Below are 57,671 nucleotides of genomic sequence, written 5' to 3' on the forward strand. Positions count from 1 at the left end.
ATACTGTATAGATTGTCAGAAATCTCAGGAACACGTTGAGAAACATAAGCAAATAGAGAAGCAAAGTGCTTTCTAATTAAATCTCCATGTTTTGTTTTATCCGCTAAAAGAACTCCTAATTGTTTCTTTGTTCCCCCCGCTTGTTTAGCTCTACCAATTACATCTAACTGGTTACGCTCTAGTGGGCGATATTCTAATTTTTCTAAATCTAATGCAAACCTATTAGTAGATCCGTCTTTAGCTTTTTCTTTATAGTAGAAACCTTTACCTGTTTTATCTCCTAAGAATTTATTTTCTAAAAGGAAATTTAAAACTTTAGAATCTTTAAGGTTTTTAACCATTTCGTCACCTTCAGTGTTCTGTTGTAAACCTTTGGTAACATTGGCAGCTGTATCTAAACCAACTAAATCTGCTAGTTTAAATGTACCGGTCTTCGGACGACCTAAAATACTACCTGTTAAAGTATCTGTTTCCTCAATTGTTAAACCTAATTCCTGTCCAAGTTCCATTACTTTAGCCATAGAATAAACACCCACACGGTTTCCAATGAAACCTGGTGTATCTTTCGCTAAAACAGGTTGTTTACCTAAGAATAAACTAGAATAATGTTCAAAGAACGAAATTACCTCTGGAGAAGTTTTAGGTCCAGGAATAATTTCAAATAATCTTAAATATCTCGGAGGGTTGAAGAAGTGAGTACCACAGAAGTGTTTTTGGAAATCTTCGCCTCTTCCTTCAGACATCATATGAATAGGAATACCCGAAGTATTAGAAGTAACTAAAGTTCCTGGTTTTCTAAGTTTCTCTACCTTGTCGAACATTTGGTTTTTGATGTCCAATCTTTCAACAATAACTTCAATAACCCAATCAGAGTCTTTAATTTTCTCTAAATCATCTTCAAAGTTACCTACGGTAATACGAGAAGCGAATGCTTTATCGTAAATAGGAGAGGGATTAGATTTAAGAGCTTTATTTAAATGTTCTTGTGCGTTTCTATTTCTAACAACTTTATCGTCAAGCGACAAGCCTTTTGCTTTTTCTGCATCTGTAAGTTCTCTTGGAAGCATGTCGAGCATTAAAACCTCAACTCCGATTCCAGCTAGCAAACATGCAATACCAGAACCCATCACTCCAGATCCCAATACGGTTACATGATTGATGTGTCTATTTTTCATATAGTTAAATTAAATTTATTTCTTAAATATTTTTCTTTCGGAAATCATATTCTGTATGCCTTGATTAACTTCAAAGAATACTTTGAGTTTTTCCATTCCGAATTCTTGTTCGATATTTTTATTGAATTGTAATACAACTTGTTTAGCAATATCTCTACTTTCCATACCTTCCGCAGTAAGTTTGATAATCACACCTCTACCATCATCTGGGTTGGGATGTCTTTCTATCAAATCTCTTTCTTCAAGGTTTTTCAATGTTCGAGAAAGGGAAGTAGGTTCCATTCCCATTTTTGGACCTAGAGATGTACTGGGTGTTCCTTTTTTAGGGTCGATGGAAAGTAATGCAAATCCCATCACCATCGTAAAATTATATTTTTTAGCTTCTGTATTATAAGCCTTTACAACTGCATTCCACGTAGTTCGTAACATGTAATCTATCGTGGGTAAATCTTTGAATATAAAATCTTTCACGTCGTAAATATAACAAATTTTATTATGCGTGCATAATTTATTCAACTAAATTACTAGCCATTTATGCAACTTTCACAATTATTTAACACGCGTTATGCTTGAAGAGTTTAAAAATACGGATTTATATATTAATATCATAAGATAAACATATAAATATAATATATCTCGAATTTTGTCCTTTAAAAATATTTAAGTTTAAATGTTGAGTATGAAATTTTATATTCTCTTAGCTTCTAAAAGTATTTCAATTGTTGAAATACCTATAAATAATACTAAATTTGTAGAATGAAGAAAATTATTGGTTCTTTAGTACTCAAGTTAATGGGTTGGAAGCTCATTGTTGAAGAAGACCTATCTCAAATACGTAGTTGTGTCATGGTATGTGGACCGCATACCTCTAACTGGGATTTCGTAATCGCTGTTGGTGCTTTTTGGAAATTAGGAATTCCTATGAAGTTGTTCATTAAGGATGATTGGACAAAGCCATGGTATGGATTTATCATTAAATGGTTAGGTGGAATTGGAGTGAATCGTGCACAAGGTCAAAACTTGGTGAAACATGCCGGGAATATGTTACGCGATGAAAACCAAAGACTTTATCTTTTAAACACACCTGAAGGCACTAGGGGATGGGTAGAAAAATGGAAAAAAGGTTTTTACTATATCGCAAAACAAGGGGAAGTTCCTCTTTTGTTTGCTACTTCAGACTACAAGAAGAAAGAAGCTATTATTAAAGGTTATATTGATCCACAAAAACATAGCCTAGAAGAGGTATTAGAATTTGCTAAAGTTGTATATAAAGATATTCATCCAAAATATCCAGAGAATTTTAACAGAGATATTAAATAGATGAGGTTTTTAAATATTTTTATACTTCTACTCGGTATTAGTTCGAGTGCACAAATTCCAAGCTATTATAATTCTATTGATTTTACGGCCTCTCCAGAAGAAGTTAAATCACAGCTAGAGTATTTAGTAAGGAACACACAATTATATCATTTAAGTTATACGCCACAGGTTTGGTATGCTTTAAAAGAAACAGATGCAGATCCTGAAAATCCAGATAATGTTTTCTTGATTTATGGATACGATGATGAAGATGATTTAAATTTTAATGACAGAACTCGTGGTAAGGATATGACCTGCCATGTAATTTCTTGTACCGATAGATGGAATAGGGAACATGTTTACCCAAAATCTATTGGTGGATATACCAACGATAGCTGGCCAGGCTCAGATGTGCATTCTATTCGTGCTGCGGATTCTAATTTCAATGAAATGAGAAGTAATTTTCCTTTTGCTGAAGGTTCAGGAAATGCAAGCGTATTAGCCAATTCAAGGTTTTATCCAGGCGACGAATGGAAAGGCGATGTTGCAAGAATGATGATGTTTAGTTTTATCAGATATCCGAATGACTTAAAGCCTAATTATGTTGGCGTAGGATTAAATTCTTATCATGAAGATATGCCCGATATTTTCTTGCAGTGGAATGCAGAAGATCCGCCATCTGCTTATGAAATGCAGAGAAATGATATTATTGAAGAGTTTTATCAAGGTAATAGAAATCCTTTTATTGATAATCCATATTTAGCAACTTATATATGGGGTGGGCCGGAAGCCTTGAATACTTGGGATGTTTTGTCAACCGTTGATTTAGAAGAAAAGTCATTTTCTGTTTATCCAAATCCAACGCATGACTATATAACTTATCAAGAAGAGTTTGATCAAATTTTAATTTATAATCTTCAAGGTCAATTAATTTCTGAAGATGAAAATTTAACAGACAATAAAACCTATTTACCTGAAACGCCAGGTTTATATTTTGTAAAATTCTGTCAAAATAATACCTGTAAGACGCTTAAAGTCTTGAAGAAATAATTCAATTTTTAAACCTTAATTTTTAGCTTAATTTTGCCTTATGAGACAATATTTAGATTTAGTTCAGCATGTTTTAGACAACGGAACTCTAAAAGAAGATAGAACTGGAACCGGAACCAAAAGTGTTTTTGGATATCAGATGAGGTTTGATTTAGCTGATGGATTTCCGATGGTTACGACCAAGAAATTACATCTTAAATCTATTATTCATGAATTATTATGGTTTTTACAAGGTGATACCAATGTAAAATACCTTCAAGATAATGGGGTTAAAATTTGGAATGCTTGGGCGAGAGAAGATGGTGATTTAGGTCCTGTTTACGGAAAACAATGGCGTAGTTGGGGTGCTCCAAATGGAGAAACCATAGACCAAATCAAGAAGGTAGTAGAGCAAATTAAAACAAATCCAGATTCCCGCAGAATGATAGTTTCGGCTTGGAATGTAGGCGAGTTAGAAGATATGGCATTAATGCCTTGTCATGCTTTTTTTCAGTTTTATGTAGCCAATGGGAAATTGTCTTTACAGCTGTACCAAAGAAGCGCCGACATCTTTTTAGGCGTACCATTTAATATTGCTTCTTATGCTTTATTACTAAAAATGATGGCACAAGTAACTGGATTAGAAGAAGGAGAAATTGTTCATACTTTTGGGGATGCGCACATTTATTCAAACCATTTTGAACAAATGAAATTACAATTGACGAGAGATCCAAAGCCTTTACCAAGCATGAAATTAAATCCTGATGTGAAAGATATTTTAGACTTTAAATATGAGGATTTTGAATTGGTAGATTATACATCTCATCCACATATTAAAGGGAAAGTAGCTGTTTAAGAGCTAGTATAAAGATTTTTAAAAGACGCTGATATTTTCAGCGTCTTTTTTATTTGATGTTATTTTTATAATCATTTAAAATGATGGCTTGATGCTTTCTACCTTCTAGAATTTGCTTTTTCTTATTGAAAGTCATTTTGTTCTTAAGCTGAATGATATTTGGTATCAAATGAGGCATAACAACACTAGGAATTTGTAAATCCTTACGAATGTTGGCATCAATCAGATAATTGGCTACACTCTTATGAACATAGCCCATACTTTGGTTAATGGGTTTAAGGTAAAACAGGCTAATCGGTGTGTCTTCATTTAATAATGAATCGGTAAGTTTTAAGGCATCTTCATCGGGCGCTAATTGATATTTTGTCCAGAAATAGAAAAAACTTAAAGCTTCTTTTTTATCATTAGGAATTAAATCTATTGGAACACCTAATAGGTATGTAATGTATTTCCAAAGATGAAAAACACCTGCTTCTTCACGCTCGCTAAATTCAAAATTTAATTGATTTAAACCATATAAATAATACACCGTAAAAGCCATGTGGGTGGCTATCATGTCTGCATGGTTAATCGGAACTCCATATTTTTTAATATCCCAATGCGGGAATTTTTCCTCAATCATTAAACGCGAAGCTGAATGGATCAAGCGAGTTTGCAAACAAGCATTAAATCGTAAATCATTTGTTGAGGTATTGCTTCTGGTGACTTCTACCCAAAATTTTAAAGTATTATAAAGCCTATGAATCGCGCCTTTTTCTAACGAACCTGTCGCGACCAAGGGTTTGGTGAGATTAGCAAAAGTATAACCACCAAGAAGAGCGAAATTTCTTAAAATTAATAAGCCATTCAATCCACTTCTCTCTGAAAGTTGTGAACCTAATCTTATTAAATCCGTATCAACCCAATCCGGAATAATTCTTAATTCATCCCTAAACTGAATATAATTCTCTGGTAATTCTAAAGTTGAAAACCCATGAAGTGATTTCATTATAATTTTAAAATCACCGCTTTGAATCCAATTTTGAGTAAATTGATCACATTTTTCATCATATTCTTCAAATAGACTTGTTGAAAAATCAGAATTTAAATCATCTTTGGTAAGCCCAGCCCAATCAAGAAAATCCTTGCCATTTCCTGACTTCCAAAATTTAATATTCTTCTTATTTTCAATCATTTTTATCGTCTATATAGGGATAGAGTGGGCAAATTATACACCAAATTATTTCTTTAATTTTAATAGAATTTAATACGAGTAATACTTCACGAGCTCTGTTAATGCTAATTTATAGCTTAAGAATATGAGAATGAAATATGTTATTTGAATAAGCAAAATAGGCTTTATTTATTGAAAATCCGCTTAGTTAAAATGCTTCTAAAAAAGACTTTAGAAATATAAATTAATACCTAGAATTTATAGATATATGTATCTTTGGCAATTAAATCCAACCTTATGCATGCCTTAACTTTAATAGAAAAAGATCCACTTCTAAAACCATTTGAGCAACAGCTTGTTAACAGAATAGAGTGGTATCAAAACACCAAAGATTATATTGAAAAGCATTTCGGTAGCCTTGATAGGTTTGCCTCAGCGCATGAGTTTTTTGGCTTTCAATATGATGAGAAAAAGCAAGGTTGGTGGTTTAGAGATTGGTTGCCTAATGCTTCTTATGTCTCGCTGATTGGAGATTTTAATGGTTGGGATAGAGCAGCGAATCCTTTAAGAAGAGGAAATTATGGTGCTTGGGAGATTTTCTTGTCGGATGAGGAGTACAAGGATAAATTAGTCCCTGGTTCTAAGGTGAAAATGCACGTTCATGGCGAAAATGGTCAATTAGATAGGATTCCGGCTTACATAAGACAGGTGGTTCAAAAGGAAGACCATGGATATGATGGAGTTTTTGCCGGCATTATTCAATATCAATGGAAAAATAAATTTTCAGCAAAAGATATCAAAACCCCTCTAATTTATGAGGCACACGTTGGAATGGCGACAGAGGAAGAGCGTGTTGGAAGTTATCGAGAGTTTGCGGAAAATATCTTACCTAGAATTAAAAAATTAGGTTACAACTGCGTACAATTAATGGCGATTCAAGAGCATCCGTATTATGGTTCTTTTGGATACCAAGTTTCAAATTATTTTGCGCCAAGTTCACGTTTTGGTTCACCAGATGATTTGAGATATCTCATCGATACTGCACATGGAATGGGAATCGCAGTGATTTTAGATGTGGTGCATAGTCATGCAGTGAAAAATAGAGACGAAGGTCTTGCTGAGTTAGACGGAACGGAGCAGTATTTTGACGGTTGGCAACCCGACTGGGATTCGCGCACTTTTGATTATAAGAAAATAGAAGTAAAACGCTTTTTAGCTTCCAATCTTAAATACTGGATGGAAGAATTTAAATTCGATGGTTTTAGGTTTGATGGAGTAACGAGCATGCTTTACCAACATTTTGGTCATGTTGAATTCACTGATTATTCTAAATATTTCACTGATACCAACAATGATGCGATTATTTATTTGCAGTTAGCTAATGAGTTGATTCACAACCTTAATCCTGATGTCATTAGCATTTGCGAAGATATGAGCGGTATGCCAGGAGCTGTGCGTCCTGTTGAGGAGGGTGGATTAGGATTTGATTATCGTTTGGCGATGGGCTTGCCTGATTTTTGGTTTACCTTATTAGAAACCAAAAAAGATGAGGATTGGCACATGGGCGATTTATACTGGCATCTGATAAATCGTAGAAAAGATGAAAAGAACATTGCCTATGCAGAGAGTCATGACCAGGCTTTGGTAGGTGATAAAACTTTGGTCTTTTGGTTAATGGATTCCGCCATGTATACAGAAATGAGCATTTTTAATGAGAGTTTGGTGGTGGACAGAGGAATTGCTCTACACAAAATGATTCGTTTTATTACGGCAGTATTAGGTGGTGAAGGCTATATGAATTTCATGGGAAATGAATTTGGACACCCAGAGTGGATTGATTTTCCGAGAGCAGAAAACGATTGGAGTTATAAATATGCACGAAGACAATGGTCTTTAGCTGATAAAGATCATTTGAAATATCAATTTTTAGAGAAATTTGATCAAGAAATGATTTCTTTGATTAAGGAGTTTAATGTTTTAAATACTACAGAGGATTATAAACTTTATGAAGATAACGAAAGAAAGATTTTAGCTTTTAGAAAAGCGGATTTAATATTTGTCTTTAATTTTGGTCAAGAAAGTTTTACAGACTTTAGTTTTAATACGCTAGAAAAAGCGGATTATAATATCATACTATCTTCAGACGATAAAGATTTAGGAGGATTTGATAGAATAGATAAGGAAATGGTTTACTCGTCTAAAAATCATGATTTAACTTTATATTTACCTAGCAGAACGGCTTTGGTATTGAAGAAAAAAGCATAATTAAAGTATTGATATAAAAGAAAAAATCAGGTAGTATTTTGCTACCTAATTTTTTTTTTTTTAATTCTTTTAGTTTCTATTGTTTAAGTAATCCTTCATTTCTTATTTAAACCACTGTTCAGCTAAAGGTACACTTTCCATTTTACCTACATCTAAAAGTTTGTAGTTTGTGTGGTCAAAACCATAGATTTCGTGACTTTTCATTAATTCCATATAAGGTTTCATGATAGAGAATTTACCCTCAAAAGTGTTTAATTCAAAAAACTTGGGGTCGATGATGTGAATTCCACTAAAAGCTAATGCTTGTTTATATTCTGGGTTTTCAATAATACTATCTCCATTTCTTAAATCTTTCCAGCCACAGAGTTTATTATTTTCATCGAATAACAACTTTCGAGTGCTTTCTCTATCACTCACTGCCAAAGAGATTAAAGCCTCGTGCTGCGAATGAAATGTAATAAATTCATCGATCGGCATATCGGTCAGAATATCTGAATTCATTACCAAAAATGGCTTGTCGCCCAATAAATCTTTAGCCTTAACTAAACCACCACCTGTTTCTAATAATTCCTCTCTTTCATCTGAAATTTGAATCTCAACACCAAAATTGTCATTTTGCTTTAAAAAATCTTCAATCTGATCTGCAAAATGGTGGACATTAATCACAAATTCTTGAATGCCGTAAGATTTTAAATATTCAATATTACGTTGCAACAATGGTTTTCCATTTACAGGAAATAGGGCTTTGGGCGCGTTAAAAGTAAAAGGTTGGAGCCGAGTTCCTAATCCGGCCGCGAAAATCATGGCTTTCATATTAATATGGCTTATTGATCCAGTTTTTAGATTCTTGTACTACATGTTCCACATTAACTTCAGCTTCAGGATATTTATTTTTTAAATGATTTGCCATATAATCTGCTGCATATACAGACCTATGTTGACCACCTGTGCAACCAAAATTAACTTCTAAGTTGGTGAAGTTTCTTGCCAAATAATCCTCTACAGAAATTTCTACAATGGAAACTGCAGATTTTATGAATTCAGGCATTCTGGTCTGAGTTTCTAAATAGTCCATCACGCCTTTATCTCTTCCAGTTTGGGTTTTAAATTCCTCGATTCTTCCAGGATTTAATATTCCTCTACAATCAAAAGCAAATCCACCTCCGTTGCCAGATTTATCTTCGGGAATACCCTTTTTATAAGAGAAGCTACGAACGTTAATTTTTAATTTTTCAGACATTAAATATTATTTTTAGGAATATGAGTTAAATTTAAAGAAGAGCAAATATTTTTAAGGGTTGGGAATTTATCAATAATCCCTATTTCTGCAATTTGATTTAGGTTTTGAATTCCTAGCGCCAAACTATCTCTGAAATGAGTTTTGTTTTGAATAAAACCTAGTTTGCCATAGGCTCCTACGACCTGTAACAATCTAATTAATAAACAGATGTAGTAATCTTGTTTGAAGTCGCTAGAATTAAAACGATTAGGTAATAATTTCTTTAGTTCAGAAGTATAGATACTGTATAAACTGTCCTTTTCTTCTATTGTTAAATTTGCTTTAGCCTGCCATAAAAGAGAAACCAAATCATAAGCAATGGGTCCTTCCATGCCATCTTGATAATCAATAAAGTAGGTTTTGTTGTTCTTAATCAAGATATTTCTACCTTGAAAATCACGAAACATAAAAAATCTATAATGTGTTTGTACAACAGCTTCAGCAATTTGATCAAACTCTTGAAGTAATTCAGTTTGTGAGTAATCAAGATTTATTAAATCTAAGAAATAATCTTTAAAGTAGAATAAATCTCTTAGAACTAGAATTTTGTCAAAGGAACTAAATCCATAAACTTGATTGTAATCTATAACTTGGTGGGCACCAATTTGAAGATGAGCAAGCTTTTTGACCGCTTGTTCATAAAGAGATGAAGTGTTGGTATCATCTTTTAATTTTAACTCTAGAAGACTAATATCACCCAAATCTTCTTGAATATATAAATCTTTGTTTGAATTTATTTTAAGAACTTTCGGTACTAGTCCATTTAAATTTTGAAATAGTTCGCTTAAATAATAGAAAGATTCATTTTCAGAAATGTCCTCACTTTCGGTGAGGACATATGTTTTATCTTCAGCTTTAAATCTATAATAAGACCTTCCCGAACCGCTTTCGGCTAGTTGGACTAAGTCAGAGTAGCCTGGGTTAAATGATAGTAGGAAGTCATCTATTATAGACATAAACTATGAATTATACGTTAATCTTAAGTTTTGACTTCAGATGTTTTAACATCTCCACGGTCATAGAATCTAAATCAAACTCAGGTTTCCAGTTCCAATCTTTTTGAGCTTGAGTGTCGTCTATGCTATTGGGCCAAGAATCGGCAATTGCTTGTCTGTAATCTGGAGCATAAGAAATCTCGAAATCTGAAATATGTTTTTTGATTTCAGCGGCAATCTCTTCTGGGGTGAATGTAATCCCCTGTAAGTTATAAGCTGTATGAATAGTTAAGTCCTCTTTTGGAGCTTGCATTAACTCAATCGTAGCACGAATTGCATCGTCCATATACATCATAGGAAGAGCCGTTCCTTCTCCGATAAAACTTTCGTATTTTTTGTCTTCTAAAGCTTTATAGTAAATGTCTACAGCGTAATCTGTAGTTCCACCTCCTGGTAAAGTTTTCCAGCTGATTAAACCTGGATATCTAATGCTTCTTACGTCTACACCATATTTTTGATGATATATTTCGCAGAATCCTTCTCCAGCAACTTTAGCTACACCATACATACTCAATGGATTAGTAACCTCTTCTTGCGGCGTCATATCTGCAGCGGCACCTCTACCAAATACAGCAATACTACTAGGCCAAAATATTTTACTCAGCTTTTTGTCTTTTGCTAATTCTAGAAAAGTTAAAAGAGAGTTGGTGTTTAAGTTCCAACCTTGAATTGGATATTTCTCAGCTGTTGCAGAAAGCATGGCTGCTAAATGATAAACTTCAGTAATTTGGTTGTTGATAACGATATCCTTGATGGCTTGTTCGTCATTAACATCTAATTTTTGATAAGGAATATCTAAATGATTCTGTTCAGGTTCTCTAATATCTGTAATTAAAACATTCTCAGAACCGTAGATCTGTGCTAATTTTTCTGCTAGCTCAGAGCCAATTTGCCCTAATGCACCAGTTACCAAAATTTTTGTCATGCAATTATTTTTAAAATATGCTTTTAAGAGGTTCAAAGATACTATGATTTACAAAATTGGTAAAATCAAATAGGTAATTTATGATTATTATAAGGTTTAGAGCTTGATTTGGCTCAGCTGTTAAGGTTTAAGTTGCTGTAATTTAAAGAGATAGCCTTGTTGGTTAAGGAAATATCATAAATAATTGTGAAAATTATAAGCATAGAGTTATATTTGCGCGTTAATAAGAACAAACCAAATCAGAATGCAAGGAAAAGGTTTAGTACTCACATTTGCCACAGTGATGGCTCTTATGAGTTTGTATTATTTAAGTTTTACATGGTATACCAACAATGTGGAGACCAAGGCTAACAAAGAAGTCCAGTTCAAAATGGATTCTCTGTTGTCTAAATCTCCAAATTTAACGGTCGCTGAACGCGAATCATACCAAAATTCTTTTAAAAATAATACACTAAGTAGATTATCAAAAGACACGTTAAATTTAGGTATTGTAAAATATGACTACAATACAGCCAAAGAAAAGGAAATGTCCTTAGGGCTTGACCTTAAAGGTGGTATGAACGTGATTCTTCAAGTATCAATTAGAGATTTATTGTCGGATTTAGCTGATAAAAGTCAAGATCCTGACTTTTTAGAAGTTTTAAATCGTACTACTGAAAGACAAAAAGCTAGTAACGCAGAGTATATCGATGATTTCTTCACAGAATACAACGCGTATAAGCAAGAAAAAGGAGGCTTAAAGTTAGCTGCTCCGTCTTGGTTTGGTACTCGTAACAACTCAGAATTAATTAATATCAACACTTCTGATGCACAAGCAGAGAAAGTGATTCGTGATTATATTGAGTCTAAAGTTAGTACAGCATTCCAAGTTATTCGTGCTCGTATTGACCAGTTTGGGGTAACTCAACCAGTGGTTCAAAGAGTAGGAGAGAGGGGTTCAGGTAGAATTTTGGTAGAATTACCAGGTGTTAAAGACACAGATCGTGTTAAGAATTTACTTCAATCTACAGCAAAACTAGAGTTCTGGGAAGCTGTTAGAATGAATAATGACATCGCAGGATATTTCACTTCTTTAAGTAATAGACTTTCTGTTGAGTTAGATTCAACATCAACAGCAGCTCCATTAATTTCTAAAATGGTTCCTTCACAAGGTGGAGCGAGTCATGTGTTTGTTGTTCCAACTTCAGATACAGCCGAAGTTAATAAAGCTATTCATAGTACTGTTGGGAAATCATTATTACCAGGTAACTTAAGAAATTTCAAGTTCTTATGGGGTAATAAAACAATTAGAGACGCTGCGAACCAAGAAACTGATTTATTACCATTATATGCTATTCGTGGAAATGCGAAAAACGAAGCATTAATGGATGGTGGTTCTGTTACTTCTGCTAGTGCAGATAGACAAACTCAGACTTTTGGTAACGAAGTTATGGTGTCTATGCAAATGAACTCTCAAGGAGCTCAGAATTGGTATGAAATTACAAAGAAGTTTAATCAAAAGCCTATTGCCATTGTTTTAGATAACTTGGTATATAGTGCACCAAATATTAATGAACCAATTGCGGGTGGAAGATCTCAGATTTCTGGAGACTTTACTTTCAATGAAGCTAAAGATTTATCAAGTGTTTTATCAGCAGGTAGTTTACCAGCATCAGCTAGTATTATTCAGGCAGACGTTGTTGGACCATCTTTAGGTAAAGAAGCAATTCAAGCGGGTATTTTATCATTTGCTATTGCATTAGCTTTAGTGTTTGTTTACATGATTTTATTCTATAGCGGAGCTGGTATTGTTTCTGTTATAGCATTAATCACGAACTTATTATTCTTATTCGGTATCTTAGTTTCGTTTGGAGCCGTTCTTACCTTACCAGGTATTGCCGGGGTTGTATTAACCATTGGTATGGCGGTGGATGCCAACGTGATTATTTATGAGCGTGTAAAAGAAGAATTATTTAAAGGTAAATCCCTTAAAGAATCAGTAAGTATTGCTTACTCTTGGAAAGGTGCTATCTCAGCGATTGTGGATGCTAACGTTACGACCTTAATTACGGCGATTGTATTATTCTTCTTTGGAGAAGGTCCAATCAAAGGATTTGCTGTGACCTTAATGATCGGTATCTTTACTTCATTATTTACTTCTGTATTGTTTGCTAAATTATTAATCTATAATAGATTAGATAATGGTAAGACAATTTCGTTTGGTAATAAACTTACGCTTACTTTCTTAAAAGATGCGAAATACGACTTCTTGAAATTCAAGAAAACTGCTTACATCATCTCTGCAGTTCTTCTATTAATCTCTGTTGGATCTTTAGTTACTAGAGGTTTAAACCTTGGTATCGAGTTCCAAAATGGTAGAGAATATAAAGTAAGATTTGATCAACCAGTTGCGTCAAATGAAGTAGCTGCTGATTTAGCTAATGTATTTGTTGATGAAGAAGGAACACAATATCATCCAAATGTGGTTACTATTGGTAGTTCAAATCAAATCAAGATTAGTACAAAATATAAATCAGAAGATGACTCTCAAGAAGTTGATAAAGAAGTGGAAGAGAAGTTATACGAAGGATTGAAGAAATACTTGCCTGCAGATCAGTCTTTTGATGAGTTTGTGAATGTAGGTGAAACTCAAGGTCAAGCGCTTGGATTAGTGGAGTATAGAAAAGTAGGTCCATCTATTGCTGATGACATTACTTATAATGCATTCTACTCTCTAGGTTTTGCTTTAGCCATGGTATTCCTTTACTTATTGATTCGTTTCCGTAAATGGCAATTCTCTGCAGCTGCAGTATTGGCTGTTTTCCACGATTCATTAATCGTATTAGGATTATTCTCTTTATTACACGGAATCGTACCATTCTCTTTAGAGATTGACGTTGCCTTTATTGCAGCAATTCTAACGGTAATTGGATACTCTATCAACGATACGGTAATTGTATTCGATAGAATCCGTGAGTTTATGTACGATCATCCAAAAATGTCTTTTGGTAAATTAATCAATGCTGCGATTAATACTACCTTGACAAGAACTATGAATACATCATTAACTACATTATTCGTAATCTTCATTATTTTCTTATTTGGAGGTGAAACTATACGTAGCTTTATGTTTGCATTATTAGTTGGTATCGGAATCGGTACATACTCTTCAGTTTTCGTTGCTTCATTCTTAGCATACGATTTCTCAAGAAAATCATTGAAAAACAGACCAGAATAATTTTATATTATTCTCATGAGGACTATAAAATCTCGTTCAGAAATGAACGAGATTTTTTTATGCCCAATAATTATTGAGTATAATGTTCATTATGGATGTCTCGGCAATAACAAATACACAACATATACTAAAATAACTATGGTTAGTTTAAATCTAAATTAAGCTAGTTGCAAAGTGTTTATGTCATCTCATAAGTAAATACCAAAGGTCAAGAGTATAAAGACCCTCTAGCTTGTCCTAAGGATGTATTGGGGATTAAGTAATAATCTTAAACAGGTTAGATTTAATGACTCAAATGAATTTTGTAGGAGTTTCCTAAGTAGTATAGTCTTTAACTTTTATATAAGATTAACGAAGAAGGAGAGGAATTTTAAGGGCTAAATTATGTAAACTACGGCTTAAGTTATTTGTTCGGTTATGACAGAGTTTCTCTTGAGTAGTTTTGTTGTAGATAAAGAGTTAGCAATAAATTTAACCAATAAAAAAAATCGCCCTATTGCTAGGGCGATTCTATCATTTATTTGAAATAAAATTATTTCTTAATGAACTTGGTAGTTTTAACTTGACCTTGCATGTCTTCTACTTGAAGAACATAAGTACCAGGAGCTAAATTCTCAACATTTACTGAGTTATTCGATTTGAATACTTTCATTTGTTGACCTAATACATTATAAACTTTTACATTTTTAACGTCAGTTCCTTTAATGTTAAGCTCTTTGCTCGTAGGGTTTGGATAAACACTAAACTTAGACAATGTTAAATCATTTGTACCTAATGTACTTACATTAACAGTATAGTCTTCAACTTGTCCCCAAGTTGCAGCAGCACAAGGGTCTAGTAATCCTGTAGTACCAAAAATCTTCTTGACTCTCATTCTAGTTTCTCCTAACATAGCATCCGCTGGAACCATAATATCATGTACAGCCTGAATATCGTCAAGTCCTGTAGAATTATAAATTTCCTCAGTTACTTGATAAGTCTCGTCTGCACTGAATGTACCATCCTGATTCCAGTCAATAAATACAGCGAATCTATTAGTATAAGGTCCCTCGGTGTTACCTTTTAATGTAATTTGGTAAGTTTCACCTGGTTCTACCGTACCAACTTGATCAATAAAGTTTTCGTGCCCTATTTCACTATCTACAGCAGATGAATTTTCGATTCCTGCAAATCCGACATAAGTTATGGCTTCAACTGTACTAGTAATTTGTACAGGTCCACAATAAGGAGAGAATGCAGAAGGCAATGTTGTGAAGCTAAAAGTTTCACATTCCACTGAAGTTCCAAATAAGTTATTTGCCACTACATACCAATAATAGGTTGTATCATTTTGAACACCTGTTAAGCTAATTGTTGTTTCAGTAGTATTACCAATATTTATCATATCATCCATACTTGTTCCAATGAAGAAAGTGTAGTTTTCAACATCACCTCCTGTAGTTGGAGCTTCCCACGCGAATGAGACTACATCTGAAGCATCTACATCTGTTGCCTCATTAGCTGGTGAAATTAAACTTGGGCAATCTGGAGTTTCTCCTGATAATTCTTCAACAGAAATATTGTCAACTAAAAGTACAAACATGTCCGTTGAATTGTTAACCCACGCTAAACGAATCGTTTGACCAGCGTAATCTGCCAATGAAGATACTCTAGTTGTCCATTCACCGTTTTCCTGTGCAATGCTGAATAAAGTTTCAGTAAAATCAGCAATCGTAGTACCAGCATTTGGAGCTACCATTAAATTATATCCATCTCTCCAGTCAGGGTCTTGTGCTTTAGCATCCCACTTAACGGAGATATCACCCGTTTCTGGTATGCTAATTTCAGGCGAAATCATCCAGTCATCAGATTGTCCCGCAGGATCATAGAAAGACGTGCTGACTGCAGCAAAGTCTCCGTCTGGGCCACCATAATTAGGTGCTTCACCACCTCGGTCTTTAATAACCCATGCAGTTAGAAAATCACTAACTTGCTCTGCTGGGGTATTTCCATCATTGTCAATGAAAGTCCATGCAGCAACTCCCGGACCATCTCCATCCCAATTTTCTTGGAAAACTTGGCCGTTTACATTTGCAAGAAATAAAGCTCCTGCTAATAGTAAAAATTTTTTCATAATATTTGATTTTAAAATTCAGCGTAAATTTAATCAATATATCGTAAGATTTCAACGGCAAAATTACTCAGTTACAAATAATGTCTGCTTTAGCGTAGGGTATGTTAATGATGAGTTCAATAAATCTTAAAGAATCGTGTTAAATATTTTTATATAATTTTAAAAATGCTTGTTGAAAAGCTTTTTTTGTAAAAAACATTAAGAAATACGCATGTAATTTATATTCATTTTAAGTTTGACTTTTATCGTTATAGCTTAAAGATTTATCATCAATATTTTATTTCTCAATACATTATATTTTATAATCTTAAAGCTTGAACAAGCGTGTTGTATTGGCCATTTCAAAAGTAATACGTATTACAAAATCATATTTATTTTATATATATTTACACCTATGAAAAGAAGTATGTTTGCGTTACTCATCCTTTGCTTGAGTCCGTTCTATGCACAATCCACAGCTAATTCTTCTTCAGAGATTTATCATGACTTACTAAGATTGCAAAAGAATGCAAGTGTCATGTATTTAGCAGCACATCCCGATGACGAAAACACCAAAATCATATCTTGGCTCACCAATGATCAGCATTTAGATGCGGTTTATTTGTCTTTAACACGTGGCGATGGTGGACAAAACCTAATTGGAAATGAAATAGGAGATATGCTAGGTTTATTACGAACCCAAGAATTACTAGAGGCTCGTAAGGTAGATAAAGGTAGGCAATGGTTTACGCGAGCACTGGATTTTGGGTATTCCAAAACAGCTACCGAAACATTGAAAATATGGGATAAACAGAAAGTCTTGGCTGATGTTGTTTGGGCAATTCGTAAAAATAAACCAGAGCTTATTATTACACGATTTAGTCCAGATTCTAACGGCGATACCCACGGACACCATACAGCTTCTGCAATTTTGGCTATGGAAGCTTTTGATTTAGCGGCCGATAAAAATGCGTTTCCAGAGCAATTAAAATATGTTTCTACTTGGCAAGTTAAGCGTATGTTCTTTAATACCAGTTGGTGGTTTTATGGTAGCCAAGAGAAGTTTGAACAAGCCGATAAAACCGGGATGCTTTCTGTAGATGTTGGTACATATTTTCCTCTATTAGGGATGTCTAACAATGAGATTTCAGCAATTAGCCGTAGTAAACATGCTTGTCAAGGTTTTGGAATGGCTACCGAGCGTGGATCTCAGATAGAGTGGTTAAAACTTTTAAAAGGGACCATGCCTACTAACAATGATATGTTCCAAGGAATTGATTTAGGCTGGAAAAACAAGAAAATCCAGACTAAAATTGATAAAATCATTCAAAACTATGATTTTAAATCACCAGAAAAATCAACGAAGGAATTAGTAGCCTTATATAATTTAGCCTTAAAGGAAAAGGTCGATGAAATTAAATTAAATCAAATCAAAAACCTCCTGCTTGATATCAATGGAATCCACATGGAATGGACCATTCCTGCTGCCTTTGGAACTAATGGTGAGCTAGTTCAAACTCATTTAGAAGTGAGCAATAGAGGTAACAAAAAATTGATTTTTAAGACACAAAATCAAGAGAATTCAGTAGCTGTTAACGAGGCTTTTAAATCAAAGATTGATTTTAAATTACAGCAAGATAAATTCGATACGCCTTATTGGTTAGTTAATAAAACTAATAATGCGCTTTATAATATTGATCATTTAACAGACATTGGACAAGCCGAGATTTTAAATCCTGTTACTTATCCAATCACATTAAATATCGCTGGGCAAGATTTTAATTTTAAACTTCCTCTTCAACAAAAATATGTAGATCCAGCCATCGGAGAGATTTATGAACCATTTTACGTGGTTCCTCCATTTGTAGCGAATTTTGCACAAGAAAATTTCATTTTTAATGATGCAGAGAAAGCTATTAAGCTTGCAGTTACAAGTTTTGTAGAAGGTCAAGAAGTTAAAATTCAATTAGAAACTAATAATGATTGGAAGGTTTCGCCGGCACAGACTTATACAACAGGTCCAATTGGCGAAACAAGAAAGTTTAGGTTCAATGTTCAGCCTAAAGAGAATGCTGAGACTGCTGTTCTAAGTGCTGTGGTTACATCTGGAACAAAGACTTATAGGCAATCATTAGATATAGTCAATTACGATCATATTAAGCGTCAAATTAGATTAAGAGATGCTTCCACCAGACTGGGCAATCTTGATTTTAATCAACCAAATGTGAAGTTGGCTTATATTCAAGGTTCGGGAGATGAAATTCCTGCTAACTTAAGAGAAGTTGGTTTGGAAGTAGATGAGTTAGACATTAATTTATGGAATCGCGCAAGCTTAGAGAATTATGATGTAATGATGATTGGAATTCGTGCGTTTAACACATTAGATAAATTGAGTTTTATTAAAAATGATTTATTTGACTTTGTGGAAAAGGGTGGAGTAGTGATTGTGCAATACAATACCAATCGTGGTTTGGTGACCGAAGAAATTGCACCCTATCCTTTGAAATTAGGTAGAGACAGAATTTCTGAAGAAGATGCCGAGTTAAAAATATTAGAACCAAAGCACTCTATATTTAATTACCCAAATAAAATAACACATCGAGATTTTGCTCATTGGGTGCAAGAAAGAGGTTTGTATTTTGCAGATTCTTGGGATAAACAGTTTACACCTTTATTAGAAGGAAACGACACCGGAGAGGAGCCAAAACAAGGTATGTTGTTGGTAGCTGAACATGGGAAAGGACATTTTGTTTATACAGGGATTTCGTTTTTCAGACAATTACCAGCTGGAGTTCCTGGAGCTTATAGATTATTGATGAATATGTTAGCTTTAGGTGAAAATTAATTTTAAGTACTATTAAATATGGAACAGAAGGAAAAGGAGGTAAATTGGAATAAGATATACATCATATTATTAGTTCTTAACCTATTGATGATTATAGGTTTAGTTATCTTTCAAAATGTATACGCATGAAGAATTTAGACTGGATAGTACTCATTTCGGTATTGGTTTTTATTGTTGTTTATGGAATTTGGAAAACCAGAAAAGCAAGTTCGACTTCATTTTTAAGTGGTAAAGATAATCCATGGTGGATGGTTGGTTTGAGTATTATGGCCACCCAAGCCAGCGCGATTACTTTCTTATCTACTCCTGGACAGGCATTTCATGATGGATTAGGATTTGTTCAGTTTTACTTCGGTCTTCCGCTGGCGATGGTGATTCTAAGTATTTTTGTATTGCCGCGCTTCTTTAAAATGAAAGTATATACGGCTTACGAATACCTAGAAAAACGCTTTGGTTTGCCTACGAGGATTCTTACGGCTTGTTTATTCCTTATTCAACGTGGTTTAGCGGCTGGAATTACCATTTTCGCACCTGCGATTATACTTTCTACCATTTTGGGATGGAATCTCCTATACACCAATTTAGTTATCGGGATTACGGTGATTATCTATACGTTGGTTGGTGGTACGTCGGCCGTGAGTCAAACGCAAAAGCAGCAGATGATAGTGATTTTCGTGGGAATGTTTTTAGCTTTCTATTTAATTGTAAATGGATTGCCAATGAAATTTGGAGAAGCCCTGAGTTTAGCTGGAGAAATGGGGAAATTAGAAGCTGTTAATTTTGAATTTGATTTAAACAATCGTTACAATATTTGGTCGGCTTTCTTAGGTGGAACCTTCTTATTTCTTAGCTATTTTGGAACAGATCAGAGTCAAGTTCAACGTTATTTAACTGGAAAAAGTCTGAAGCAAGCGCGTTTAGGATTATTATTTAATGGATTGTTTAAAATACCGATGCAGTTCTTTATCTTGTTAACGGGTGTTATGGTTTTTATCTTTTTTCAATTCGAAAAAACGCCATTGCATTTCAATCCAATGACAGAAGTAGTTTTGCAAGATGATGCAGAGTTTATTGAGATTCAAGATCAATATAATGCAGCGTATGATTTAAAACAACAGGCGATTACCGATTGGAAAATTAATGATTCCCAAGAAGCTTTACAGGATATTATTATGTTTGAAAAGCAAGAGACTCAACTTCGAGATGATTTAAAAACGGTAATTCAAACCAAGGCACCTACAATTGAAGCGAACGATAAAGACTACGTATTCATTTATTATATATTAAACTATTTACCTACCGGAATTGTAGGTTTATTGATTGCGGTGATTTTATCTGCAGCTATGAGTTCTACTTCGTCGGAGTTAAATGCACTAGCAACAACATCAGTGGTGGATATTTATAAAAGAAATTTCGCTCCTAATATTTCAGATAAAAAATACTTAGCAGCATCTAGATGGTTTACGCTTTTTTGGGGAGCAGTTGCCATATTTTTTGCTGTGAATGCAAGTCTTTTTGAGAACTTAATTCAAGCAGTAAATATTATTGGTTCCTTATTCTATGGAACAATTTTAGGCGTATTTGCGATCGCATTTTTATTCCCTAAAATTGGTGGACGTGCAACAATGACGAGTATATTGATTGTTGAACCAATCATTATCTTGTTATACTTTTTAAATGAATATGATAAGATTGAATTAGAGTTTCTTTGGTTGAACCCAATTGGGTGTTTATTAATGATTTTAGTGGCTACTATCGTACAAGGAGGAATAGGCGGAGTAGAAAAAATTAGAAGTAGAGCTTAAAATCTCTAAAATAAAGACATAAAAAAGGACACTTAAAATAAATTTAAGTGTCCTTTTAAGTTTTTAGAAAATATTATTTCTTTTTAGCGTTTTGCCATTTTTTAAGATTTTCTTCGTTCTTTTGAATGTAAGCAGCATAATCGGCTTCTTTAGCTAAACCTAAGGCCTCCTCAGCTGTTTTCATTGCTCCTTTGTAGTCTCCAAGAGCTGCTTGAATCTCTGCTTTCGTAGACATATGCCAGAATGCTTTTGGACTAGCGTCAAGTGCTTTTGTCATGTATTCTAAAGCAGTTTTAAGCTCCATGTTGTTCTGATAGAAGTAAGTACCAGCAGCAGCAAAATCATTGGCGCTAGGGTCTTTACTCATCGTAGATTTAATACTTTTCATTACCTCTTCATGTGGCTCTACAGCAATAGGAACTTTCACCATTGTGTTTTCCCAAGCCATCACTAAATTAGCACTCTTGTCTCTTAAATCGTCGAATCCAATGGTGAAGCTTTCAACACGTGGTTCCATTTTTTGAGATGGAGCTTTGGTAGCAACTACAACTAATTTTTTATCTAACTCTTTTGGAGCTCCCCAAACTTCAGTGTCTGAATAAAGATAAACCTCCCATTGATCTCCACGTGGAACGGTATAAATCGCATATTTTCCTGGCTTTACGCTTTCTCCACCAAACTTAACTTCCGTAGAAAATTCGATGCTTGTTGCAGAGTTTGCTCCAGTTCTCCATAATGAACCTAAAGGAACAATATCTCCAAATATTTTACGCTCCTTAGCTGAAGGACGAGAATAATCAACAGTGATTTCTGTTAATCCAACCGTTTGTGTTACACTAGCTGCAGGACTTGGCTGAGGCGTTTTAACTTGTGCATTCGTAAATGCAAGGCCGAATATAATCGCGGCAGATAAAATTGTTTTTTTCATTCTTTTAAATTTTTGAAAAGATACAAAATTTGAATCACTTTTATTTAAGATTAAATCTTATTAAAAGCTAGTTTTGAATCAAATATCTTCTTATTCCCACTCAATTGTTGCAGGTGGTTTGCTCGAAATATCATAAGCTACACGGTTAATTCCTTTCACCTCATTGATGATTCGATTAGACACTTTTTCTAATACTTCATAAGGTAATTTAGACCAAGTAGCTGTCATGAAATCAATGGTGTCAGCAGACCTAACTACACAAGTGTATTCATAAGTTCTTTCGTCGCCCATTACTCCAACAGATTTAACAGGTAATAAAACGACAAAAGCCTGACTTACGGAGTTGTATAAATCATTTTTGTGAAGTTCTTCAATGAAAATAGCATCAGCTTTTTGTAAGATTTCTACTTTTTCAGCATCAACTTCGCCTAAAATTCGAATTCCTAAACCAGGACCTGGGAAAGGATGACGGTATACTAAATCTGGAGAAATTCCCAATTCAACACCTACTTTTCTAACTTCGTCTTTAAATAATTCACGAAGAGGTTCAAGCAATTCTAGTTTCATGTCCTCTGGTAGACCACCCACATTGTGATGGGATTTAATAGTGGCAGAAGGACCTTTTATAGATTGAGATTCAATCACATCTGGGTAAATTGTTCCTTGCGCTAAAAAAGATGCATTTTCAATTTTTGCTGATTCTTCATCAAAAACTTCAATGAACTCATGACCAATGATTTTACGTTTCTTCTCTGGATCGCTTACTCCTTTAAGTTTAGATAAAAATCTTTCTTGAGCGTCTACTCTAATGATGTTAATATCGAAATGTTTACCATAAGCTTCCATGATTAAATCTCCTTCGTTTAAGCGCATTAAACCTGTATCAACAAAAATACAAGTCAATTGGTCGCCAATAGCTTTATGAATTAAAACTGAAGCCACAGAAGAGTCAACTCCGCCCGATAATCCAAGGATAACTTTTTTATCACCAACTTTCTCTTTAATTGATTGAATTTGGTGATCGATATAATTGGTTAATTTCCAATTCTTCTCACATTTACAAATATCAAAAACAAAGTTCTCAATCAGTTGAGTTCCGTGTTCGGTATGCGAAACTTCTGGATGAAATTGAACCGCATAAATATTTTTCTCTTCGTTATAAAAAGCTGCAATATCTGATTCAGATCTACCACAAACAGTAAAACCTTCAGGGACTTTAGCTACTTCGTCAAAGTGGCTCATCCAAACTGTAGACTGCTCAGGAAAGCCTTTGAATAATTTACCAGATTGAGTTAAATGAAAATCTGCTTTACCATATTCACCTTTGGCACCTTTGCTTACTTTTCCGTCAAGTAAATGAGCGGTAAGTTGCATACCATAGCAAATTCCTAAAACAGGAATGCCAAGGTCATAAATTTCCTTTGGAACAGTGAAAGCATCTTCAGCAAAAACAGAAGATGGTCCACCCGAAAGTATGATACCAGCAGGTTGATGTGATTTAATTTCTTCGATGGAGGCAGTACATGGAATTACCTCTGCATAAACTTGCATATCACGAACTCGGCGTGCTATGAGTTGGTTGTATTGAGACCCAAAGTCAAGAACAATAATGCTATTTTTCATGGAAGCGAATTTAATAAAAAACCATGGCTTTTGGCCATGGTTCGATATGTTGTTTTTTTAATTATTTCTATAAAATTAATTCTTTTTAAAGAAGCTATCTACAAACTCAGCTTTGTTGAACACTTGTAAGTCATCCATACCTTCTCCAACACCAATATATTTAACTGGAATTTGGAATTGGTCTGAGATACCGATAACTACACCACCTTTGGCAGTACCGTCAAGTTTTGTGATGGCTAAAGATGTAACCTCTGTAGCTTGTGTAAATTGTTTGGCTTGTTCGAATGCGTTTTGTCCAGTAGAACCATCTAAAACTAACATAACATCGTGTGGAGCATCAGGAATTACCTTTTGCATAACGCGTTTGATTTTAGATAACTCATTCATCAAGTTGATTTTGTTATGTAATCTACCCGCAGTATCTAGTAGAACTACATCTGCACCTTGAGCTTTAGCAGATTGTACCGTGTCGTATGCCACTGAAGCAGGATCAGAACCCATAGCTTGTTTAATGATAGGAACTCCAGTGTTATCACTCCAAATTTGAAGTTGATCAACAGCGGCAGCCCTAAAGGTATCACCAGCACCTAGAACTACTTTTTTACCTTTAGATTTAAGTTGGTAGGCAAGTTTACCAATAGTAGTCGTTTTACCAACACCATTCACACCAACTACCATAATTACATAAGGATCACCGTTGGGTAGAGTAGGGATAGACAGACCTTCGAAATTTGAGCTTTCGTTCTCTGAAAGCAATCCCATAATTTCTTCTCGAAGAATTTTATCTAACTCACTGCTGTTAACATATTTGTCTCTAGCAACACGCTCTTCGATTCGGTTGATGATTTTAATGGTTGTTTCTACCCCGACATCTGAAGTAATAAGAATTTCTTCTAGTTCATCCAAAACTTCGTCGTCCACTTTGGTTTTACCCACAACGGCACGACTCATTTTATCTAAAAAGGAGCGATTAGTTTTCTCTAAACCTTTATCTAAAGTTTCCTTTTTTTCTTTTCCTAAGACTCTTTTAAACCAACTCATTTTCTAATCGAATTACGTATTTCGAATATAAGCTTGATGCAATTCGAACTATTGTTAAATATAAAAGTTAAAAATACAAAAAAGTCGCTACGTATACGCAACGACTTGTATAATATTTTAATTACTGAGTTTCTTACTTTTTGTTTAAAAAGTCGTTAACATCATCAGCATTTAATACTCTCTCTTCAAAAATGTAAGCTCCAGTTTTAGGAGATCTAACCATTCTGATAGCTTTGGTAAGTTTCTTTGAACCTGTCTGTAGTGTTGCAATTGATTTCTTAGCCATGATTTAGATTATTTAATTTCTTTATGAAGTGTATATTTTTTCAAGATAGGATTGAATTTTTTGATTTCCATTCTATCTGGAGTATTCTTTTTGTTCTTAGTAGTAATGTATCGAGAAGTTCCCGGCATTCCACTTTCTTTATGTTCAGTACATTCTAAAATTACTTGTACTCTATTCCCTTTTTTTGCCATGATACAATACTATTATTTGATTAAACCATTTTTACGTCCACGCTCCATAGCTTCTTCGATACCAATTTTGTTGATGGTTTTTAAACCATTAGCAGATACTTTTAAAGTTACCCACTTTTCTTCTGATGGTACATAGAAACGTTTTTTAAGCAGATTCACCTCGAATCTTCTTTTGCTTTTATTGTTGGCGTGAGAAACTTTGTTTCCTACTTGTGCTTTCTTACCTGTTATTTGACAAACTCGTGACATGATTTTTCGTTTTTAAAACGGAGTGCAAAGTAACAAATTATTTTTGTGTCTTGCAAACCAGATTCGCTATATTTTATAAATCTTACTAAGTTCTTAAAAATTAAAAACTTAAAAATTCAGAACTTCCAAAGGAAATTCGTGTTAACTTCTTATACTATTATTTGAGAATCAGTTATTAAGGTGGGTATGGCCTTAAAATTGGAAGTCGCAAAGATAATGAATATTTTATATTTCAAATCTATTTTCTAATAATTTTTTACAGTAAAATGACCTCTGTATTTTCTTCCATCTGGTAAAATGAGTACATACCAATAGTCAGTTGAATTAAGAACTCGACCTAAATATTTACCATCCCATTGAACAAAAGTATTGCTTTGCTCTTGGAAAATCATTTTGCCATATCGATCATAAATCTGAAATGTACTATAAGCTCCTTCGAAAACATCTAAATCATCAACTCTAATATAATCATTGTATCCATCACCATTTGGCGTTATAACATTAGGAATGTTTAAGATTAAACCTCGTTTAGGGTCACTTACACAACCTTCTGCAATATATCTTACCCAGAAAGTATGTGGCCCAACGGGAAGGTCGGTAAAGTAGTTTAGTCCTTGCCAATTGATTCCATCCATTGAATATTCAATAGGGAAACTTCCGGTAGCTATAACTGTAATGGTATTTCCTTCGACAATAATTGATTGTATCACTGGATCTTGATAGGAGCGAACCTCTACTTCAAATGGGGTTTTACATTCAGGGAAATCAACATCAGTAACCCAAAGAGTAAAGGTCTCTTCTTCACCAATATCGGTTAAAATAAATTCTGTTGAAACGACTTCGCCGGAACTATTTACCCATTCGTAGCTATAATTGGCAGAAGGATCTAATACTTCAGGAACTACATCAGTTGTATACCCAGGGCAGAAAAATGCTGTCTCTAATCGAACACGTGGTGTTGGAATTACTTCTAATTCCAAAGTTGTATAAATAGGGCAGGTATTCTCTGAACTAATCACAACAATAATCTCCTGATTGTTGGCCACCGTATTGATGAATTCACTCGGGTTTTCAATCGGTGCAGCAAAATCATTTACTTGTTGTAAAGTTTCGTAGTAAGCAAGTGTGTATTCAGAGGTGGGATAAAACTCTTCTACAAATGTTAAATCAAAATCTGAGTAGCCATCATTATCAATATCACAACTAAATTGATACAATTCATGTTCTTCAATTTCGGTTAATGGGTTAAAGATCATATTGACATAATTGACATCAAAACAATCCTCTACCAAAGCATTTTCTACTCTTACCCAAATTCTATCCGGAAATGGATCTGCTTCGTAAATAACACTTGAATCTAATGCACCCCTATTATCAATTGCATCTTCTTGGCTCAGATGGTAAGTGAAGATATAACCTTCTGTATTACCTTCCATAACTAAACCACCAAGGATATTTAAATCTAAATCATATAGTCCATTAATATTATTGTCACAAACCCCAGTAGAACTAGCGACAGGTTTAGGAGCACCGACAGTGTATAAGGTGAGTATTTCAACTGCGGAGCAACCTGTTAAGTCATTAAAAAATTCTACATAAATATGATAAGTAGCGGAATTAGGAGTGAAAATAGGGCCTACATTGTCTACTCCGTTTTCTAAATCCTCCATAGACTTGTAGTACTTGATAGTATATAAACCAGGTTCAAAATCAGTAAGTTCTGCAGTTATTTGTGGAAGAGCATCGTCTAAATTGAATTCCTCATTCAAATCAAATTCAAAATCACATGTGTATAGTTCTGCGGGTAATATCTCGAAAGGCTGTGAGAAATTTATGTTAATATGAATCTCAGAAATTCCACTACAAATTGCGTTCTCTTCAACTATTTCCACATAAAACACAATATCTCCTGTCACTGGATAAAGTTCAGGGTTAGTTATGGGAGAACTTAGCTCCTGGGTTAATGGATTATAGTCTTCGTAGTAATTAAAACTAACCTCCTGTGGGCCCGTATAAATTTCGGATTCAAAGGTAGAAAGGTCTAATTCTGTTAGACCATTTTCGTTGGTGTCACAAACCTCACCCAATTCTATAGTTAGGCTTTCCGAGGGGATGACAGATGTGAGCTGAAAGTCTACTGGGTATGTCTCTACACAACCGTAGCTTTCAATACGTACATATAACGTAACATTCCCTGTAAATGTGTAGGATTGAATTTGATTTTGATTGTTGGTAGCATCATTTTCAGTTAAGAAATATTTTACTGTACCAACCTGATCACCTAATATATAGCTATCGTAGATGCTTAAAGTATTTTCTTCACTTTCATCATTAAAAATATCACATACATTCAAAGGGTTTTCCATTAGAATAGGGTGAACTAATCTTATTTTAATTGCTCTTACTGTATAACAATCTTCACTGATTTGAAAACGAACATAAAAGGTAGTTAACACATGATAGCCATCTTCTGTAATTGTTTGAATAGGGTCGATGATGTTTTCTATAACATGACCTTCAGCGTCTGCATACGTTGCATATAATGAAATATCCACACCCTCTAATGGATCGATAAGCATATCCTCTAAGTAATCGTTCAAGTTGACTGTAATGTCTTGGAAACCATCAAAACAAATGTTTTCTGTAATATCAACTGCGTCAACTCCATAAAATTCTACATCTACGGGAACTTCAACCACAGTATAGCATCCGTTTGCATTTAGAATTCTCACATAGTATGGATTCACATTATCAGCAATTTGTGTTTGTCTACCCGAGTTACTATTAGCATTTGCCAAACTCGTATGAACTGTGAAGGTTTCACCAGGAAAAATATCCATCACATTGGGTATTTCTGTAGCCCAATCAAATGGCTCTCTATGGTTGAAATTTATATCACAGTCGTTATATACTAGGGTATCCGCCGTTCTATCAGGTGGAGCAGACAGAAATCTAATTGTAATAGGCCCAACAATCTGATTGCATTGCTCAGAAATTTGAAGATTTACCCATAAAGTTGAACTAGAAGTCAAGTCAGCTTGAGTAACTTCATTAACTTCGTTGATAGCATCATTTTCATTTAAGTGAATAGAATAACCAACGTAATTAATGTTATTTAAAAGATTATTGATATAGCTAGTTAAGTTAACATTGGGTTCGACTCCATCATTATTATTGTCACACATCTGAATAGACATTTGCCCTAATTCTGCAGCAGTAAAACTAATCGTTATAGGTGTAATTGTAAAACAATTGGGGTTAGAGGCATTGGCAATGTGAACGTAAAATACAGTGTCTTCAGTTACGGTTAATGTTGTTATTGGGTTCAGAAGGCTATTAGCATCGCTTTCACTAGCATAATAAGTAAAAATAAAATTACTAATACTATTAAGTGAAATTGTCTCATTTAAATCAGCAAGCGTGATAGTCTCTGAACCGTTGTTATCTTCATCACAAATATAAATTGAGTCATTTTCTACAATAGGAAACTCTGCTGCATAATTTACATTAATTTGATCAGTCCCAAAAAGTGTATTTCCTTCGCAGCTTTGATATTGTACTTCAACGGTATAGGTGGTATTCCTAGTGGGGCAAACACTGATTTGTTCTCCGTTCCCAACGGTTTCCCCATTATCATCATACCAAACAATATTGGGAGGAGTGTTGCCTGTTGGAAAGAAGCTCCACGATTCATTGCTTGCTCCCCATTCACTAGTATTTCTATTGGGTGGGGAAACGCCTTGGGTTCCATCTCCATTCATGATTCCTAATAAAGCATTACCGTTTCTACCATTATCACAATGCTCGGGCTTATCCAATATATGAACTTCTATTTCATTCGTGAATTCATGCAAAACAACTTGAATCGTGCTTTTCTCTGGACATCCAAAAACGGCAGCTTCATAAAAGTTAACTACAAATTGTCTACATGGAGCTGTTCCAATTGTAGAGTAATAAATTTCAGAAGAGGTAGAAGTATCAAAAATTAAGTCATGTTGTACAGCAAATATGGCATTATCAATTAATGCTGAATTGGGATTTGTTTCAGATATGCCTGAGGGAGCGTCTGCTCCGGCCTCATCTAGGTCGAAAGTTAGAATACCGTTCGTACCTATTACTATTTCTGTAAAATTTTGATCATAAAAGCAGAATGAGAAACCTAAAGGTATCGCTTCAGAGAATTTATCATCTACCACACCATCATCTAGTGGGAGATTTGGGGTTAGTGCTGTGCCTTGATTGAAAGGAATTGCTGGGTTAAAAGGAATGGAAGCATAATCATAGGATTCAGTTGATGATATTTCTGTGTAATTTACCTCTAAGTCAATACATACCTCTCCTGCAAATGTATAATCACAATCTATAGTTATTGGATTTATACCATTTGTGGATGATGCTTCTACATCGAGACACTGCTGTCCATACATTGTGTATATGAAGAGTATATTGATGTATAAAAATAAAGTCTTAAGACGCACTTGAGTTTTTCTTTTTTTGAATATTCTTTAAACTAATGCTTAATAAAAGCTAAATCTAATAGAACTTCGAATTTAGTAATTTTTTAACGTTATATAACCTGTTTTTTCTCTTCCATCTGGAATAATTAATTTAAACCAATAATTTGTACTTGGTAATACTCTACCACCATAATATCCACACCATTTTATAATAGAATTGCTCTTTTCAGAGAAGATAACTTTTCCATATCTATCATACATGATTAATGTTGTATTATCATTCCCAAAGACATGGAGGTTCTCAAACGTGATGCAATCATTATAGCCATCTCCATTCGGAGTAATTACATTAAATATTTCAATTAATATAGTGCTTTTTGGATCACTTAAACACATTCTATTATTATAAATATACCTTACCCAAACTGTGTATAGGCCAGGTTCCAAATTATGAAAAGTATTACTATTTTGAAAGTTAACTCCATCTAACGAGTATTCCAAAGGTAAATCACTAAATCCTGTTGCTATTACTGTTATGGATGATTCATTTTCAACTACTAAACTAAGAATTTGAGGAGGATCAATTTCTTGAACCGTAAAGCTCATGCTCGGCGAGGAGCAATTCGTTCTGTTATCAGTAATTCTTACTGAGTATACCCCAACTTGTGTTGCATTTAGTAATTCGTATTGATCTGTAACAACAGTTCCATCTGGAAGCGTCCATTCAAATGAATAATTAGCAACATCCTCACCTATTGGAATGTCAAGGCTTATATCTACTGTACTGTTCGGGCAAACATAATATACTTCGTCTGGAAATAACTCGGGACCATTTAGAACTGTAATATTTAATATGACATAAATAGGGCAGAAATCATTGTTGTTGTATTCGATTTTTACATAAACTTGCTCAATAGGAAGGCCTTGACTGTTGATGTTTGTAAAGTTAGAAGGATCTTCTATCACATTATTTCCATAAGGATAAATGTCCGTCTCTAAATCATTTAAGTTTTCATAATACAGAAGTCTAATATCACCAACGTTGGCTCCGGTGGCTTGAATGATTTCAGCTTCATTTTGAGTTAAATCAATTCCATCAGCAATTCCATCATTATAACTAGGGTTATCAATTTCTCCTGTTTCATCGAAAGTATCACAAACTGGAGGTAAATCAAATTCTGTAATATTTATATTTAAATCTTCTCCAATATTTAAGATTACTTCATTAATGCCACTACAAATGTTTCCACTTTGAAATGCGCTTTCTGGACATTCTCCATTATCAGAATCAACTCGAACAAATACTTTCTCAGGTAAAGTATTGAATTCATAGAAGAAATCAATTGGGGCTACCGCACCTTCAGTAGAAATAATTGGGTTCACTGCATTTTCAGCATCTTCATAAGTCCAATAATAACTAAAGAAATATCCTTCTGTATTATTAGGCATAACAATATTGTCTAAATCACTAAAAATAATATCGGGCTTGCCATTAATATTTGTATCACACACATCGAAAACTCCTGGAATTGGAACAGGAAGAACTAGGTTTTTTAGTGTCAAAGTATCTACGGAGTAACAAGAACTCTCTGGAGAATAAAAACGAACAAAGATTTCTTCATTTCCACGAATAGAAGAGTAATTTTGAACATTTAAAATTTCATTTGTGCCTTCTAATGCATTATTATAGAAGTTATGATAAGTTATAACCATATTATCGAATTCATTTCCATTTTGCGCATTGGCAGTTGAAAACATGGATTCAACGGCTTGTGTTAAGTCATAAGTAGCATATTGTCCCGGGTTTGGTAAACAAGCACATAGAAATGCATTCTCAGTTAAAATAGGAGGAATGAAATTCAGTGTAATGGTTAGTCTAACAATTTGATAACATGAACTATCATCAAAATTTAATTTAGCGTAAATAGTTTTGGTAGCACTCCCATCAGTTCCAGTAAATAGAACTTGTGTTGGATCATTAATAGGGCGAGATAAAACTAGTGTAGTTTCATTTAAATTATTGAAATATTCAAAAGTTGCTTCACCTTCAAAAATATCCTCTTCAAAAATAGTAACATCAAATAATTCTTCTCCATCAGCATTATTATCACAAACCCCATGAATTTGCTGCTCAGGAAAGTCGATAGCCTCTATTTGAGCACCAAATACAAATTGGATTCTATAAATTCCAACGCAAGGGTTTACGGGATTATCGAAACAAGAAGTTCCATTAAAGTTTAAGTTAGATTTAATACGAACCCATAAAAAGTTATTGCCTGTAAATGTATATTCAGTTATCTGATTTGTTTGGTTATTGGCATTATTTTGAGTTTCGTAATATTCAATGGTATAAGAATTTGGATTGTCAAATAGTTGAAGATTAAAGATGTTAAGATTAGGGACAAAAGTTGAATTTTCATTCTCGTAACAAACATCAACTACTTGCGTATTTGGTTTAGTAGTAACAACTCGAAATCTTATTTTCTTGACAGTATAACAATCATCACCATCAGCAGTACAAGATTCGCACAACGTAAATCTTACATAAAATGTTTTATTTCCAACATCCGTTGTAGTAATAGTTTGATTTTCACTAATTTCATTTATGCCGGCTTTCGCATCAGCTTCGGTGTTATGATAGGAGATATTATATACATCGTTTATATCGTTAGAAGTAGTACCATCTTCAAAATAGATTTGATTAAACATTCCTTCACTGAAGTTCCCATCATTATTAAAGTCTGCATTTGCCAAAAAGCAACTTAAATCTACAGGAATACTCGTTCCTTCATTCACGCAAAAATTGAAAAGAGGTGTATCGGTAGCTTTTACCCCATAAAATCTAATTCTAGCCGTAATTTCTTTAATAGAAAAACATCCATTTTCATCTTCAATTCTTATAAAAAGTTGCGCTTCGCGAGAATTATTTCTTGGGCTGTAAGTAACATCAGATTGATCCATAGTAACCTGTGTTAAAGCATTGGTGCCAGCTATGGCATCTTCTTCCGTTTCATATACCGTTATAGTATGATTAGGGTCGTTTGTAACCAAACCATTGTCAGCTAAGAAACTTTGCCAAGTTTGATTATCGTCAAATTCTTCTCTATAATTAAAGTCCTTATCACATAAAACAAGTTCCAAATTACTCGGAATACTTAAGAATTCAGGAACATCATAAAATCGAATCGTGATAGGCCCAATTCTTGGTGTCCTACAGCCGTTCGCTCCTTGAACTAAAACATCAACCCAAACTTGAGTTCCATCTGTAATATTTAACTGATTGATAGGGGTTGTAGAAGTAGATGAGCTATAATAGTTAATATCACCATTGGGTATGTTTCCAAATAAGTATTCATCTAAATCAGTTACAGCATGATTGTTTTCAACGCCTTCTAAATTATTACTATCTACATTGTCACATATATATAGTTCCAAGTTATTCGGATCGATTTGCAAGAAACCTAGTACAGAGGAAATCTGTAAGCTAGAAACATCATAACATGTACCGTCGTACGCTACTTGTGCATAAATTGTAATGGAATCTCCTGTGAAACTAAAGTTGGTTGGATTTGGAATCGGATTAGTTAAACCCTCATCATAATAGTAAGTTATTGTAAAGTTTCCTGCGGGATTTAATGAAACGTAATTATTATAATCATTTAAGTTTACCGTGTTACTACACATTATAACTTGATCGTCCAAAGCTATAGGATAGAATGGCGAAACCGGAATATCATCATGCAGAATTAAATCTACTATTTCTCCTTGTTGATTTCTGTAGTTGGGGTACCTTACTTCAACTGTATATTGCAAATTAGATAAATCTGCATTTACTGTAATTTGCTCTCCTGTTCCAATAATATTATTTCCTGGATCATTTGGCGTATAATCACCTTCAATCCAAGCTATACTTGGAGTACGTGCGCCGTTGGGTTTAAACTCATAGGCTTCGTTTTGTGCGGTCCAGTTTCCATCAGAATAATTTCTTCCCATAGGAGAATAACCTAGCGTACCGTACTTATCTTGAATCCCAACAACAGCATTTGTAATGGCTCCACAGGCAGAAACTTTATCTTTTATAAAAATTTGAATCTTATTGGTTAATTCTTCTAAAACAACTTGAACTGAAGTAGTTCGGTTGTCTGTACAATAGAATACTTCAGCATCTACATAAGTAATAACCATTTTTCTTGCAGGGAAGGTCCCAATAATATTATAGTAAACTGAAGCTCCTGGTAGTTCATCAATTCGTAAATCATAATGAGATGCAAAGATTGAGTTTCTAGTTAAATTCGAGTTGGGAATATCGGCAGATGGATATCTTAAGTTAATATCGCCACCTTGAAGTGGGTCTAAAGAAATAACTCCATTTTCACCAATAGCTAACTCAGAGGTTGTTTCATCGAAAAAACTAAATGAAAAAAAGCTAATAGTTGGGGAGAATTTATCAATACCATTAAAGTTTATCTCAGTTCCTAGGTTGGCTACATCATTAAAATCAATTAATGGAGCATAAGGAATTGCGTTCATTTCATAACTCTCAGTAGATCTTGTGTCGGTATAATCAACCTCAAAAGTAAATTGGTCATTCGGATTAGCTACCTCACAATTGATCTCAGTTTCAGTAGAGCCAGCAATTCTAATCTCAGGGTTCATAGCCTCTTCCATGGGGGCCATGGTCGTAAAGAAATCAACATTAAACCCTAGAATAATTAGGGAAATGAATAAGGCGAATAAACTGAGACTTTTACGCATTTTTAAACCTTTTTGTCTTTATTAAGCAACTTAGCTGCGAAAGCATAAGCTAGAATAATACTTGACACAATTAATGCCATTCTTGCTAGAAAATCACCTGTAGTACTGTAATTCGTAATTTCGGTGTTCATTTTTAGCGTTCCAGACAAAGCGCCTTGTTTTTCGTAAGCTAAGCTTTCTATAACATCTCCACGCTGATTAATAAATGCAGAAATACCACTGTTTGCAGAACGCGCAACGCTACGTCTGTTTTCGATCGCACGAAGTCTTGCATAATCCAAGAATTGACGATGGCCATCGGTATTTCCCCACCAAGAATCATTGGTTGAGATGCTAATTAAATTAGCCCCATTTTTAACAAATTCACTGGTGAATTCGCCATAAATGGATTCATAGCATATGGTTGGTGCAATCTCTGCTGAATTTTGTTGATTCACAAAATTGGTTTTGTTTTGTGACTTAGTGAGGGAGTAGGTGCTGCCTCCAAAATCAAGCATTAGACTGCCAAGTAAAGGTTTCAAAATTGAGGGATAAGGGAAATATTCCACTCCAACTACCAATTTAGATTTATGATAGAAGAGAATAGAATCGTTTTGGTTTTCTAATTGTACTGCAGAATTATATCGATTCACCCAAACATCATCTTTATAAGGTATAGACGTTAGATTAGGTGCTTGGGTTGCGTTGGTGAACTCCACCATGCTTGTACCTCCAATAAAAACTGCTTTTGGATATTTAGAAATCCATTGATTTAGTTTAATAATATTAGGATCCATTTGGAGATTGTTCATAACCACATCTTCTCTTCCTGGGAAAGATGTTTCGGGAGTAACAATCAAGTCAATATCTTGGCTCATTACTTTTTCTCCTTCTGTTATGATTTCTTGTAGAATCTGAGCACTAGATTTTTCGTATTTTTCTCTATAAGGATCTAGCTCAGGCTGAATAACTACTACATTTATTTCTTCTCCTTTTTCTTCGTAATTATAATAAGTTAAATAAGAAATTCCAATTGGAAGAAGTACGACAAGCATAAATGCAATGATTAGCTTCTTCATTAATTTCTTATTCCCATGCTCTAAGTAAAGCATGATAGCTTTAAACAAAATTAAATTAGCTACCCAAACCCAAAGTGTACCTCCAAATGTACCGGTTAAATCATACCATTGAATCCATTTGTAATAGGAAGCAAATCCATTACCTAGGTTGAGCCATGGCCAAGAAAAATCCCAATTCAAGTGAAGCTTTTCAAAAGCCATCCAAAAGGCAGGTAAAAAAGCAAATCCATACCATTCACCGTGTTTCTTTCTTATAAAGTGATAAGCTATAAACACAATCGCCATGAAAAGTGAGTTTAAAATCACTGGGAAAAAATAAGCTATCATAGCTTGTTGATTTTCCATAGCGGTTGCACCAATCTGTGGCTTTGCAAAGTATAACCATCTATATGCTAATGCATTCCAGATTATAAATGACAACCAAGACAATAAGAATATCTTAAGGCTTTTTCTCTTGAAAGGAGCATCTGAAAACTGTTTTTCTATTATTAATAAAGGGATAAAAGCAACAAACAGTAATCCTGGAAAACCTAATGTTGGCCAAGATAATGCTAGTAATAAACCCGTGATTGTAGCTAATAGTACAGATTTCCACATGTGAGCAAAGATATAAGAATTATGAAAAATTCAAAGTTGAAAGTATGAAATTTAAACGTTAAAATTATTATTTCCTAAATAAAAAACCATCATAAAGAATGATTTATTCAAAATGATGGTCTTATAGGTATTAATAATTAATTATTTGATTAAAATCTTTTCAGATTTGCGATTTATTTGATCATCAAATAACAATATATAAACATTCTCTTTCGAGCTACTCGAAATATCTAATTGACCGTTTCCAGCATCTACTTTCTTAGTCTTAAGAAGCTTTCCTTGTAAATCATATAGACTAAACGTTGCCTTTTGGCTTGTATTGTATTTAACTTTTATTACACCGTTATCTGCTGGATTATTTAAAACTTGAAAATCAAAATCTGAATCAAGTTCAACTTCTTCTACACCTAATGTGTTAGCAGGTTGATTCCCTAGAATTAAAAACTCGCCTGGTAATAAGGTTACTGTTTGGTTAGTGCTTGTTACACTAAAGCCTGTATTGTCTAATAAATTATACCACATTCCTGTATTCTCAAAATTTGGTGTCACCACAGAGGTTGTAGTTTTAAAATTAGCTAAAACAATAACTTTGTTTAAGCGAGAGTTCGGAATTGAGTTATTCCAAATATGAATCTTTGGTAATAAATTTCCTGATTCAACTGTATAGGTATTGGTTTTAAAGACTTCATTGTTGTTTCTCAATGCAATAATTTGTGCCCAAGTATCATAAACAGCCGTACGATTAGCATCTGTATCATAATTCAATGAAAATGCCACTGGTTTTGGTGCTAAACGACAATCATTGCTATAGGTTCCGTCCTCACATCTATTGATTCCAAAATCATAGCCTAACTCACCAAATTGCCAAATCATTTTAGGTCCTGGAACTGTGAAAAACACAGCGCCAAATGCTTTCTGTCTTTCTAATGCGGTAGCTAAATTTTGCACATTATAGCTTCCACTAGAAGCTCCGTATTCCAGGTTTTTGAACATTAATCTTTCTTCGTCATGGCTTTCTCCATAGCTAAGAGATCTCTTTTCCGTAAAACCTTGATTTGCATGGTTAATTCGATTAAAATTACTGTTACTCGAATACCCCATAGTGTTTTGGTTAAAGGCATTATTCAAGTTATTCCAAGTCATAATCCCTTTTCCTTCGTCCACTCGGTAATTCGCCCATTCTGCTTCTTCAGCTGAAGTTCCTAAATGTTCGAAAATCACATAAGAGGTTTCGTCAACATCCCATTGATAGTCCGCGTACATTTTTAAAACATCAACACGATCTTGTTGATATGCATTCGTACAAGCCTCATCGTTTGTAGTACAATTTTGAGTGAATCCCTTAGTAAGATCCCATCTAAATCCATCAATTTTATATTCATTAATCCAATGCTGAACCACTCGTTGAACATAATATCTAGTATACTCCGATTGATGATTGAAGTCCTCAAAAACATTATATGAGTGTCTTGGGCTGGTATTGAAATATGGATTATCCTCTCTTACTGGACCATAGCCATCTCCGTTATCATCTACATTCCAAAGTCTAACCAAAGGGCTTCTTCCAGTAGCATGATTTAAAGCAATATCCAAAATAACAGCTATGCCATTTTGATGGGCAACATCCACAAATTCTTTAAATTTATCTTGAGTTCCGTAAGCTTTGTCCAACGCATAATGGAAGGAAGGATTATATCCCCAAGATTGGTTTCCATCAAATTCCATAATCGGCATTAACTCAATGGCGTTAACATTTAAATCTTTTATGTAATCTATTTTATCAATTAAGGATTGAAAGTTTTTTTCTTCTGTAAAGTCTCTAATTAATACTTCATATACAATTAAATCCTCCATGGCTGGTTTCTCGAAATTCTCAACTTGCCATGAATATGAGGTTTGATTGGTCTGAAAAACAGAAACTTCAAAGTCTTGTCCGCTTGGGTAGGTCGGCATGTTTGGATAAGTAGAACTTTCTATCCATTGATCATCATAAGGTGATAAAACAATTGGCGAATATGGATCGGCTACTTTAATATTATCATTTGTTCTATATTGAAAAGTATATAACTCTCCAGGATTTAAATCCGTTAATTCAATCCAAAATAATTCCTCATTTTCTGAATCTTTATTCATTACATAATCATCATTAATTTGATAATTATTAAAACTTCCAATAACATGAACATAGTTTTTTCCTGGGGCAATAAGTGCTAGACCAACTTTTGAAGGGTCGCTAGGATGATAATTAATTCCTGGCACTATCCAAGCTGGAATAGGAGCAACTTGGTCAGCTGGAATAATGCTTACATTAAAGTTGTCTTCTAATGTATACCCTGAATTATCTGTTGCTTTTAGTTTTACGTTTCCGCTTTCAGACGGAGAAAATGAGTAATTAAAAGTAGTAGAAGCAGATGAGGTTTCGTAAACTAAGTTGTTGTTTAATGATAATTCAAAAGTAGCATCTACCGTTGTGCTCGCTTGAACATTAATAGATTCTCCTGTATTAATTTCAACATTTTCATTGGACTGTGGCTGAATTAAGTTTAATTGAAATAAACCTACTTCAGCTTCCATATCTTGAGACTTTTTGTCTCCATTTCCATTTTTAGCCTTTACTAGAAAACCGATTTTTCCAATCCCCGTTCTGTTGTAAAATTCTGTTGGAACGAATGAAATGCTATAGGTATCGTTACTTGAATTATAAGTTAAGCGATTTGCCTCATTAGAATTTGTCCAACTACCATTGGTAGGGCAATCCATCGAGTTGCTGTCATTTAAATCAAATGACCACGACCATAAATAGAGTGCATTGTTTGTAACTTCCCAGGCTGATTCATCAATACTCGAACCATCGAAGCTAAGTGTGATAGATTGAGTTTCTGCAAAATTAGTTGGAGTGACAGTAAATGAAACTTCCTGTTGCTGAGCTTGTAGGCCTACAAATAGCAGGAATACAAAAAATGTATAAATATTTTTCATCTATTAAATTATTGGATGTCAAACAAATATACAAAAATATGTGTACCATGTACACCAAGTCGAGAAAATACTATTTATCCTCGTTGCGCTCGAAAGAGTAGAGTTGTGCAGGCTTATGATAAACGCCAGTTTGCTTCTCGTTTAGAGGAATTAACTCATCTAGCTTTTTAATGCTTTTTCTAAAGTTTCTCTTATCGAGTTTTTTGTCCAAAATCAGTTCATGAAGTTGTTGTAATTGACCTAAGGTGAATTTCTTAGGCAGTAACTCAAAACTAATATGATTATTTTCTGTGTCAGCTCTTAAATGCTCTAAAGCATAATCTAAAATCTCATTGTGGTCAAAAGCCAAGTCTGGAATGTCATTTACATCTACCCAATCTGTATTTTTAGCAAATGAAGAAGCTACAGGGTTGAAGTCTTCCATTCTAACTAGCGAATAGTAACCAATAGTAACAATATGAGCATCAGGGTCTTTTCTTACCTGTCTCAACCATTGAGAATCCTTCTCGCCTTTGGTTCGGTTTGGATTCCCAAAAGCATGAAATTGCTTAAGATATAATCCTTGAATTCCGGTAAGTTCTTTTAAAACGCGATTAGCTGCTTCATCTAGATCCTCTCCAATATAAACATGATCTCCAGGAAGAGCAGACATAGGAATGTGTGTCTCGCTTAATTTATCTTGTTCTATCAATAATACTTTTAACTGGTTGTCATCGAAGCCGAAAACAACACAATCAACTGAAATATTCAAAAAGTTTCTTTCACTCACAGTTATTGGGCGTTGCATTTACACAAAGGTAAAATATATCTTATTATATTCAACCTTTGCCACGAAAGATTATTATATTTGTGCTCTAAATCTGTTAAATGGCAAAATCGGATATTAAAACCATTGGAGTTGTAACTTCGGGTGGAGATGCACCAGGCATGAACGCCGCCTTAAGGGCAGTTGTTAGAGCTTGTTCTTATTACAAGTTAAGATGTAAGGGTATCAGATTAGGTTATGAAGGATTAATTACCAACAACATTGTTGAGTTAGGTCCTCGTAGCGTAAGTAATATCATCAACAGAGGTGGTACGATTTTAAAAACAGCTCGTTGTGCTGAGTTTAGAACCGAAGAAGGCCGAAAAAAAGCCTACGAAAACATTAAAAAGAATGAAATCGATGCCTTAATTGTCATTGGTGGAGATGGTTCTTTTACCGGTGCCCATAATTTTGAAAAAGAATTCGGGATTCCAACTTTGGGAGTTCCTGGTACTATCGATAATGATATTTTCGGAACAGATAATACCATTGGCTATGATACAGCCTTGAATACGGTAATTAATGCCATAGACAAAATTAGAGATACAGCTACTTCCCACAATCGAATGTTCTTTATCGAGGTAATGGGTAGAGATGCTGGTTTTATTGCATTGAATAGTGGTATTGCATCCGGAGCTCAGGATATTTTAATCCCAGAAAAGAAAGACGAAATCGAAGAATTGTTTGAAGCGATTCAAAGAGGTGAAAAAGCAGGTAAGTTATCAAACATTATAGTTGTAGCCGAAGGCGAGGAGCTAGGTGGTGTTTATGATTTAGCTAAATTTACCAAAATGAAATATCCTAAGTACGATATTAGAGTTACCGTATTAGGACATATTCAGCGTGGTGGCGAACCAACTTGTGCAGATAGAGTCTTGGCAAGTAGGTTGGGAGTTGCTGCGGTAGAAGGTTTAATGGAAGGAAGAAGTTCTGTCATGGCAGGAATTAGAAGTAACAATGTTGTATTTACTCCTTTCGATGAAGCCATTGTTAAACAAAACGTAATCAATAATGAATTAATCAGAATTGCAGATATTCTGGCTAGATAAATTTTTATAATACTAAAACTTAAATTATTATGTCAAAAGTAAAAGTTGCTATTAACGGATTCGGTCGAATTGGTCGATTAGCCTTTAGATTAATGGAGGATTCTCCTGAATTCGATATTGTAGCTATCAATGATTTGACGGATGCCAAAACTTTAGGTCATTTGTTGAAATACGATTCAACACAAGGAAAATTCAAAACTGACTCTTTAGAAGTTAAAGAAAATTCACTTGTTGTAGACGGTAGAGAAATCACTATTTATTCTGAAAGAAATCCAGAGGATCTTCCTTGGGGTGACTTAGGAGTAGATGTTGTTTTAGAGTGTACTGGAGTATTCAGTTCTAAAGAAGGCGCAAGCAAGCATATTACTGCTGGAGCAAAGAAAGTTATTATTTCTGCACCAGGTAAAGGTGATATGAAGACAGTTGTATTTAACGTAAACCACGATATCTTAGACGGTTCTGAAACAGTTCTTTCAGGTGCATCTTGTACTACAAACTGTTTAGCACCAGTTGCTAAAGTATTAAACGATAAATTCGGTTTAATCTCAGGTTTAATGACAACTGTACATGGTTATACAAACGACCAAAACACGTTAGACGGTCCACACAAAGACTTAAGAAGAGCAAGAGCAGCAGCAGTTAATATCGTTCCTACAACTACAGGAGCTGCAGCAGCAGTTGGTTTAGTTTTACCTGAATTAAAAGGTAAATTAGACGGTATGGCTTTACGTGTACCAGTTGCTACAGGATCTTTAATTGACTTAACTGTTTTATTAGAGAAAAACGTTACAGTTGATGAGGTTAATAATGCTATTAAAGAAGCTGCTGATGGAGCGTTAAAAGATACTTTAGGATATACTTACGATCCAATCGTTTCTACTGATATCATTGGAATCGAAAATGGTTCTTACTTCGATATGCTTTCTACAACTGTTCAAGACGTAGATGGTAAACAACAAGTAAAAGTTATTTCTTGGTACGATAACGAAATGTCTTATACAGCTCAATTAGTAAGATTAACTAAATATTTTGCTAACTTGATGTCGTAATCAAAAACAAAATAATTTCTTATTTGAATGGCGGTAAATTTAATTTTATCGCCATTTTTTTATACTTCTTAAACTTAAATAAATTTACATTTTGTTTAAAATTTTGATTCTTAGATTTTTCACGAAAATCTTTGTAAGTGTATAATTTACATTTACTATCTTTATTGAAATTTTAGGTAAAAATGACGTTAGTTCAAGAGCATAAACAATTCGCTTTAGGTATAGATATAGGTGGCACCAATACTAAGTATGGTTTGGTAAACCAACGAGGTGAGGTTTTGTTAAAAGGCAAGATTAAAACCAAAGGCTATCCAGATGTGAAAGACTTTATCGAGGTTTTATATCAAACCATTTCACCCGAAGTAGAGAAAATGTCTAAAGAATCTAACTTCGTTGGAATAGGTGTGGGGGCTCCTAACGGAAATTACTATAATGGAACGATAGAAGATGCTACCAACCTAGAATGGAAAGGTGTGATACCTTTTACAGATTATATGTCGGAGAAATTTGGTGTGCCTTGTAGGATTACCAATGATGCTAATGCGGCTGCTTTGGGCGAAATGATGTATGGTGCTGCGCGCGGCATGAAGGATTTCATTATGATTACGCTTGGTACAGGGGTTGGCTCTGGAATCGTTTGTAATGGAAGTTTAGTTTACGGCTCCGATGGTTTTGCTGGTGAATTAGGTCATACGATTGTTAAACCTAATGGAAGAAAACATTGGAATACAGGTTCAGAAGGGAGTCTAGAAGCTTATGCCTCAGCTACAGGGATTACGATTACAGCTAAAAAATTAAGAGCTGAGTTTCCAGATTCAATGCTAAACGAATATCCTGAAGAGGAAATTAATGCTAAAACGGTTCATGATTGTTGTTTAAAAGGTGATCCGATAGCCATTGAAGTATTTAGGTATACAGGTCAGAAACTGGGTGAAGCTTTGGCCAATTTTGTTATGTTTTCTTCGCCTGAAGCTATATTGCTTTTTGGCGGTGTTATTAAGGCTGGTGATTTTATCATGAAACCCACTAAATTGCACATGGAAAGAAACTTATTGCCTATTTTTCGTGGAAAGGTTAAGCTTATTTTTAGTGAATTAGACGAAGCCGACGCTGCTATTTTAGGAGCAAGTGCTATGGTTTGGGTTTAATTATTTTATCTTTAAGCTAAATTTAATTCTAAATGATTGGCATTGTTGATAGTGGTTCTACCAAAGCAGATTTTGTAATTCTAGATGATAATGGTATTGAGTTAAAACGACTTGGTACGGCTGGATTTAATCCTCTATTTATTACATCCGAAGAGGTTGCTAAAGCTTTAAAGGAGAATTCAATTTTAACTTCATTGGCATCAAAAATCAAAGAAATCCACTTTTTCGGAGCAGGCTGTCGTTCTGCTGAATTGAATCAAATTATAAAAGACGGTTTTCAAAAGGTTTTTAATCAAGCTCAACTCAACGTAGATAGTGATTTGTTGGCGGCTTGCTATGCAGTCTATGATAATCAGCCCACTATGGTTGGAATCTTAGGAACTGGTTCTAATTCATGCTATTTTGATGGTCAAAATGTGGTAAAAGAAACACCTTCAATTGGTTTTATTTTAGGAGACGAAGGCGCAGGAAATCATATTGGAAGAAGTTTGTTAAGAGCTTATTATACCAAAAAATTACCTGAATATTTAAGGCTTAAATTCAATGAGCAATACAATTTATCGGTTCAAGAATTATTAGAAAATATTCATCGCAAAGCTTTTCCTAATGCTTATTTAGCAAGTTTTAATGAGTTTGCTTTTGAGTTTAAGGAAGATGCATTCATGAAAGAATTAATTAAAGATTGCTTTCGTGGGTATTTTATTTATCAAGTAGAGCCTTATCACAAATATGATTGCAAGGAAATCAGCTTTATTGGTTCTATTGCCTTTTATTATCAAGACTTAATTCAAGAAGTTGCACAAGAATTTGACTTTAAAGTCAATAAAACCCTACAAAAACCTATTGATGGTTTAGTGGACTATTTTAGTAGATAGTTAGTTATAGCAAAAATTTAATAAAACGATTTAGTGAGTTTTAAATCTAAGATCAATAATTTCAATCAATTATTCTCTTAATAAATCGCAATTTATGAGAATATCGTTGAGAATCTGTATTAAAAATTCCTGTAGAATCTAAAGGGTCAATTCTCACTTTTCCATGTGCATGAATAATCTTTTGATCTTCCAAAATGATTCCGACATGAATAATGTTACCTTCTTCATTATCAAAAAAAGCTAAGTCTCCTTCTTGGGCTTCTGCCACAAAACCTAGTACTTCACCTTTAGTAGCTTGTTGGCTTGCATCACGAGGTAAAGCAATGTTTTTTAATTTATAGACTTGTTGAACCAAGCCAGAACAATCAATTCCAAAATTTGATTTTCCGCCCCATAAGTAAGGCGTATTCAAGTAGAGTTTGGCCAAATCAGCAATAGAAGTTTCGTTTCTAGTAGCGTCTAAACTTTCACCTAAATACTCAAAACTTTTGCCACCGAAATTTATTTTTTGATCTTCATTAGCATAAATATGTGCCGCCAAAGTTAGCGTACATGGATTTTCATCGTCAATCATTAAATTAAATAAATCCGAAGAATATTGTGTCGTACTTAGTTGTTGATACTCTGCTAAAGAAACCTCTTTAATCAACTTCGGGTCTACCCAACCAACATATGAGTCATAATCGGCCATGATTTTAAGCCACTTTTCTTGTACAGCAATAATTTCAACTTTTTCACCAAACAAGAGTTGCGTCACCATTTCCGAACGGTCACTTGCCTCGGCTCTAACGGGCGCCACACTAACTATACAAACTCCGTATTTCATTTTTTTCTGATTAAACTTATACCATCTCTAAGAGGTAATAATATCACATCAACACGACTATCTTGTGCCACGTGTTGGTTGAAATCAAATAATGCTTTGGTCATCTTATCTTTGGGAGCAATTTCTTCTAAAACCTTGCCTTTCCACAGCGTGTTGTCGGCTAAAATTACACCACCTGGATTTAATCTTGGTACTAATAATTCAAAATAATCTATGTACTGCTTTTTGTTCGCATCTAAAAAGACTAAATCAAAGGTTTCTTCAGTTTTCTCTAGATATTGAACCGCGTCTCCAATAAGGCTTTCAATCTGATTATCATATCCAGATTCAGTGAAGTAGGGTTGATAAAAATTCTTTAAATCTGAATTAATATCAATGGTAGTGATTTTACAATCTTTTCTAAGGCCTTCTGCTAAACAAAGCGTAGCATAACCTGTAAAAGTTCCAATTTCTAGGATATGTTCAGGTTTTAAAATCTTAGACATAATGCTAAGAAATCTACCTTGTACATGTCCCGAAATCATATGATGCTGAGAAAACTCTTCAACCGTTTGAGTTCTTAATTTTTTAAGTAAAGCCGGCTCTGGACTAGAATTTAATTCTAAGTACTGATCAAGCCATTCGTTTTGAAAATCTCTTTCTCCCATACATTAACAAATATAATCAAATTATTCTTCTATGTTAAAGTAATCTAATTTTTATAAATGAAGAGCTAATGATGGATTTAAATTTAATATAACACTTTGCCCAATCGCTAAATATTTGATAAAACTAAGTTTTGATTTCTAGTTTGCTTCTAAATTTGTATTTTTAAGCACATTAAAAATTTAATTTTATGATTAGCAAAAAAGTGGACAATGTTCAAGAAGCTTTGGACGGGGTTCAAGATGGTATGACAATCATGTTAGGTGGTTTTGGCTTATGCGGTATTCCAGAGAATTCTATTAGTGAATTAGTTAAAAAGGATGTGAAGCACTTAACTTGTATATCCAATAATGCTGGTGTTGATGATTTTGGATTGGGATTGTTATTGCAAAAGAAACAAATAGATACAATGATTTCTTCTTATGTAGGAGAAAATGCTGAATTCGAACGTCAAATGTTGAGTGGTGAGCTAGAAGTTATTTTAACTCCACAAGGAACTTTAGCAGAAAAATGTCGTGCAGCGCAAGTTGGTATTCCTGCATTCTTTACTCCGGCTGGTTATGGGACTGAGGTAGCTGAAGGAAAGGAAACAAGAGAATTCGATGGGAAAATGTACGTTATGGAAGAAGCTTTTAAAGCAGATTTCTCTATCGTAAAAGCATGGAAAGGTGATGAAGCTGGTAATTTAGTATTTAAAGGAACAGCTAGAAACTTTAATCCTCCTATGTGTGGTGCAGCTAAAATTACAGTAGCAGAGGTAGAGGAGTTAGTTCCAGCAGGTGAGTTAGATCCTAATGAAATTCATATTCCTGGAATTTTTGTTCAAAGAATTTTCCAAGGTGAATCTTTCGAGAAGCGTATCGAGCAAAGAACTGTGAGAGAATCTAAAGCTTAATCATTTAACCTAATAAATTAAAAATATGTCTTTAAATAAAAATCAAATAGCTCAACGAATTGCCAAGGAGGTTAAGGATGGTATGTACGTAAACTTAGGTATTGGTATCCCAACTTTGGTGGCGAACTTCGTGAGAGATGATATATCTGTTGAATTTCAAAGTGAAAACGGTCTTTTGGGTATGGGACCATTCCCTACCGAAGAGAATGTGGATGCAGATATTATTAATGCCGGAAAACAAACCGTAACTACATTGCCAGGTGCTAGTTTTTTCGATTCAGCTTTAAGTTTCGGAATGATTAGAGGTCAGCATGTGCATCTTACAATTCTAGGAGCAATGGAAGTTGCTGAGAATGGAGATATCGCCAACTGGAAAATCCCAGGTAAAATGGTGAAAGGAATGGGAGGTGCCATGGACTTAGTTTCTTCTGCCGAAAATATTATTGTTGCCATGATGCACACCAATCGAGCAGGTGAAAGTAAGTTGCTAAAAGAATGTTCTCTGCCTTTAACAGGTGTTAAATGTGTAAAGAAAATTGTTACCAATTTAGCTGTGATGGAAGTCATGCCAGAAGGCGGATTTAAATTGTTAGAAAGAGCTCCAGGAGTTTCGGTTGAAGAGATTCAAGCTGCGACAGAAGGTAAACTAGTTGTTGAAGGAGAAATTCCAGAGATGACTTTCTAAAAAAGTAAGAATTAGAATATAATATAAATGGCTTTTCTCTTTCGCTGGATAGAGAAAGGTCATTTTTTTTTTGGAATATAGATTGCAGACAAGAAATAAATCCTGCTTCAATGTCTAAAGATCTGTCTAGCAAAATCATAGAATTCAATCAAAACTTAAATTATGATGGTGAGTTACCACAAGGTTTTAGGGTGATGAATCCATTTCTAGATTTGCCTGAAACGATGGAGGTGATGCAAGAATTCTATAAAAAGTTCTACAATGATAATAAAAAGAGAAGGTTCATTATCGGTATCAACCCCAGTAGAAAAGGAGCGGGCATAACGGGTGTACCTTTTACCGATACCAAGAGACTAGAACATGTCTGTGGAATTAAAATGGAAAGTGTTCGAACACATGAGGTTTCTTCAGTTTTTTTATACGATGTAATCCAAGCCTATGGTGGGCCTGAGAAGTTTTATCAGGATTTTTATATCAACTCTCCATTTCCATTAGCCATTACAAAAAAAGCAAAAAATGGTAATTGGTTGAATGCTAATTACTACGACTACAGGGAATTGTTTGATATGACTAAGGACTTTATGATAGAATCTTTAAAACGACATATATCTTTGGGCTTAGACACTTCAGAAGTTTATATTTTGGGGAAAAAGAATGCGAAATTCATTGAAAAATTAAATCGAGAAGAAAAACTTTTTGATAAAATGGTGGTGTTAGATCACCCGCGCTACATTCAACAATACAAGTTTAAAGAAAGAGAGTTATATATAGACGAGTATATTTTGGCGCTACATCAAGAAAATGATGGCTTGGATGTTTACCTTTGATCTTGGGTGTAATTGGATTAGCAACAAAATTCAAACTTCAACGATTAACAAGTTCCTTGACAATATTACCTTTCTAGATCTCAACTTTGCTTTTAGTCAGAAATTGAATTTTGACATAAGTTCAGAGCGTTATTGTTTTGGAAGCTTAGAAGGCAAAAATGATTATTACTTTCTTGATTTAGATGCAAGATATGTTGTTAAGAAAAATAAGTTAACCTTTATGCTTTCTGGGAAAAACCTTTTGAACACGGATACTTTTAGAAGTGTTTCTATTAGTGATATTGGCAGTTCAACAAGTGAAGTCAGACTACTACCAAGATACCTCCTTTTAAAATTGGATTATCGGTTTTAAATAAATTAAAGTATTTATCAATTTTAGTTAAAGTGAAATACTAAGTTTAAAGATGCTATAGTCGCAGATAATATTTCCTTTTTTTCAATACTCTTAATTCAGTAAATTATCTAAAAAAACTAATTTATATTAAAATTATTGCTAATAAGTTAATTAAAATACAATATTGTAATAAATTTAGTTGTAAATTCGTAATAATAAGCAACACAAATAGAGACTGATTTTACTCAATTCTATTTGGCCAATTTATTATGAAACTCACTACAAGGTTTCAATGGTTTCAAAGTGAAGCGATTAGAAATCATAACATAAAGTACTCAACCTTATTCTTTTGTATTTTCAAGAGTTGCATAAAAACTTACGATAAAATTTTAATTCGAAGATATCTTCGGTATTCTTTAATTTCATTCTTACTTATCAGTCTGACTTTTTCTTGTTCAGAAGACACCAAAAATCATCTGACAGAACCAAGTATAGAGCTTTCACCACCTAGAAAAATAAAAGCTAAGCCAGATACCATTATTTTACTTAAAAATCAAATTCCACCTGAATTTTTAGGTACATGGGATGTTAATAAGCTCAAAATTAAGGAGGCTCCAAAAGCGAGTTATTACTCTTATATGGAGAACTTTAATACGGAGCATGGCTTAGCACTAGGTTCTTTGTTGTGTAGTTTTAGAGACAAAGATGGCTTGCTATGGTTTGGTACTTCAGGTAATGGAGTCAACCGTTATGATGGACAAAATTTTATCACTTATAATAGTTCAAATGGCCTTATACATAATTTGGTTCGAGATATTATGCAAGATAGTTTTGGGAATATTTGGTTTTCTACCTATGGTGGGCTTAGTAGGTTTAATGGTAGAGTTTTTATTAATTACACTACCAAAAATGGTCTTATAAATAATGATGTGACAAAAATGATTGAGGTCACTCCGGGTTATTATTGGATAGCCTCTGAAGGTGGAATCAATCATTTTGATGGGAAAAACTTCAAAAGTTTTAAAATAGAGGTTGATAACAAAAATTTAGCAGTTCTTGATTTTATTATCGATTACGATAAAAACTTGATAGTAGCTACACCAATGGGCGTTTATCTTTTAAGAGTAGATGAAGAATTCAATATTGTTGAAACTCTACCATACTTCAAAAAATCTCCCATCATGAAGGAGGTTATTTTGAATATTCATCAAGATAAGGAGGGGAATGTATGGTTGGGTAGCTCTAATGGTGTTTACTTTATTAATCATAAATCCAAAGTATCGGATAATTTAAAAGTAAAACATTATAGCACTAAAAATGGTCTAGTGTCTAATGACATAAATACAATTACTGAAGACTCTAATCATAATATTTGGATTTGTACCGAACAAGGACTTAGTCGTCTAAGCTATCATTCAATCAAGGAAACTGTTCCCCAGTTTTTTAATATTACCACAAACGAGGGTTTGATTCATAACAATGTAAAAAGTATTGTAGAAGATAATTCGGGTAGTTTGTGGATTAGCACCTTGGGCGGAGGAATCAGTAAATATAATGGAGAGTCAGTTCAAAGTTTAACGACCAAACAAGGTTTAAACTCTGATTTAATATTGGCTATTGGAGCTGATAAACTTGAAAGGCTTTGGCTTGGGGATTCCGAAGGAGGTTTGAGTCAGATGGTGGATGGTCATATTTTGGATGTTACTAAAAATATAAAATCAAAATTAGGATACATTGCTGATGTAGCAAGAGATAAGAACAACGATTTATGGTTTGCAACTGATCATGGAATTATTAAATATAATAGGAATAAATTAACTCGATTAACTGAAAATCATGGCATTTTACCCAACTTTATAATAAGTCATTTCGGAGATGAAAATGGAAATCAATGGTTTGGATCCTATGAGGCTGGTTTGAACAGAATTAAAGAAGATTCTTTGTTTTTATACACCACCGAAAGTGGTTTGGTACACAATACAGTGTGGAGTTTGATTCAAGATGCTGAAAATGACATTTGGATGGCTACCAGAGGTGGTTTGTCGAATTATGATGGCGAGTTTTTCACGAATTTCACTCAGAAACAAGGTTTGGTAGAGGACAAGCTTTCTTGTGTATTTGAGGATAGTCGTGGTAATCTGATTATCGGAAGTTGGGGGAGTGGTGTTAGCTTCGTTCGTAAGAAGAACAGAAAGAAATTAAAGGAAATCGATCAGGTAAATTATACTTCTTACTTTGAAAGATTCACTACTAGCGAAGGTCTTTCCAATGATGTTGTTTATGGAATTTTAGAAGATAGCAAGGGAAATATATTTATTGGCTCTAGTTTGGGGATTACGGTTCTGAAAGGAGGAATTTCTCCTTCAGGTCCAGAGATTTCCAGGTTAGGTATCGAAAATTTTAATCAGAAAACAGGATATGCTGTTAAAGATATTTCAAACAACCATGCTATGTATATGGATCAAAATGATGTATTATGGGCTGGAACGGGAGAGAAGCTCATTCGTTTTGATTATAGTAAAGTCATAAGAAATACAAAACCAGCTTCGGTATTTATTCATAACCTTAGAATTAACAATGAAAAAATTAGTTGGCACTTGCTAGACAGCTATCATCAATCCATCACAGCTGATATAGATTCTTTGTCGTCTGTACCCTCTTATAAGTTAGATGAAATCATGGTTTATGGCAAAAAACTGAATCAGTCTCAACGAGATTCCGTGATTAAAAAGTTTAAAAGAATCACTTTTGATAGTGTGCAAAATTTTTATTCATTACCCTATAATTTGAGTCTTCCTTACAATAAGAATAAGCTAAGTTTTGATTTTGTTGGAGTAGAAACCAATCGACCTCAATTGATGCAGTATCAATATAAATTAGAAGGTTATGATAATGCCTGGAGCCCGCTTACAAATCAAACTTCTGTCACATATGGTAATGTGCACGAAGGAAGTTATGTGTTTAATGTGAAGGCTTTGAATCCTGACGGAGTGTGGAGCCCGATTACGTCTTTTAAATTTAATATTCAGCCTCCGTGGTATAGGTCGGTCTTGGCTTATATCATTTATTTTATTTGTTCGATTTTAATTTTGTTTGTAATCGATAAGATTCAGAGAATTCGTTTGGCGGAAAAAGAAGAAAAACGAATGGTGGCGAGAGACCTTCAAAATGCTAAAAAAGTAGAGAAAGCTTATGAAAAATTAAGAAATACACAATCTCAATTAATTCAAGCAGAGAAGATGGCCTCGCTCGGTCAATTGACTGCTGGGATTGCACATGAAATTCAAAATCCTCTGAATTTCGTCACCAATTATTCAGAGGTCAGTATGGAGTTGCTACAAGAAATGGCCGAGGAAATGGTGAAAGGAAATACTGCTGAGGCGAATGAATTAGCGGAACTCGTGAGTCAAAATATGAAAAAGATTAAAGAGCATGGACTTCGTGCCGATAGTATTGTCAAAAATATGTTGCAACATAGTCGATCTAATGCGGGACTAAAAGTATCCACTAATATAAACGCCTTATCAAGTGAGTTTGTGAATTTAGCTTATCACGGATTTCGTTCGCAGAACAAGTCTTTTCATGTGAAAATCATCACCGAACTAGACGAAAGTTTGGAGAAAATTGAAATTGTTCCTCAAGATTTGGGTAGAGTTATCTTAAATATTGCAACCAATGCCATTTATGCCTGTCTAGAAAAATACGAGAAAAAAGAACCACCCAATTACCAGGCTCAAGTAAAACTCAAAACTAAAGATTTAGGTGCTCAACTAGAGATTTCAATCGAGGATAACGGAATTGGAATGTCTAAAAAAATCATTCACAAAATCTTCCAACCCTTCTTTACTACCAAACCTCCAGGTTCGGGAACAGGTCTAGGCCTTAGTATGAGCTATGACATTGTGGTGAAATCTATAGGAGGAAAGCTGGTGGTTGAATCCGTTCCCATGCAAGGGTCTACTTTTAGAATATTAATCCCTAAATAATTATATATGAAAACGCTACTCAATCAAACCCCAAACAAATCTTATTTTCAATTTCAACTCATAGTTTATTTTAAATTATCTCTAGTTGATCTATCAGCGTATTGGAATTGTATAAACTTTAAAAATAAAGGTTATGCATAAGATACTTGTAGTGGATGACGAAATGGACTTCGAAGTTTTGATTAGGCAGAAGTTCAGAAAACAAATTAGAGATAACGATTATGAATTTTTATTTGCAGAGAATGGAAATGTCGCTTTAGAGAGATTGCAAGAAAACTCTGATGTTGACATAATTCTCACAGATATCAACATGCCCGAAATGGATGGTCTTACACTTTTAACCGAGCTTAATCAACATTATCCTTTGGTGAAAACTATTATCGTCTCAGCCTATGGAGATATGGAAAACATAAGGATAGCAATGAATCGAGGTGCGTTTGACTTCATTACGAAGCCTATCAATTTTCAAGATTTAACGATAACTATTCAGAAGACGCTCGACCATGTGGAGCATGTTAAAGAGACTTTAGTGGCTATTAAAGAAAACAACATTCTAAAGATGTATGTCGATGAAAGTGTTTTAAACTTTATGGGAAGCAGGGATTATGAAAATAGTTACATGGACAATGAAATAATACAAGGGACGGTGATATTTATAGATATCTGTTGTTTTACTAAAATCAGTGAAAACCAAAATGCCGATGTGGTGGTTAAAATGGTCAATACCTATTTCGATGTTATGGTAAAGGAAATTATAGCTCAAAAGGGAACTATTGACAAGTTTATTGGAGATGCCGTAATGGCTGTCTTTAAGGGTGACTTTCACTTAGATCGTGCGGTTGAAGCTGCCTTGGCGGTACGAACAAGTCTTAAAAAATTAGTTTCTATTGAGGGGTTTCCTGAATTTACACCCAATGTTTCCATTGGAATCAATAGTGGCGAAATGATATCTGGAAATATTGGATCAGAAACACTAAAGCGATTAGATTTCACTGTTTTAGGTGATACTGTAAATGTAGCAGCTCGAATTCAAGAAGCAGCAGAGGAAAATCAAATTCTAATTTGTGAGCATTGTTTTCAAAAGATTAAACAAGCTTTTAAATGTGAGAAAATTGGCGATATAAGACTGAAAAACAAGGCTATGCCTATTGCGCTTTTTGAGGTGATTGAATAATTAAATACCAAAAGACATGAAAAGTAAATCAAAGAAAATAGAGCGGCATATGGCCAATGAATCCAAGATCAATTTGGTGCATCATTATTGGAATAGCATTAATTATATATTTAGTTTAATTAAAGGTTCTGAAATCAAGGCAGGTTTAATTTTGTCTTTTTATGGATTGTTATTAAATCTTGTTTTTCAAAAAATAAATTTCATTCTTGGAGGAGATAAGATTTCTATTCTTCTCTATGTAATTACAGGTTTGTGGGTTTTAATTACTTGTATATCAATATTTTTTAGTATTCAATGTTTTATACCGAAGTTAGAAGGAAAGTATGATAAGAATATATTTTTCTACAGAGATATTGTGTCTAAATTTGGTGATATTCATGAGTTTTCAAAGACTTTTCACTCGGTGAGTAAAGATGAAAAAGAATTGTTTGAAGAGCTAGGTCAACAGATTTTTATTTTATCTAAAATCGCTTCAAAAAAGTTTAAAAGTGTGAATAATTCTCTAAAATTCTTAGCGATTGGGTTAGTACTCTTATTATTGTTAATAATTGTTTTTCTTTTTTCTAGATAACTTTATTTGTTGTAAATCAGCGCTTTGCATAGATGATGAAACCGATTATAATGATGCTTAAATAATTGGCTAAATCAAATTTGCTATGTGGAGCAATGGAATACTTTAAAATTACCGATGTTGTAAAAAGTATGATACTAACTCTATAAATATTCAAATCCTTCATTCGATAGCTTTTAATTTTATTGATGGCAAAAAACATTAAAACAACAACAATTGCTGTCATTAGAAATGTATTCACCCATCTACCTAAATGAGGCATAAATTCATATCTCTCCATCATATCAATAAAAAACCCTTCTAATAGAATAGAGACGTTTCTAACGGAAAGCCAAAGAAATATCCCAATACCTATCCAGAGAATTCTACTATAAACTCTTTTGTCATTCATAATTTATTTTTAAATCCACTTGTCTTTATCTAAACTTCTATATTGTATAGCCTCTGCTAAATGATGAGACTTTAAAACCTCTAAATGCTCTAAATCTGCAATGGTTCTAGCAACGCGTAATATTCGATCATAAGCTCTTGCGGAAAGGTGGAGTTTGTCCATCGCTTTTTTTATTAAATCTTGTGAAGCTTCATCTAATTGGCAATAAGCATCTAATTCTTTAGGTCCCATTTGAGCATTATAATGTACATGCTCTAACTCATGGTAGCGCTCTGTTTGAATATGTCGAGCAGCTTCGACTCTGGCTCGTATTACTTCGCTTTTTTCTCCATTTCTTTCTGAAGATAATTCCTCGAAAGGCACCGGTGTAACTTCTATATGTAAATCAATCCGGTCGAGGAGTGGTCCGGAAATCTTGTTTAAATATCTTTGCATTTCCATAGCTGTTGAGGTGTTCTGGGGATCATCTGGGAAATATCCGCTTGGGCTAGGATTCATAGAGGCTACTAACATAAAACTCGCAGGATAAGTCACAGTAAACTTAGCTCTTGAAATCGTAACTTCTCTGTCTTCTAAGGGTTGTCGCATTACTTCTAGAACGCTTCTTTGAAACTCTGGAAGTTCATCTAGAAATAAGACGCCATTATGAGCTAATGATATTTCTCCTGGTTGAGGATAACTTCCGCCACCAACCAAGGCAACATCAGAAATAGTATGATGCGGCGAGGCAAAGGGGCGAGATGTCATCAGCGATGAATCCTTGTTTAATTTACCAGCCACTGAGTGAATCTTGGTAGTTTCTAATGCTTCTTGTAAGCTCAAAGGTGGTAAAATCGAGGCAATCCTTTTAGCTAACATGGTTTTACCACTTCCAGGAGGGCCAATTAATAAAATATTATGCCCACCTGCAGCAGCTATTTCCATGGCACGCTTTACATTTTCTTGACCTTTAACATCAGCAAAATCAAAAGGGAAATTAGCTAAGTTATCATAGAATTCCTTTCGCGTATCAACAATGGTTTTCTCTAGCGGAATGGATTTATCAAAGAAGTCTACAACTTGCTTAATATTATCAACCCCATAAACTTTAAGATTATTTACTACAGCAGCTTCTTTAGCATTAGCTTTGGGTAAAATAAAACCTTTAAAACCTTCAGATCGAGCTTGAATGGCAATTGGTAAAACACCTTTTATTGGATTTAAAGTTCCATCCAGCGAAAGTTCACCCATAATGATGTAATCAGAAATATCGTTTGCTCGAATTTGCTCTGAAGCAGCTAGGATTCCCATGGCTATCGTTAAATCATAGGCAGAACCTTCTTTACGCATATCTGCCGGAGCCATATTAATCGTAATTTTTTTCTTTGGAACTTTGTATCCGATGTTGTTAAGAGCGGCATTAATTCGGTGAGCACTTTCTTTTACGGCATTATCGGGTAGGCCCACAAGAAAGTATCCCACACCTTTAGATCCAACATTAACTTCGACCGTAATGGTGGTGGCATTGATCCCAAAAAGAGTACTTCCGTAAGTTTTTACCAACATTTTAGCTAAATTCTCCTATAAAAATAGAAATTTTATCCTTAATAAAGTAGTAAATATTTAAATATAAGCTCTAATTGTGGAGATGTTAGATGGTTTTAGGTTGTTAAACTAAGAATAACGAAAACAGTTTGCGGTATAATCTACATTTAACTAAATTGCATCTCCTAAGCATAAACTTTGTGTGCATCATTATTTTTATAAAGTGTACCTTAGTTTAGATTTACAGAAGGTTATGACAAAGAAGAAAGTAAGTTTTGAATATGAAGAAATAACTTCAATAGAAGCCTGTGACGAAAACATTCAATCATTATACAGCGAAGCCCAAAAGGCAAAAGAAAAAGCTTATGCTCCTTATTCTAATTTTAAGGTTGGCGCAGCTTTATTATTAGAAAATGGTGAGGTTTTCACTGGAAACAACCAAGAAAATGCAGCTTATCCATCTGGTTTATGCGCAGAACGTGTAGCGATTTTTTCTGCCAAGTCAAAGTATCCTGATGTGGCTATTAAATCATTGGTAATTGTTACAAGTGCTAAAAATGTTCAAGCGCCTGTTTCACCATGTGGTAGCTGCCGTCAAGTTCTCTTGGAATATGAATTTGCTCAGAAAAAACCATTCGATATTTATTTACAAACAAAAGGTCAAGGATTGATAAAAGTTGCTTCGGCAAATCATCTTTTACCATTTAGTTTTAATTCTGATATGTTAAACGGATAGGCAAAGATTTGTCCGTTTAAGTCTTATCTCGTAATTTTGCTAATCTATATAATTCCGTAAGGAAATCTTGAGTTCACAATATGAAAGAAATTACCAAAGAAACCTATTTAAAATGGTTTGAAGAAATGTCTTTTTGGAGACGTTTTGAAGATACTTGTAGATCGATGTATTTAAAACAAAAAATACGTGGATTCTTACATCTATATAACGGTCAAGAAGCTTTACCTGCTGGTTTGGCTCATGCAATGGATATGACCCAAGATAATATGATTACGGCTTATCGCTGTCACGTATTGCCAATGGCTATGGGTGTAGACCCTAAGCGTATTATGGCTGAATTCTTCGGAAAAGTTGACGGTACATCTCACGGAATGGGAGGATCTATGCACGTATTCAGTAAAGAGCACCGTTTCTATGGTGGTCACGGAATCGTGGGTGGACAAATTCCATTGGGAGCAGGAATTGCTTTCGCTGATAAATACCACGATAGAAAAGCAGTTACCATTTGTTTAATGGGAGACGGAGCTGTTCGTCAAGGTGCTTTACACGAAACGTTCAACATGGCTATGAACTGGAAATTACCAGTAGTTTTCATTTGTGAGAACAATAACTACGCGATGGGAACTTCTGTTCAACGTACGGCCAACCACGAAGATATTTATAAGTTAGGATTGGGTTACGAAATGCCTTCTGCACCAGTAGACGGAATGAACCCAGTAAAAGTTGCTGAAGCTGCTTACGAAGCAATCGAAAGAGCTAGACGTGGTGACGGACCTACTTTCTTAGATATTAAAACATACCGTTATAGAGGTCACTCTATGTCAGATGCCGAGCCTTATAGAACAAAAGATGAGGTGAATCATTTTAAAGAAGATGATCCAATCGGAATGGTTGAGAGAAAAATCTTAGAAAATGGTTGGGCTACCGAAGAGCAGTTAGATGAGGTAATGGCGAATGTGATTGAGAAAGTCAAAGAATGTGTTGAATTTGCGGAAAACTCTCCTTATCCAGAGGCAGAGCAAATGTATTCAACGGTATACGAACAAGAAGAT

At 34.3% G+C, this 57,671-nt stretch carries 42 protein-coding genes (2 of these 42 cut by a window edge); 19 read left to right on the top strand and 23 right to left on the bottom strand.

What is annotated here, in order from left to right; genetic code table 11:
• Positions 1-1,175, bottom strand: the 5' end (the start) of a protein-coding gene (locus NLM59_RS09045; protein WP_304417455.1) for a 3-hydroxyacyl-CoA dehydrogenase/enoyl-CoA hydratase family protein. The gene continues 1,231 nt to the left of window position 1, outside the view; 1,175 of the gene's 2,406 nt are visible here — the first part of the coding sequence; it begins with the start codon at positions 1,173-1,175; its stop codon lies beyond the left edge, outside the window.
• 15 nt (positions 1,176-1,190) lie between these two features.
• Complete coding sequence (locus NLM59_RS09050; protein WP_304417528.1) at positions 1,191-1,604, bottom strand: MarR family winged helix-turn-helix transcriptional regulator; 414 nt, start codon at positions 1,602-1,604, stop codon at positions 1,191-1,193.
• A 327-nt stretch (positions 1,605-1,931) separates the two neighbouring features.
• Between NLM59_RS09050 and NLM59_RS09055 the strand changes: the two genes are divergently transcribed.
• The 3 genes from NLM59_RS09055 to NLM59_RS09065 are packed head-to-tail and all read left to right on the top strand — an operon-like array spanning position 1,932 to position 4,359.
• Positions 1,932-2,495 (top strand): 1-acyl-sn-glycerol-3-phosphate acyltransferase, encoded by a 564-nt coding sequence (locus NLM59_RS09055; RefSeq protein ID WP_304417456.1) that lies wholly within the window; start codon positions 1,932-1,934, stop codon positions 2,493-2,495.
• Positions 2,496-3,524, top strand: coding sequence for an endonuclease (locus tag NLM59_RS09060; RefSeq protein ID WP_304417457.1), 1,029 nt, complete (start codon positions 2,496-2,498; stop codon positions 3,522-3,524).
• A gap of 40 nt (positions 3,525-3,564) precedes the next feature.
• Positions 3,565-4,359, top strand: a complete 795-nt coding sequence (locus tag NLM59_RS09065) for a thymidylate synthase (RefSeq protein ID WP_304417458.1) — start codon at positions 3,565-3,567, stop codon at positions 4,357-4,359.
• Between the two features lie 49 nt (positions 4,360-4,408).
• Here NLM59_RS09065 and NLM59_RS09070 read toward each other — a convergent pair whose 3' ends face one another.
• Positions 4,409-5,533, bottom strand: a complete 1,125-nt coding sequence (locus NLM59_RS09070; RefSeq protein WP_304417459.1) for an oxygenase MpaB family protein — start codon at positions 5,531-5,533, stop codon at positions 4,409-4,411.
• Positions 5,534-5,809: 276 nt separating this feature from the next.
• Here NLM59_RS09070 and NLM59_RS09075 point away from each other — a divergent pair, with 276 nt between their 5' ends.
• On the top strand, positions 5,810-7,777 hold the full coding sequence (locus NLM59_RS09075) for an alpha-amylase family glycosyl hydrolase (protein WP_304417460.1): 1,968 nt from the start codon (positions 5,810-5,812) through the stop codon (positions 7,775-7,777).
• Between the two features lie 102 nt (positions 7,778-7,879).
• Here the strand turns inward: NLM59_RS09075 and NLM59_RS09080 are convergent, their stop codons facing one another.
• Genes NLM59_RS09080 through NLM59_RS09095 form a run of 4 tightly spaced genes read right to left on the bottom strand, consistent with a single transcriptional unit; the run spans position 7,880 to position 10,976 of the window.
• On the bottom strand, positions 7,880-8,590 hold the full coding sequence (locus tag NLM59_RS09080; protein ID WP_304417461.1) for a nucleotidyltransferase family protein: 711 nt from the start codon (positions 8,588-8,590) through the stop codon (positions 7,880-7,882).
• Between the two features lies 1 nt (position 8,591).
• A complete protein-coding gene (locus NLM59_RS09085; protein ID WP_304417462.1) occupies positions 8,592-9,017 on the bottom strand; it encodes a RapZ C-terminal domain-containing protein in 426 nt (141 codons plus the stop codon).
• Positions 9,017-10,012, bottom strand: a complete 996-nt coding sequence (locus NLM59_RS09090; RefSeq protein ID WP_304417463.1) for an aminoglycoside phosphotransferase family protein — start codon at positions 10,010-10,012, stop codon at positions 9,017-9,019. Before NLM59_RS09090 ends, NLM59_RS09085 begins: the two co-directional genes overlap by 1 nt.
• Before the next feature lie 10 nt (positions 10,013-10,022).
• On the bottom strand, positions 10,023-10,976 hold the full coding sequence (locus tag NLM59_RS09095) for an NAD-dependent epimerase/dehydratase family protein (protein WP_304417464.1): 954 nt from the start codon (positions 10,974-10,976) through the stop codon (positions 10,023-10,025).
• Positions 10,977-11,220: 244 nt separating this feature from the next.
• Between NLM59_RS09095 and secD the strand changes: the two genes are divergently transcribed.
• Positions 11,221-14,193, top strand: a complete 2,973-nt coding sequence (gene secD / locus NLM59_RS09100; protein ID WP_304417465.1) for a protein translocase subunit SecD — start codon at positions 11,221-11,223, stop codon at positions 14,191-14,193.
• 532 nt (positions 14,194-14,725) lie between these two features.
• On the opposite strand, the gene NLM59_RS09105 is transcribed toward secD, so the two are convergent.
• Positions 14,726-16,306, bottom strand: coding sequence for a GEVED domain-containing protein (locus tag NLM59_RS09105; RefSeq protein ID WP_304417466.1), 1,581 nt, complete (start codon positions 16,304-16,306; stop codon positions 14,726-14,728).
• 394 nt (positions 16,307-16,700) lie between these two features.
• Here NLM59_RS09105 and NLM59_RS09110 point away from each other — a divergent pair, with 394 nt between their 5' ends.
• Positions 16,701-19,130 carry a PIG-L family deacetylase gene (locus tag NLM59_RS09110; protein WP_304417467.1) on the top strand — a complete coding sequence of 810 codons (2,430 nt, stop codon included), beginning with the start codon at positions 16,701-16,703 and terminating at the stop codon, positions 19,128-19,130.
• Between the two features lie 125 nt (positions 19,131-19,255).
• A complete protein-coding gene (locus tag NLM59_RS09115) occupies positions 19,256-20,935 on the top strand; it encodes a sodium:solute symporter (RefSeq protein ID WP_304417468.1) in 1,680 nt (559 codons plus the stop codon).
• 73 nt (positions 20,936-21,008) lie between these two features.
• Here the strand turns inward: NLM59_RS09115 and NLM59_RS09120 are convergent, their stop codons facing one another.
• The 11 genes from NLM59_RS09120 to NLM59_RS09170 all read right to left on the bottom strand — a co-directional run bounded on the left by NLM59_RS09120 (position 21,009) and on the right by NLM59_RS09170 (position 39,886).
• Positions 21,009-21,863 carry a DUF2911 domain-containing protein gene (locus NLM59_RS09120; RefSeq protein ID WP_304417469.1) on the bottom strand — a complete coding sequence of 285 codons (855 nt, stop codon included), beginning with the start codon at positions 21,861-21,863 and terminating at the stop codon, positions 21,009-21,011.
• 90 nt (positions 21,864-21,953) lie between these two features.
• Positions 21,954-23,486, bottom strand: coding sequence for a glutamine-hydrolyzing GMP synthase (guaA, locus tag NLM59_RS09125; RefSeq protein WP_304417470.1), 1,533 nt, complete (start codon positions 23,484-23,486; stop codon positions 21,954-21,956).
• Between the two features lie 75 nt (positions 23,487-23,561).
• Positions 23,562-24,527: a signal recognition particle-docking protein FtsY gene (gene ftsY, locus NLM59_RS09130; RefSeq protein ID WP_304417471.1), complete on the bottom strand. Its 966-nt coding sequence runs from the start codon at positions 24,525-24,527 to the stop codon at positions 23,562-23,564.
• 133 nt (positions 24,528-24,660) lie between these two features.
• Positions 24,661-24,813 carry a DUF4295 domain-containing protein gene (locus NLM59_RS09135; RefSeq protein WP_304417472.1) on the bottom strand — a complete coding sequence of 51 codons (153 nt, stop codon included), beginning with the start codon at positions 24,811-24,813 and terminating at the stop codon, positions 24,661-24,663.
• Positions 24,814-24,821: 8 nt separating this feature from the next.
• Positions 24,822-25,004 carry a 50S ribosomal protein L33 gene (rpmG, locus tag NLM59_RS09140; RefSeq protein ID WP_304417473.1) on the bottom strand — a complete coding sequence of 61 codons (183 nt, stop codon included), beginning with the start codon at positions 25,002-25,004 and terminating at the stop codon, positions 24,822-24,824.
• A 12-nt stretch (positions 25,005-25,016) separates the two neighbouring features.
• Positions 25,017-25,253, bottom strand: a complete 237-nt coding sequence (gene rpmB, locus NLM59_RS09145) for a 50S ribosomal protein L28 (protein ID WP_304417474.1) — start codon at positions 25,251-25,253, stop codon at positions 25,017-25,019.
• 245 nt (positions 25,254-25,498) lie between these two features.
• Positions 25,499-29,680 (bottom strand): T9SS type B sorting domain-containing protein, encoded by a 4,182-nt coding sequence (locus tag NLM59_RS09150; RefSeq protein ID WP_304417475.1) that lies wholly within the window; start codon positions 29,678-29,680, stop codon positions 25,499-25,501.
• 123 nt (positions 29,681-29,803) lie between these two features.
• The gene (locus tag NLM59_RS09155) at positions 29,804-34,465 is read right to left on the bottom strand and encodes a T9SS type B sorting domain-containing protein (RefSeq protein WP_304417476.1); all 4,662 of its coding nucleotides are present in this window, start codon (positions 34,463-34,465) and stop codon (positions 29,804-29,806) included.
• 2 nt (positions 34,466-34,467) lie between these two features.
• On the bottom strand, positions 34,468-36,120 hold the full coding sequence (gene lnt, locus NLM59_RS09160) for an apolipoprotein N-acyltransferase (protein ID WP_304417477.1): 1,653 nt from the start codon (positions 36,118-36,120) through the stop codon (positions 34,468-34,470).
• Between the two features lie 141 nt (positions 36,121-36,261).
• The gene (locus NLM59_RS09165; RefSeq protein ID WP_304417478.1) at positions 36,262-39,099 is read right to left on the bottom strand and encodes an alpha-amylase family glycosyl hydrolase; all 2,838 of its coding nucleotides are present in this window, start codon (positions 39,097-39,099) and stop codon (positions 36,262-36,264) included.
• 70 nt (positions 39,100-39,169) lie between these two features.
• A complete protein-coding gene (locus tag NLM59_RS09170) occupies positions 39,170-39,886 on the bottom strand; it encodes an NUDIX hydrolase (RefSeq protein WP_304417479.1) in 717 nt (238 codons plus the stop codon).
• Positions 39,887-39,966: 80 nt separating this feature from the next.
• Here NLM59_RS09170 and pfkA point away from each other — a divergent pair, with 80 nt between their 5' ends.
• From pfkA to NLM59_RS09190, 4 genes are all read left to right on the top strand, one after another.
• Positions 39,967-40,953 carry a 6-phosphofructokinase gene (gene pfkA / locus NLM59_RS09175; RefSeq protein WP_304417480.1) on the top strand — a complete coding sequence of 329 codons (987 nt, stop codon included), beginning with the start codon at positions 39,967-39,969 and terminating at the stop codon, positions 40,951-40,953.
• 29 nt (positions 40,954-40,982) lie between these two features.
• The gene (gap, locus tag NLM59_RS09180; RefSeq protein WP_304417481.1) at positions 40,983-42,002 is read left to right on the top strand and encodes a type I glyceraldehyde-3-phosphate dehydrogenase; all 1,020 of its coding nucleotides are present in this window, start codon (positions 40,983-40,985) and stop codon (positions 42,000-42,002) included.
• 182 nt (positions 42,003-42,184) lie between these two features.
• Positions 42,185-43,150 carry an ROK family protein gene (locus tag NLM59_RS09185; RefSeq protein WP_304417482.1) on the top strand — a complete coding sequence of 322 codons (966 nt, stop codon included), beginning with the start codon at positions 42,185-42,187 and terminating at the stop codon, positions 43,148-43,150.
• Positions 43,151-43,182: 32 nt separating this feature from the next.
• The gene (locus NLM59_RS09190) at positions 43,183-44,025 is read left to right on the top strand and encodes an ATPase (RefSeq protein WP_304417483.1); all 843 of its coding nucleotides are present in this window, start codon (positions 43,183-43,185) and stop codon (positions 44,023-44,025) included.
• Between the two features lie 61 nt (positions 44,026-44,086).
• Here NLM59_RS09190 and NLM59_RS09195 read toward each other — a convergent pair whose 3' ends face one another.
• Positions 44,087-44,851: a C40 family peptidase gene (locus NLM59_RS09195; RefSeq protein WP_304417484.1), complete on the bottom strand. Its 765-nt coding sequence runs from the start codon at positions 44,849-44,851 to the stop codon at positions 44,087-44,089.
• Entirely contained in the window at positions 44,848-45,498 is a 651-nt protein-coding gene (locus NLM59_RS09200) for an O-methyltransferase (RefSeq protein WP_304417485.1), read from the bottom strand. The genes NLM59_RS09195 and NLM59_RS09200 overlap by 4 nt, the downstream gene beginning before the upstream one ends.
• A 188-nt stretch (positions 45,499-45,686) precedes the next feature.
• Here NLM59_RS09200 and NLM59_RS09205 point away from each other — a divergent pair, with 188 nt between their 5' ends.
• The 6 genes from NLM59_RS09205 (at position 45,687) to NLM59_RS09230 (ending at position 53,968) form a co-directional block, all read left to right on the top strand.
• Positions 45,687-46,391, top strand: coding sequence for a CoA transferase subunit A (locus NLM59_RS09205; protein WP_304417486.1), 705 nt, complete (start codon positions 45,687-45,689; stop codon positions 46,389-46,391).
• 25 nt (positions 46,392-46,416) lie between these two features.
• Positions 46,417-47,076, top strand: coding sequence for a 3-oxoacid CoA-transferase subunit B (locus NLM59_RS09210; RefSeq protein ID WP_304417487.1), 660 nt, complete (start codon positions 46,417-46,419; stop codon positions 47,074-47,076).
• A gap of 110 nt (positions 47,077-47,186) precedes the next feature.
• Complete coding sequence (locus NLM59_RS09215; protein WP_304417488.1) at positions 47,187-47,903, top strand: SMUG2 DNA glycosylase family protein; 717 nt, start codon at positions 47,187-47,189, stop codon at positions 47,901-47,903.
• Between the two features lie 603 nt (positions 47,904-48,506).
• Positions 48,507-52,223, top strand: a complete 3,717-nt coding sequence (locus NLM59_RS09220) for a sensor histidine kinase (protein WP_304417489.1) — start codon at positions 48,507-48,509, stop codon at positions 52,221-52,223.
• Between the two features lie 133 nt (positions 52,224-52,356).
• Positions 52,357-53,397: an adenylate/guanylate cyclase domain-containing response regulator gene (locus tag NLM59_RS09225; protein ID WP_304417490.1), complete on the top strand. Its 1,041-nt coding sequence runs from the start codon at positions 52,357-52,359 to the stop codon at positions 53,395-53,397.
• Positions 53,398-53,413: 16 nt separating this feature from the next.
• Entirely contained in the window at positions 53,414-53,968 is a 555-nt protein-coding gene (locus NLM59_RS09230; RefSeq protein ID WP_304417491.1) for a Pycsar system effector family protein, read from the top strand.
• A gap of 16 nt (positions 53,969-53,984) precedes the next feature.
• On the opposite strand, the gene NLM59_RS09235 is transcribed toward NLM59_RS09230, so the two are convergent.
• The gene (locus NLM59_RS09235) at positions 53,985-54,359 is read right to left on the bottom strand and encodes a hypothetical protein (RefSeq protein ID WP_304417492.1); all 375 of its coding nucleotides are present in this window, start codon (positions 54,357-54,359) and stop codon (positions 53,985-53,987) included.
• A gap of 9 nt (positions 54,360-54,368) precedes the next feature.
• Complete coding sequence (locus NLM59_RS09240; RefSeq protein ID WP_304417493.1) at positions 54,369-55,904, bottom strand: YifB family Mg chelatase-like AAA ATPase; 1,536 nt, start codon at positions 55,902-55,904, stop codon at positions 54,369-54,371.
• 202 nt (positions 55,905-56,106) lie between these two features.
• Between NLM59_RS09240 and cdd the strand changes: the two genes are divergently transcribed.
• Both cdd and pdhA read left to right on the top strand, forming a co-directional pair.
• Positions 56,107-56,619 (top strand): cytidine deaminase, encoded by a 513-nt coding sequence (cdd, locus tag NLM59_RS09245; RefSeq protein WP_369426790.1) that lies wholly within the window; start codon positions 56,107-56,109, stop codon positions 56,617-56,619.
• A gap of 80 nt (positions 56,620-56,699) precedes the next feature.
• Positions 56,700-57,671 carry the 5' portion of a pyruvate dehydrogenase (acetyl-transferring) E1 component subunit alpha gene (gene pdhA, locus NLM59_RS09250; protein ID WP_304417495.1) on the top strand. 24 nt of this gene lie beyond the right edge of the window, so only the first 972 of its 996 coding nucleotides appear in the window; the start codon lies at positions 56,700-56,702; the stop codon falls past the right edge of the window.

Source organism: Profundicola chukchiensis (assembly GCF_029664245.1).
In the GTDB taxonomy this organism is placed as follows: Bacteria; Bacteroidota; Bacteroidia; order Flavobacteriales; family Weeksellaceae; genus Profundicola; species Profundicola chukchiensis.

Coding starts and splice junctions, on each gene's coding strand:
- NLM59_RS09050 (WP_304417528.1), bottom strand. CDS start 1,604: ATGTTACGAACTACGTGGAATGCAGTTGTAAAGGCTTATAATACAGAA.
- NLM59_RS09055 (WP_304417456.1), top strand. CDS start 1,932: ATGAAGAAAATTATTGGTTCTTTAGTACTCAAGTTAATGGGTTGGAAG.
- NLM59_RS09060 (WP_304417457.1), top strand. CDS start 2,496: ATGAGGTTTTTAAATATTTTTATACTTCTACTCGGTATTAGTTCGAGT.
- NLM59_RS09065 (WP_304417458.1), top strand. CDS start 3,565: ATGAGACAATATTTAGATTTAGTTCAGCATGTTTTAGACAACGGAACT.
- NLM59_RS09070 (WP_304417459.1), bottom strand. CDS start 5,533: ATGATTGAAAATAAGAAGAATATTAAATTTTGGAAGTCAGGAAATGGC.
- NLM59_RS09075 (WP_304417460.1), top strand. CDS start 5,810: ATGCATGCCTTAACTTTAATAGAAAAAGATCCACTTCTAAAACCATTT.
- NLM59_RS09080 (WP_304417461.1), bottom strand. CDS start 8,590: ATGAAAGCCATGATTTTCGCGGCCGGATTAGGAACTCGGCTCCAACCT.
- NLM59_RS09085 (WP_304417462.1), bottom strand. CDS start 9,017: ATGTCTGAAAAATTAAAAATTAACGTTCGTAGCTTCTCTTATAAAAAG.
- NLM59_RS09090 (WP_304417463.1), bottom strand. CDS start 10,012: ATGTCTATAATAGATGACTTCCTACTATCATTTAACCCAGGCTACTCT.
- NLM59_RS09095 (WP_304417464.1), bottom strand. CDS start 10,976: ATGACAAAAATTTTGGTAACTGGTGCATTAGGGCAAATTGGCTCTGAG.
- secD (WP_304417465.1), top strand. CDS start 11,221: ATGCAAGGAAAAGGTTTAGTACTCACATTTGCCACAGTGATGGCTCTT.
- NLM59_RS09105 (WP_304417466.1), bottom strand. CDS start 16,306: ATGAAAAAATTTTTACTATTAGCAGGAGCTTTATTTCTTGCAAATGTA.
- NLM59_RS09110 (WP_304417467.1), top strand. CDS start 16,701: ATGAAAAGAAGTATGTTTGCGTTACTCATCCTTTGCTTGAGTCCGTTC.
- NLM59_RS09115 (WP_304417468.1), top strand. CDS start 19,256: ATGAAGAATTTAGACTGGATAGTACTCATTTCGGTATTGGTTTTTATT.
- NLM59_RS09120 (WP_304417469.1), bottom strand. CDS start 21,863: ATGAAAAAAACAATTTTATCTGCCGCGATTATATTCGGCCTTGCATTT.
- guaA (WP_304417470.1), bottom strand. CDS start 23,486: ATGAAAAATAGCATTATTGTTCTTGACTTTGGGTCTCAATACAACCAA.
- ftsY (WP_304417471.1), bottom strand. CDS start 24,527: ATGAGTTGGTTTAAAAGAGTCTTAGGAAAAGAAAAAAAGGAAACTTTA.
- NLM59_RS09135 (WP_304417472.1), bottom strand. CDS start 24,813: ATGGCTAAGAAATCAATTGCAACACTACAGACAGGTTCAAAGAAACTT.
- rpmG (WP_304417473.1), bottom strand. CDS start 25,004: ATGGCAAAAAAAGGGAATAGAGTACAAGTAATTTTAGAATGTACTGAA.
- rpmB (WP_304417474.1), bottom strand. CDS start 25,253: ATGTCACGAGTTTGTCAAATAACAGGTAAGAAAGCACAAGTAGGAAAC.
- NLM59_RS09150 (WP_304417475.1), bottom strand. CDS start 29,680: ATGTATGGACAGCAGTGTCTCGATGTAGAAGCATCATCCACAAATGGT.
- NLM59_RS09155 (WP_304417476.1), bottom strand. CDS start 34,465: ATGCGTAAAAGTCTCAGTTTATTCGCCTTATTCATTTCCCTAATTATT.
- lnt (WP_304417477.1), bottom strand. CDS start 36,120: ATGTGGAAATCTGTACTATTAGCTACAATCACGGGTTTATTACTAGCA.
- NLM59_RS09165 (WP_304417478.1), bottom strand. CDS start 39,099: ATGAAAAATATTTATACATTTTTTGTATTCCTGCTATTTGTAGGCCTA.
- NLM59_RS09170 (WP_304417479.1), bottom strand. CDS start 39,886: ATGCAACGCCCAATAACTGTGAGTGAAAGAAACTTTTTGAATATTTCA.
- pfkA (WP_304417480.1), top strand. CDS start 39,967: ATGGCAAAATCGGATATTAAAACCATTGGAGTTGTAACTTCGGGTGGA.
- gap (WP_304417481.1), top strand. CDS start 40,983: ATGTCAAAAGTAAAAGTTGCTATTAACGGATTCGGTCGAATTGGTCGA.
- NLM59_RS09185 (WP_304417482.1), top strand. CDS start 42,185: ATGACGTTAGTTCAAGAGCATAAACAATTCGCTTTAGGTATAGATATA.
- NLM59_RS09190 (WP_304417483.1), top strand. CDS start 43,183: ATGATTGGCATTGTTGATAGTGGTTCTACCAAAGCAGATTTTGTAATT.
- NLM59_RS09195 (WP_304417484.1), bottom strand. CDS start 44,851: ATGAAATACGGAGTTTGTATAGTTAGTGTGGCGCCCGTTAGAGCCGAG.
- NLM59_RS09200 (WP_304417485.1), bottom strand. CDS start 45,498: ATGGGAGAAAGAGATTTTCAAAACGAATGGCTTGATCAGTACTTAGAA.
- NLM59_RS09205 (WP_304417486.1), top strand. CDS start 45,687: ATGATTAGCAAAAAAGTGGACAATGTTCAAGAAGCTTTGGACGGGGTT.
- NLM59_RS09210 (WP_304417487.1), top strand. CDS start 46,417: ATGTCTTTAAATAAAAATCAAATAGCTCAACGAATTGCCAAGGAGGTT.
- NLM59_RS09215 (WP_304417488.1), top strand. CDS start 47,187: ATGTCTAAAGATCTGTCTAGCAAAATCATAGAATTCAATCAAAACTTA.
- NLM59_RS09220 (WP_304417489.1), top strand. CDS start 48,507: ATGAAACTCACTACAAGGTTTCAATGGTTTCAAAGTGAAGCGATTAGA.
- NLM59_RS09225 (WP_304417490.1), top strand. CDS start 52,357: ATGCATAAGATACTTGTAGTGGATGACGAAATGGACTTCGAAGTTTTG.
- NLM59_RS09230 (WP_304417491.1), top strand. CDS start 53,414: ATGAAAAGTAAATCAAAGAAAATAGAGCGGCATATGGCCAATGAATCC.
- NLM59_RS09235 (WP_304417492.1), bottom strand. CDS start 54,359: ATGAATGACAAAAGAGTTTATAGTAGAATTCTCTGGATAGGTATTGGG.
- NLM59_RS09240 (WP_304417493.1), bottom strand. CDS start 55,904: ATGTTGGTAAAAACTTACGGAAGTACTCTTTTTGGGATCAATGCCACC.